This window comes from Pseudooceanicola endophyticus (assembly GCF_018760365.1).
Taxonomy (GTDB): domain Bacteria; phylum Pseudomonadota; class Alphaproteobacteria; order Rhodobacterales; family Rhodobacteraceae; genus Pseudooceanicola; species Pseudooceanicola endophyticus.
In genome coordinates, this window is record NZ_JAHIAB010000003.1 from 282110 (window position 1) to 338276 (window position 56167).

Consider the following 56167-nt stretch of genomic DNA (forward strand, 5'->3'; position numbering starts at 1 on the left):
GGGTGATCGCCAGCAGCACCCGGGCGGCCAGTTCCGAAGGCAGGACCGAGAGCCGTTCCGAGAAGCTGACCAGAACGAAGCCGAATTCCCCCGCCTGGGCCAGCGCCAGGGTGAACAGCATCAGGTTGCGCCGGCGCAGCCGGAAGATCAGCCCGAGGCCGCACAGGATCAGCCATTTCAGCGCCATCACCCCGACGGCCATCCCGATGATCGGCAGCGGATCCCCGAACAGCGTCGAAAAGTCGATCCCGGCGCCCACGGTGATGAAGAACAGCCCCAGCAGCAGGCCCTTGAAGGGCTGGATGTCGCTTTCAAGTTCATGGCGGAACGGGCTGTTGGCCAGCACGACGCCGGCCAGGAAGGTGCCAAGCGCGGGCGACAGCCCCACCAGGGTCATCACGAAGGCGATGCCGATCACGATGGCAAGGGCAAAGGCGGTGTACATCTCGGGCAGGCGGGCGGCATGGATGAAGCGGAACACCGGCCCCACCAGATAGGCGCCCGAGAGCACCACCACCGCAACCGCGCCCAGCGTGACCAGCGTCGCGCCCCAGCCCGGCAGGCTGTCGATGAGCGAGCGGGCCGCCTCGACCGCCTGGGGCGCTTCCGATGCGCCATGCAGCGCAGCCCCCTCTGCCGGGGCCAGCGCCAACAACGGCAGGAAGGCGATCATCGGGATCACCGCGATGTCCTGCGTCAGCAGCACCGCGAAGGCCGACCGTCCGCCCTGGGTCTGGATCAGCCCCTTTTCCGAGAGCGTCTGCAACACGATCGCGGTTGAGGACAGCGCCAGGATCATCCCCACCGCCATTGCTTCGCGCCACTCAAGCCCCAGCACCATGCCCGCGCCCATCACGGCGGCGCCGGTCAGCACCACCTGCAACCCGCCCAGCCCCAGCAGCTTGTGGCGCATGTTCCACAGCGCGCGGGGCTCCAGCTCCAGCCCGATCAGGAACAGCATCATCACCACGCCGAATTCGGCGAAGCTTTGCAGCGAATGGGTTTCCTGGCCGACCAGATGCAGTGCCGGGCCGATGATGATACCGGCGGCCAGGTAACCCAGCACAGATCCCAGGCCCAGGCGCGCGGCGATGGGCACGGCGATCACCGCGGCCAGCAGGTAGATCGTCGCCTGGTAGAGAAAGCCTTCCATGGTCCCTCCTTGGGGGTGCGGGCCGGTCCGGGGCGGGACCTCAGGGCATCTGGAGCAGGATGTTGCGCCCGTTCTTGATGTAGCGCAGCTGGGTTTCGCCGATGGCCGCGACGCGGCCCCCGTCCAGAGTATCGCCAACTTTCACGCGCACAACATTGCCGTCGCCCAGACGCACCAGAGCGGTGCGTTTCGAGGTGCTTCCGGTCACGCCCAGCAGGTTCACCTGCTTGAGGTTGAGCTCGTTCTTGTCGGTGGCGGTGCGGGCGACCGAAGCGGGGCTCGGGCGGGCGGGCACCACGGTCTGGGCGCTTGGCGTGGGCGCGGGCGGGGCGGCGGCGGCCTTGGCCTGGGCGGCGGCGACCTTGGCCTGGAAATTCTCGGGCCGGGGCCTGGGGCGCAGGCCTTCCTCGGCCGCATGGGAGCCCTCGGGCACCGGCGGCGCCTCGGGTTCCGGGGGCACCAGCCCCTCGGGGCGCTTGCGCGGGGTGATGGGCGCGGTCACCGGACCGTTGGCGACGGGGGTATCGGCACCGGGGGCGGTGGCGGGATCGGCGGCCTCAGGATCGCTCGCCGCCTCGGGCACGGGCGCTTCGGGGAAGACGGTGGCGGGAGGCAGCACCTCGGGGTGGCCGGCATAGACCATGACGCCCTGGGGGGTCTCTGCGCCATCGGTGGTGGCGGGCACAAGCCCGCGGGAATCCAGCGCGAACTTCTCGTCTGCGGGTGGCGGGTTCGGCGGGCTGCGGAAGCCCGTGCCGGGGCGCAGGCCGGGGGGCGCGGGCAGAGCCTGGGTGGCGCCGACGCGGTCGGCGGCGGTGATCTGCGGGAAGGTGATCTGCCCCAGCTGCGTCGGCTGGGGCACCGGCGACTGTGCCGGGGCGCGCTGCCAGATGCCCGTGGCGCCGTAGCGGGCGCGGGCTTCGGCGGGGGTGGCAACCTGGCCGGAGGCGATCTGCGTCGGATGCGGATCGCGCGCCTGGGGGCTGTCATCTCCGACCGGGGCATCGGCCCCGGTGGTCTGCGCGGGGCTTTGCAGCACATCGCCGGTCTCGCTCGGGGCGCCGAACAGCAGCCTGAGGTCGGAAAACGCGCCGGGTCCCTTCAGGGCCAGCCAGCCGCCCAGAGCAAGGGCGATCAGCACCAGCAGCAGGATCAGTCCGCGCAGCAGACCGCCGGCGGGGGTCGGGCCGCGCACGCCCCGGGCACCGAAGACGGTCATGCGGCTCGATTCGTCCGACAGGCCGGCACTGGGCTGCGGCGCGGCAGGCGCACGCACCGGATCGGGGCGCTGGTGCAGCGCCGCCTCGGCGGCCCGCACCACGGGTTCGGTGCCGGGCTGCTGCGGGGCGGCCAGCGGCACGGCGCTGCGCGCCTCGGCCAGCTCGGGGCCGGGGGTCAGCGGGAACACCGGTTCGCCGCGCTCGGGTTCCGGGCTTTCGCCCTCCAGCAGGGTTTCGGCGCAGAAGGTGGCGCCGAACCAGGGCGCTTCGGGATAGAGGCTGTCCTCGGGGTCGCCCTGGGCCATGAAGGTGACGGGCGCGAATCCCTGGGCGATGGCAAAACGCTCGGCCTCCTCCAGCGTTTCCAGCGCGATGGCCGCAATGCGCAGCCGGCCGTCGTCATCCTCCTGCCAGCAATACGCCAGATCCTCCAGCGGGTAGGGCGTGGCCCCGTCAAGCCGCGCGCGCACCTGATCCTCGATCTCCTCGGTGCCGGTGACCACGGCTTCGAGGAAACGGACCTGATCGCGGGGCAGCACCAGCGTGCAATAGTAGGGCGCCGGGTAGAGTTCGGCGGCGCGGGCCTTCAGCGCGGCCACCCCTTCGGCAAAGCGCGGGGCCTCGAAGGGCACATGCCCCACGGTTTCCCAGCGGCTGGCCGCGTCGGGGGCCCCTGCGGCGGGGGGCAGGCGATGCAGAAGGTCCAGCCCTTCGGGCAGGAAGTTCAGGGCAAAATTCGGTCGCATGCTCGGGCTGGGTCTCGTCGTCTGGTCGGTGGCGGGGCCCGGGTCTTCTGCCCGGCTCTCCTCCTGATACGACCCTTCCGCTTTGGGTCCGTCGGGCCTTCGCCGCAGACCACGACGAAAATCCGGAAGAAGCCCCTCACCTTAACGCGCGACGGCGCGCGGAGAAAGCGCCCGCGCGGGGCTTCGGCGGAAATGCGACGCCGGGGAAGCTGCTCAGCGCATCCAGAAACCCGCGCGTTTCAACCGGTTGCGCAGGGCCTGCTCGCGGCGTGGCAGTCCCTCGGTTTCGATCAGGGTGCGGATCTTGCGACCGCGTCCCTGGTAGATCATCCGGCGCATGGCTTCGTGCCCCTTCAGCACCTTCTTGATGCGGTTCGGCGCCGCGATCTCCTCCAGCGCGTCCAGGACGGCGGGGGCCTCGCGGGCGTAAAGCAGCGGCAGGAAGCGGTAATGGCAGCTGACCCGCCCGTCCAGGTGGCCGGGCGCCAGCGCGTCCCGCCCGCCGCCCAATGCGTGGATCACCAGCGGCAGGGCGATCTGATCCAGCCAGGGGGTCAGGCTCTGGCAGGTCAGCGGTTCGGGGGGGCTGTCGCGGATCCGGCAGGCATAGTCCAGGAAGCGTGCCCCGAAGCGGGCCGGGTTTTCGTGGTAGAAGAAGCCGGCGTTGAAATAGAGGTAGCGGCGCCAGTATTCATCCGGCTGGCCGAGGTCGAGGGAGCTTTCGTAATCCAGTCCGAACTGGTCGTAGAGGCTTTTCCAGATCGTGCCGTAGCCGGGTCCGTAAAGCTCGATCACCGGCCAGCTGCCCTCGACCCGGAGCGAGGCCGAGGGACGGGTGAAATCGAAGGGCACCGAGGTCAGCTCGTCCAGTATCAGCGTGTCGCTGTCGAAAAAGACGAAGGGCGCATCGGGCAGGGCGCACAGGCCTTCGATCTTGTTGCCATGGGGATAGGCGCTGCCGAAATGGCGGCTGTCGAAGGGCGTGATCTCGGCCCCCAGATCCAGCAGCAGGCGGCGGACCTCCGGGTCGGAAATCCGCGGGTCCTCGGGCCAGAGCGGACCGGGCTGGGGCTCTGCCACGATCAGCCGGCCGGAAAATCCCGGGGAACGGGCCCTGAGGGAGGCGGCGAAGAGCGCGGCCTCGTATTGCAGGCGCCCGGCCTGGGCGATCAGGATCACGTTGAAGGCGGGCGAAGGTGAGGCGGGCGGCGGCACGAGGGATTCCCGTCTGGGTTGCGCGCGCAGGATAGGCGCGGAACCTGCCGCGACCTAGCCCCGACAGCTGTCGGAGCGCGAAAAACTGCGGCAAATGGGACGGATGGGGGTGCGGCGGGTGATGACGACCGCCGCACCGGGCCGTGCCCCCGGAGTGTGGGGTGAGAGAACCTTGCGCCGCGTCAGGGACTAATCATCCGAAGCGAAGATGCAGGGGGCGGACCTTGGGGGACTGTGTGGCGGGTTTGGTTAACGATTGGTTAATGCTACTGCCAGAAAGGCGCGCAACCCTCTGAATCTCATGGATTTCGTTGCGTCAACCAGCGCGACACAGCAGTTGTTCCGCGCCCATGGTCTTGGCCTCGTAGAGAGAGGAATCTGCCGCCTGAAGCGCCTGCTCCAGCGTCCACAGATCCCCGGGCCAGTGCGTGGCGCCGATGCTGGCGCTGATCTCGATATCGGTGAAGCTGGTGAATTCGCGGATGGATTTCTGCAGTCTCTGGCCGATCAGCGCGGCGATCTTCAGGTCGACATTCATCAGCATGATGGCAAACTCGGCCTCACCGGTGCGCGCCAGCTCGTCCGAGGTGCGAATGCCGTCGCGGATCGCCGCAGCGGTACGGCGCAGCGCGGTTTCGCGGAAGGCGCGGCCGTGACGGCGGCTCTTGGGGGCGAAGTCGTCGATCTCTACCAGCAGCAGGCAGCGCCCGTTCGGCGTGGCCTCGCTGCTGCGGGTATTGAACACCTCTTCCAGCCCGGCGCGGTTCAGCACTCCGGTCAGCGGATCCAGGTTGACGCATTGCTGAAGGTAGCGTTCGCGGCGGGCGCGGCGGCGCTCGAACTCAAGAAAGCCGCCGAAGATCATCGTGGCCAGCACGTAGTAGCACAGCATCACCGGGATCAGTTGGCTGAGCCGGGTCAGCACGTCGCTGGGCAGCAGGAAGAAGGCCGGCAGGATGGTCAGGCCGAAGGTCAGCCCCATCAGCGCGCGCCGGCGCAGCGAAAGGTCCTGTCCGCGCAGCGCCGGCAGCGACCAGAACAGGCCGAGCGCGGCGCCGATGCACATGCCGGAGATCCCGCTGAGCATGCCGGGGCCGCTCAGCACGATCCGGTAGGAGACCGCCATGGCAAGCGAGATCGCGGTGGCAATCGGCCCGACGAAGAAACCGGCGAAGCCGATGAACAGGCTGCGCCCGTCCAGGATCACCCCCGGCCCCAGCTGGATTGGCGTGTTCATCGAAATCACGGCGGCGCCGCCGAAGGCGAATCCCAGCAGGACATGCCTTAGCCAGCGCAGCGGGACCTTCTGGTGCGTATAGCTGTAGGCAAAGGACACCAGGGCCATCAGGCCCATGCCCAGGATCACGAGTGAGAAACTTGCCAAGTCGCGCCCTCCATTGACTGCCGGCCCCTTTTGGACGAATTCGCCTGCTCCTGTATTGATGCAGATTAAATGGCGAATTTGAATATGTTGCGTGTCTTTCGGGGTTTGTAAACTGTCCCGAAGGTTGGACGGGGCCGGACATGGCAAGGGGGCCGCGCCGGGCGCGACCCCCTCGAAGGATTTCGGATTGCGGTGGCCGCGTCAGGAATGGCCCCAGGTGTTCAGCGGTGCGGCGCGGACGGCCGCCATCTCCTGGCCAAGGTCCAGGCGGCGTGCCAGGAGCAGGTAGAGCAGCGAGGAAACCGCGAGGCCGACCACGAAGGAGATGTCCACGCCGCCCAGATGCGCCGCGATCGGGCCGGTATAGAGGGCCGAGCTGAAGAACGGCACCATGGCCAGGAAGCCGACGACATAGCTGATCAGGCCGATGCCGCCCCAGGTGCCGTAGAGCCCGCCGTCCGGGCGCATGATGTCGGTGATCGAGTAGCGGCCCTTCCGCACGCAGTAGTAGTCGGTCAGGTTGACGGCGGTCCAGGGGATCAGCACGTAGCCTAGCAGGGCAAGGTAGGCTCCGAAGGCGTTCAGCGTGTCCTGGGTCAGGGCGAAGCTGACCAGGACCGCCAGTACCATGCCGATGCTGATCGACACGAAGCGCAGCCGGGCGGTGGGTTTCAGCGGCCGGAACGCCTCCAGCCCCGAGATCAGCGCCAGCGTGCCGCTGTAGGCGGTGATCGAGGTGGTGATCAGGCAGCTCAGTGCCGCGACGATCATGGTGAAGGTGCCCAGGCCGAAGCCGAAGCTGTCGCCCAGCTGGCGCACGGCGGCGATGGTGTCGAGGCCGGGGAAGGCGGCGGTCAGCACGGCGCCGATCCCCTCCAGCCAGACCGCCGAGAGGGTGGTGCCGAAGAACACCGAGGCCGAGACCTTGGCACCGCTGGTTTTGGCCGGCAGGTAGCGCGTGTAGTCCGAGACCAGGGGCGCGATGGCCAGCTGGTAGATCGCCGAGACGCCGAACTGCAGGAAGAACCCATGCGCCGAGACCCCGCCCGTGGCGAACAGCGTGCCGACAGGAAGTACCGTGAAGACGGCGAGGGTCAGCAGGGCGAAGTTGATCAGCGTCAGCCAGGAGGCAAACTTTTCAATCTTCATCACCATCCGGAAGCCGACGATGGCGATCAGCCCGGCCAGAGCCGCGATGACGATCTGCAGCAGGTGAAGCGCGCCGATGCCCGTCACGTCGCCGACCGCATAGGAGGCGGTCTGGATCAGGAAGACGGCAAAGCCGAAGGGCGAAAGGGTCGCGGCCAGGATCGGCAGCAGCACGCCGCGCGATCCGAACTGCACCCTCGACTGGATCATCTGCGGCAGGCCCATCACCGGTCCCTGGGCGCCGTGGAAGGCCTGGAACAGCGTGCCCACCAGCGACCCCGCGACGATCGCCAGCAGTGCCCAGCCCAGCGACAGGCCGGCGGCAATGCCGACGGCGCCGGTATAGATCGTCAGGATCTGGGCGTTCACCATGAACCATAGCTGGACCTGTGATCGCACGTTGCCGTGGCGTTCGCTCTCCGGGACGAAATCGAAGGAGCGTGTTTCAAGGAGCGGTTCGGACGACATTTGTACCCCCATGTCATTACGCAGCCGGGCTGCGGTGCTGCCAGAGGGGGATCCGGGCCCTCCCGTCCGGCCTGAGGCAGCCTAGCTTTCGGCGGACGGGGCGGCTCGGACTGGGAGGCCAGATTATCGTGCTTTCCGGCCAGAGGCCGGCAGGGTCAGTGCGGGCTGGCGATCTGGCGCGGCGTGATGCCATAGGCCTTCTTGAAGGCGCGGCCGAAATAGGACAGGTCGCGGAAACCGCAGTCATAGGCGACCTCGGTCACCGAACGGCCCCGGCCCTCGCTGAGGCGGGCGTGGGCCTCGGCCAGGCGGCGGTCGCGCAGCCAGGCCATCGGGGTGGTGCCCTCGGCGGCGAAGGCCCGCCCCAGGGAGCGCACGGAGATGTTCTGCGCGGTGGCGATGCCGGCGACGCTCAGCTCCTCGTCGCCGAGGTGCTCCAGCATGAAGCGCTTGATCCGGTTGAGGGCCTGGTTGCGGCCGGCGACGGCGGCCCGGTCCTGCGGGCGGCCATGGCCGAAGGCGCCGGTGATCAGGTCAAGCGCGGGCGCGATGAAGCTGTCGGGCAGCTCTCCGTCGCGGGCGGTTTCCATCAGGTTGCCGACCAGGCCGCGGATCAGCGAGGCCTGGGGGCGGTCGGCAGTCATCAGCGTGCCGCCCAGGTCGCGCACGCCCAGCATCCGGGCTTCCATCATCGGGCGCGGCACCCGCAGCAGCATGGTGCGGTAGCTTTCGGCATAGTCGTATTCGTAGGGGCGGGCGGAATCGTAGATCATCACCGTGCCGGGGGCATGCAGCACCGCGCGGTCGTTCTGGCGGAAGCGTCCGCCGCCTTCCAGCATCACCGAAACGAAGAAGGAATCGGTCTGAGATCGCCGGATGTGCCGTTCGGTCCGGGTGTAGCGCACGGGATCGGAGGACAGCGCGGTCATCTCCGCCTCGCCGCATTTGGCGATCTCGATCTCTGCCCGAAAGCCGCGCGGGGTCCGGCTCAGCCCGTCGCAATGCGCGTAGGAGCGTTCGACGATGTCATGCCAGAAATCGTATTGCGCGCGGGTATCCTGATGGGCCGTGGTCAGGTGTTCCATTCCGCTCACCTCATGCTGCTGACCCGGTACAATACAGGATGTGCCCGGATATGCATCCGCGACGCGGCAATTGCCGGGAAAACAGCCGGTGTTTTGCGCATCCGCCTTGAATTTAGACTGCTTCGGGATCCGATTGCCCGGAAAATGAACGGTATGGAATCGCAAATGGATTTGTCATGTCCGGAACAATGCGCGACCGAGGCCGGGGCGTGGTGCCAGCGGGCAGCAAAAAAGCCCTAGGTCTTGCGACCCAGGGCTTTCTATGGCTCCGGCGGTAGGGATCGAACCTACGACCAATTGATTAACAGTCAACTGCTCTACCGCTGAGCTACGCCGGAACATGTGGCGGTGTATAGCGATGCGATTCCGGGTCCGCAAGCCGTTGCGTGGCGATTTTTGCCGGAAAAATTCCTGCCGTGGCGGCAGGTCCGAACCGGGTCCGGAACCCGGGCCCGAAGGCCCGGATCCCGGGGCTGTTCAGCGGTTGCGGCCAAGCGCCGAAAGCGGCGCGCGGAAGGTCTCGCGCATGGAGAAGGCCGAGATGGCGGCGACCGTCGAGGTCAGGCAGCCGAAGATCGCGACCGGGACCCAGTGGGTCAGGCCGGGGCCGGCCAGGGCTGCGGCGATGGTCGGGGCGAAGCCGCCCATGGCAAAGCCGAACTGGGTACCGATCGCCATGCCCGACAGCCGGATCTTGGTCTCGAACTGTTCGGAGAACAGCGCGAAGGCGGAGCCGGAATAGGCGCTGTAGACCACGCCCGACATCAGGATGCCGGTGACGTAGATCATCGGCACGTTGGTCTGGGTGATCGACCAGATGAAGGGCCAGATCATCAGGGCGCTGCCGAGCGAGCCGATGATGAAGACCGGCTTGCGCCCGATCCGGTCGGCGACGGCCGCCCAGGCCGGGATCGCCACCAGGGCCACCAGGTTGGCGCAGATCAGCATGGTCAGCATGGTGGTTCGGCTGACGCCCATCGTCTCCACGCCGTAGTTCAGCGCATAGATCGTCGCCAGCGTCGAGGTGACAGAGGCGAAGGCCGCCAGCAGCACCCGCACGACGTCGGGCAGGTAGCCGAGCGCAAAGAGCGCCTTCAGCGGGTTGTCCTTGGTGCCCTGTTCGCGCTCCTCCTCGAAGGCGTCGGGCTCGGGCAGGCTGCGGCGGATCCACCAGGCGATGGCCATGACGACGATCGACAGCAGGAAGGGGATGCGCCAGCCCCAGCTCAGCAGCTGGTCATCGGGCAGGGCGAAAAGCGGCAGGAACACCGCCGTCGCCAGCACCTGACCGCCCTGCGTCCCCGCCAGCGTGAAGCTGGAGAAGAAGGCGCGGCGGCCTTCGGGCGCATGTTCGATGGTCATCGAGGTGGCGCCGGACTGTTCGCCCGCCACCGCGAGGCCCTGGCAGATCCGCAGGCTGACCAGCGCGATCGGGGCCCAGATGCCGATCTGGTCGTAGGTCGGCATCAGGCCGATGATGAAGGTACAGATGCCCATCCCCAGCAGGGTCAGCAGCATCACCACCTTGCGCCCGAAAACGTCGCCGATGTAGCCCATGACGAAGGCGCCGAGGGGGCGGGCCACATAGGCCACGCCGAAGGTCGCCAGCGACAGCAGGGTCGCCATGCTGGGATCGTCGGCGGGGAAGATGATGCGGGCAAAGACCAGCGCCGCGGCGCTGCCGTAGATGAAGAAATCGTAGTATTCCAGGGCGCTGCCGATCCAGGCGGCCAGGGCCGCCTTGCCGGATGCCGGGGATTGCGCCTTGGCTGCGGACTGGGACGCGCTGCGCGTCCCGCCCATCTCATGTTCGATATCGACCATGTATTCTCCTCCGTGTGGCGGCGTCCTGCGCCGCCTCTGGTAACTGTTCCCTGACAGGTGTGTCTGGTGATGAGAGAGCAGCCGGGATCCTCGGTCCCGGCCGGATGAGACGACCGGGGGCTAGCTGGCTCCGGTCGGGACCGTGTCCCAGAACATCCCGAGCGCGGTGCGCCGGAAGACCTGGTCACGGTCGTCGGGGTCGGGCAGCTGCCGCGCGACCAGCGGCAGCAGCGGCCCGTAATCGACGCGTTCCTCGACGCGCAGGAAGGGCCAGTCCGATCCCCAGACGGTGCGCGCCGGGGAGTAGGCCCCGAGCAGCTCTGCCAGGAAGGGATCGGCGGCGGTGAAGGGATGCGGGAAGGGGGCGAACTTGTGCTGCCCCGACAGCTTGAGGACGGTGGGCGCGGCGCGCTCGGACAGCGCCAGCAGCGCCCGGAAGGCGGGGCTGTCGATCCCTGCACGCAGGTCGGGGCGCCCGCAATGGTCGATCGCCAGCCGCACCGGGCTGTCGCCGATCACCTCAAGCGCCTCGAAAATGCCGTCGCCCTCGAACTGGATGTCGAGGACCATGTCCAGGTCCACCAGCTTCTCGGTCAGCGCGGCGTGATCGCGGAAGGCGCCCGGTGCCGCGCCGGCCATCAGGTAGGCGACGCCGACGATGCCCTGCGCCTTCAGATCGGCGAGGGCGTCATGGCTGATGTCGGGCGCGACCAGCGCGATGCCCTTCCAGAGCCCGCCCGAGCGCGCGATGGCATCCAGCATGGCGGAATTGTCGGTGCCGTAGCCCGAGGTCGGCTGCACCAGCAGCGCGCGCTCCACCCCGGCCGAGGCGAAGACCGCAAGCAGCTGTTCACGCGTGGCGATCTCGGCGCCCTGCGGGCGATAGAGGGCGTCGGGCGCATAGGGGAAACGGGCGGGATCGAACAGGTGCAGGTGACAGTCGATCTTCGGCGCGCCGATCAGCTCGCTCTGCATGGGGTTACCAGCCCAGCTGGGAAACGACGCGGCGCAGGCACATCAGGTAACCGTCGATCCCGAAGCCAGCGATCACCCCGTCGGCGCGCGCCGAGACGTAGGAATGGTGCCGGAAGGCTTCGCGCTTGTGCACATTGGTGATGTGGCACTCGTAGACCGGGCCTTCGAAGGTGTGCAGCGCGTCCAGGATCGCGACCGAGGTATGGGTATAGGCGGCGGGGTTGATGATGATCGCGTCGGCGCTCTCGCGGGCGGCGTGGATCAGATCCACCAGCGCCCCCTCGTGGTTCGACTGGAAAAAGCCGATCTCGACCCCGTGTTCGGCGGCGAGGGCGCGCAGGTTGCGCTCGACATCCTCCAGCGTGTCGCGGCCGTAGATTTCCGGCTGCCGCTTGCCGAGGAGATTCAGGTTCGGTCCGTTCAGGACATGGACGGTGCGTGCCATCGAGAGAGACTTTCTGTTTTCGCCACCGTTGCTGCGAAGGGCCGTCGGGCGGCGTCGCGGGCTGATCTGTGCCACTGCGCGAACGCCAATGCGACGACCGGGACTTCACGTTCCGGCGAGCAGTTGGTTCGTGGGGAAGGGGTACGGGAGTCCGTCCGTCGACGGCACAGTCCTCCCAGCTCCTCCCGAGGGGGAGGCTAGGGCGATGAAGAAAGCAAGACAATGGTATGATCAAAGATTAATGGTAAGCTTAGCTTAATTCTGGGGAGGATTTTGATGGATTTGCGGAAACTTCACGTCTTCGTGACTGCGGCCGAGACGCTGAACTACCGTCATGCGGCAGAGCGTCTTTCGGTTTCGCCTCCTGCGGTCAGCCAGCAGATCCATGCGCTGGAGGCGGAGCTGGGTCTCACGCTGTTCCGCCGCCGCGCCCGGGGGGTGGAGCTGACCGAGGCCGGGCAGCTGGTGCTTCCGGCGCTTTCGGCGGTGGTCGAACGCGTCGCCCAGGCCGAGCAGGAGATCGAGACGGTGCGGCGCGGCGAGCGCGGCGTGATCGTCATGGGCTATTCGACCTCGCTGATGAGCGAGGACCTGCTGCCGGATCGGCTGCGGATCTTCTGCGAGGCCAATCCCGAGATCGAGATCGACTTTCGCCCGCTGCGCGTTGCCGATGCGGTGGCGCAGATGGCGGAGGGAGAGCTGGACGTCGCGGTGATGCGGATGCCGCTGCCGGCGGTGGCGGGCTCGATCCGGGTGCAGACCTTCACCCGTTCGCCGATGGCGCTTGCGGTACCCGAGGGCCATCGCCTGGCGGGCGAGACCCGGGTGCCGGTGGCGGCGCTGGAGGGGCTGGACGTGGTGGTGATGGGCGATCCCCAGGGCGTCGGGCTGGGGCAGGTGGTGCGGGCGCTGCTGGAACGTCACGGCGTGCGCCCGGCCAGCCAGCGCCCGATCGAGGACATGAGCAGCATGCTGGGCATGGTCGCCGCCGGCATGGGCGTCGCGGTGGTGCCCGAAAGCATCGCCCGGGCGCGCCGCCGGGTGCGCACCATCCCGTTCAGCGACATCAGCCCCTGGTGCGAGGCCGCCGTGCTGTCGCGCGGCAGCGGCGCCGCGGCCCATATCCGCCGCCTTGTCGAAGCGCTGACGCGCTAGCCCGGCGGGGCCCGCAGCCCCCCGGTGCCGCGAAATCGGTTCAACTCGTCACTATTCCTGGGGCCCAGTTCACCTCCTGTTACCGAAATCCGACGAAAAGTGGGCCGCGCGACGGGAGATGTCGTGCTTGACAGGAGGATTTCACATGCGCCGACTTCTCGGCTGTGTCGCCATTGCGGCGCTTCATGCCACCGGTGCCGGGGCTCAGACGACCATCGGGGTCACCCTTGCGGATGCCAGCTTTGCCTTCGTGAAGGGGCTGGAGGCGGCCTATGCCGCGCGGGACGACGTGCAGATCGTGCTGAAGGACGCCAAGGGCGACGGCGCCCTGCAGGTCAAGCAGGTCGAGGAATTCGTGGCCGCCGGTGTCGATGCGATCATCGTCAACCCGATCCAGCCGGACAACGGCATCGCCACCACAATGGCGGCGGGCAAGGTGCCGCTGGTCTACGTGAACCAGGAACCGATCAACAGCTCGATGCTGCCGGCGGGCCAGGGCTACGTCGGCTCGAACGAGACGGAGTCGGGCACGCTGGAGATGACCGAGGTCTGCCGCCTGATGGGCGGCAAGGGTGTCATCGCGGTGCTGATCGGCAACCTTGAGACCAATGCGGCAAGGGTGCGCACCGAGGCGGTGCATTCGGTGCTGGACACGTCCGAATGCAAGGGCATCAGCGCCATCATCGAGGGGGAGGCCTTCTGGGAGCCCGGCCCGGCCGAGACCCTGGTGGCCGGCTGGCTGGCCGACGGGCTGACCTTCGACGCCATCGTGTCCAACAACGATGCCATGGCCCACGGGGCGCTCAAGGCCCTGAAGGCGGCGGGCATCGGTCCCCAGGACATGATTGTCGCCGGCATCGACGGCACGCCGGATACCCTGGCCGCGCTGGCCACCGGCGATTTCGACGTCACCGTGTTCCAGAATGCCGCCGGGCAGGCCAACGGGTCGGTCGATCTGGCAAAGCGCTTCGTCGAGGGCGACACGGCCGAACAGTTCCTCTGGGTGCCATTCGAGCTCGTGACCCCCGAGAACCGCGCCAATTACATGAAATGACCCGAGAGGGGCCGCCGGGCGCGGCCCTTCCGTTCACTTGGGAATTGTCCTGATGCCAGCCTTCCTCAACAAGATCACCGTTCGCGTCGGTTTCCTCATGCTGCTGATGAGCGCCGCGACCTTTGCCGCGGTTGCGACCGGGCTGCTTGTCTTCCGGTCCTTCTCGGGGGAATTCGAACGAATGGTCCGGCAGGATCTGCCGGAGATCAGCGCCAGCACGCGGCTGCTGGTGCGCAGCGGCGCGCTGAAGGATGATTTCGCCAGCATCCTGCTGGCCGAAACGCCCGAAAAGCTGGAGACCGCAGAGGCCAATGCGCACAAGACCGCCGAGGATTTCCGCAAGGATGCCGAGGCGATCGACGGCACGGAAGGCAAGTTTTCCGCCCATGCCGACGAGATCCTCAGCAGCGTGACCGCGCTGGTGGATGCCCGGGCGGCGGAATTCGCGGCCTTGGAGGCCGGGGAGCGGGCGACGCAGAGGCTTCAGCTGACCAATCGCTGGATCTCGGCCGAGTTGACGGGCCTGCAGAACCGCGGCGTCGCGCTGATGGAAGCGGGCTCTCAGCTGACCATCCAGCAGATCGACGGCACGTTGCAGACCCTGGTGGAAAAGGATTTCGGGCTGCTGACCACGGCCCTTCAGCTGCAGGCGGATCTGAACCTGTTCACCGGTTCCATCGTGGCGCTGTCGCAGCTTGAGGATCCGACGCTGCGCGAGACGCTGATCGAGACCGGGCGCGCGGCCCTGGCCCGATATCAGGCGGCCCTGCCGGAGCTTCTGGCCCAGGACAGGGTGCCGCTGGATGCGGTGGCCTTGCAGACGATCCTGCTGGTGGGCAAGTCGACGCTGGATCCGGACCGGGTGGTCAGCCGTCGGCCCGACCAGCTTCTGGAGCTGCGCAGCCAGAGCGAAGCGGCGATTGCCGGGGCCGTCGACGGCCTGCGCGCCGCGCTCGAAACCCGCGCCAGCGAAGCGGGGGCCGAGAACAAGACCCGCATCACCGAGTTGATCCACGGCGACGTGGCGAAACTGCTACGTCTGGCGCGGTTGTCGGAACATGCCTTCGGCTTTTCGCTGGGGATCATGCAGCTGGCCAGCGGCGAGACGGTCACGGCGGTGCAGAAGGCCCAGACCGCGCTGAACCGGGAGCGCGACCCGGTGGTCGAGGAAATGAATTCCGTGGCGCCCAGCCTGAACCGGCAGGCCCGCGAGCTGATGGCGCTGTCGGATCCAGAGACCGGGATGGGTGCGCATCGGATTGCCACGCTGCAGGCGCGGCAGGCGGCCGCAAAGGCCTCTTCGGTCAGCGCGGCGGCGATTGCCGCAACGGCGGAGCTGGTGCGCAATGCCACGCTGGGCGCGCTGGACACGATCGACGGCAATGGCCGGACCCTGCTGGCCGATGCGGCTTCCGCGGAGCAGCGGATGGTCAGCATTGCCGGAGCGGCGGTGGCGCTGCTGGTGGTTGTGATGATCTTCCTCTACCTCTGGTTGTCGCGCCCGCTGGGCCGGGTGACCGAGGCGACACGGCGCCTGTCCGGCCAGGACATGACGGCGCTTGATGGCCTGCCCAAGGCCCGGGGCGAGATCGGCGACATGATCGCCGCCCTGACCATCTTCCGTGACAACATGGTCCGAGCCCGGGAGCTGGAGCAGCAGGCCGAAACCGAGCGCCGCGCGCGCATGGAAGAGCAGGAGCAGATCGTGTCGGAACTGGCAACCGGCCTGACGCAGCTGCGTCAGGGCGATCTGACCCACAAGATCCAGCGGCCCTTCCCGGAAGGCTACGAGGCGCTGCGGGTCGATTTCAACGAGACCCTGTCGAACCTTTCGACGACGATCTCGGTGATCCTCAGCAATGCCGAGTCGGTCATGGAAGTCTCGGGCGACCTGAGCCGTTCCTCGGATGATCTGGCGCGCCAGAGCGAGAAATCCGCGGCCTCTCTGGAAGAGGTGGCGGCGGCACTGGAAGTGCTGACGATCTCCGTGCGCGACTCCAGCCGCTACGCCCAGGAAAGCGAGCAGATCGTGACCGGCACTCAGAACCGGGCGGATGAGGCCCGCAAGGTCGTCGACGACACGATCAGCGCCATGCAGCTGGTCAACCAGTCCTCCGAGCGAGTGGTGGAGATCATCCGGGTGATCGATGACATTGCCTTCCAGACCAACTTGCTGGCGCTGAACGCTGGTGTGGAGGCGGCGCGGGCCGGCGAGGCCGGTCGCGGCTTCGCGGTGGTCGCTTCGGAGGTGCGTGACCTGGCGCAGCGCTCGTCCGATGCGGCGGGCGAGATCCGGCAGCTGATCAGCGAAAGCAACCAGAACGTGGTCAACGGCACCACTCTGGTCGACAGCACCGGGAACTTCCTGAAGCAGCTGATCGAAAGCATCGACACCATGGCGGGGAATATGCGCTCGATCTCGGAGGCGTCGCAGGAACAGGCGGGCCGCCTCGACGAGATCAACAATGCGGCCTCGCAGCTGGATCGCACGACCCAGCACAATGCGGCACGGTTCGAGGAAACCAGCGCGGCGACGGTCAACCTGGCGAGCGCGGCCGAAACCCTGGTCGGCGAAGTGTCGAATTTCCGCACCGGGGCCGGAGGCACCGGCGGTGGCATGGCAAAGGCGGCACCTGCACCCGCCCGCAACGCCCGCCCGCAGCAAATCACCACGGTGCAGGAAAAGGCCGACCCCAGCGGCTGGGAGGAATGGTGATCCGGTCGCTCCGTCCGGGTGAGTACCGGAACCTGACCTTTGCCCGAGGCCACTGTGGCAGAAGACCCAGCGCAGCTGGGCGTGGCCATTCGGGCCCTGTCCCCTTGGCTCAGTTCCGAACGGGCGCGCGGCACCGCGTGGTGGCGGGTCAACGATCCTGCAGGAGGGTGCAGGGAGCGGGGCAACTTTGGGCCAAGGCCCGTCCCAAAACAGGCCCATTGCAAAGCCTAAGGGCCGGGGCAATCGCGGGATCGCCTCGCGCCCTTTGCAGGGCCGGAGGATGATCGGGCATGTAAGGGCGGCTGTCGTCTGGACCTGGCCCGGAGCGGGCAGGATGCTGCGGCGCCTTCGCAAGAGACCGCGCCTTGGCAAAGTGTCTCAGATTGCGCCCTGCGGGTCGAACGCATAAGCTTCTGCCATGCGCTTCACCGAGAAAAAGAAGATTGATCAGAAGACAGGCCGGGCGATCAATCGCCGGCTCATCCTGAACCTGATCCGGATGACCGGCGGCCTCAGCAGGACCGAACTGGCGGAGCGAACGGGCCTCAGTCCGGCGGCGGTGGGCCATGTCGTCGGCGACCTTCTGGACGAGGGGTACCTGATCGCCGGCACCTCGCAGCGCAACGGCAGCGGGCGCAAGCCGGTGCCGCTTATGCTGAACACTGCCGGGCATCTGGCCATCGGTGTCAAGGTGGGTCCGGAACGGGTGGACTGCATCCTGACCGATTTCGGCATCAACGTGATCGACAGTGAAAGCGTCCCGCCCGCGGACCTCAGCCCCGGGGCGGTCGTCGCGGCGGCGGCTGAGGCCGTGGCCCGGGTCACCATGGCCCATGGCGCCGGGCGCCCGATCCTGGGGGTCGGGCTGTCGGTGCCCGGACGGATCGATCCGCACAGCGGGCTCTGCATCCGCAGCCACCGCTTCGGCTGGAACGATGTGCCGATCGCCGCCATGCTGTCGGAGGCGCTGGCCCTGCCGGTTTTCATCGAGGACGATACCCTGGCCTTTGGACTGGCGCATCACATGTTCGGCCTGGGCCAGGCCTGTCAGAACTTCGCCGCCCTCGCTGTCGGTGAGGGTATCGGTTACGCCGTGATCTCGGACGGCAAGGTGCGCCGGGGGGCTGTGGGCACGGCGGGCAAGGTCGGCCATGTGCTGCATGATCCGACCGGGCCGATGTGCGAATGCGGTCGCAGGGGATGCCTGCAGGCCTGGTATTCCGCGGCCTCGCTGGCCCGGCGGTGGGCGGAGGCCCATGCCCTTCCGCTGGAGGCGGCGCTGGCCGAACACGATCCCGCCGCGCGGGCCTTCGTGGCCGAGGCCGGAGAGGTGATCGGCCGGCATCTGGCGGAATGGTGCACGGTCAGCGATCCCGAGCGCATCGTGCTGGGCGGAGAGGCGGTGGCCCTGGGGCGCGCCTTCCTTGATCCGCTCGAGGCGGCGCTGGCGAGGCAGTTCTACCGCGCGCCGCCCCCCCCGGTCTTCGTTGATGACAGCAGTTTCTACTGGATGGCCGGCGCGGCTGCCGTCGCGGTGCAGCAGGTCTTCGATTTCGAGGCCGCGCCGGCGGGCGATCAGCCGGAGCCGGGCGGCGTGGAACTGAGCACGACGGCGCCGTAGGGTTCCAGCGCGAACACCGGTCCCAACCGCGCCCCGCTCAGCAGGTCGCGCCGCGGTTGCGGCAGCGTGACTTCGCGCGGCATGTCGGTGGTGTTGAGCAGGAAAAGAAGGCGGTCGCCCCCGGGATGTTGGCGCTCGCTCGCCTCGACCCCTTCGGGCAGATCCGGCAGCAGGGGGGCGATGCCGGCGGGCAGCAGCACCGCCTCGATCAGCGCCTCGGCCAGCGCCTCGGTCAGGTAGGTGCCGAGGTAATGCGCCCGGCCCCGGCCAAGGGGGCGCGCGGTCAGCGCCGGGGCGCCCTCCAGCCAGCGGTCCGCCCAGTGGGCCAGAGGGGTGACATCGGGCGCGAGGATCAGCTTTTCGTAGAGATGCCCGGCCTGCAGCGTGGTCTCTCCCAGCCGCAGGTGATGGGGCCGGCCGGCGGAACAGGCGGGCAGGGGCGCACCACCGGGGCCGAACCCCGCGGGCCGGGCCGGAGGTGCGAAAAGACCGTCCTGCCCGGGGGCCACGATACGGCCGAATTCCTCGACCCGGACGCCCAGCAGTTCGCCCAGGCCCATGCCCGGCGCCAGCTCGGTCAGGATATGGTTGTCGCGGGTCCGGGTGGCGGTCATGGCCGAGACGATCAGCTGCCCGCCGGCCTCGGTGAAGCGGCGCAGGGCGTCGGTCCAGCGCGGATCCCAGATCAGCCAGTGCGGCACGTAGAGCGCCTTCAGCCGCGACAGGTCATCCTCGGGGTGGACGAAGCCGGTGGCGATGTTGCGCCGGTAAAGCGCGCGGTGCAGCAGCGTGGCATCCTCCAGCGGCGAGGGCAGGCCCATCGGGTAGGTGCGATAGGCCTCCTGGTTGTCGAAATCCCCCCCGGCGATGCCGACGTCGATGCGCACGCTGCTGCCCGGCAGTGCGTCCTTCAGCGCCGCCATGTCCCGGGCGAAATGGCAAGCCTCGGCATAGCGGCGGCGGGGCTGGTCATCGTGATCGATCAGGCCCATCCAGTAGATCTCGGCGCCGAAATGGGCGGGACGCCAGCGGAAGAACATCAGCCCGTCCGCCCCCCGTGCCACGGAGCTGAGCGCCATGCGTCGCATTTCCCCGGGTTCGGGCGTCATGGTTGAGAATAGCGGCTGCGATCCCAGCCCCGAGGCCTGTTCCGGCACGATGAAATTGCCGGTGAATCCACGGCAGATGTCCAGATGCAGCGCCTGGCTGTGGGCATGGCCTCCATGGCGGCGCATCTCGTCGTAGAGCATCGGGTAGATGTCGAAGCCGAGGAAATCGAGATCGGTGGAGAAGGTGCCGCGAAAATCGATGTCCTCCAGCTGGCCGAGGTTGTGGAACAGGAACCAGTCGGGATTGGCGGCGCGCAGGATCTCGACCTGGTCGCGCTGGAAGGCGGCTGTCGCGGCGGCGAGGAAACGGTGGTAATCCTGCCGGTGCCCCGGAGAGACATGGCCGGGATTGTCCGGGTAGGGCAGCACGACCTGATCGAAGTGATCGTAATGGGTGGCCCAGAAATGTCCGCCCCAGGCGGCGTTCAGCGCCTCGATCGTGCCGTAGCGCAGGTGGCACCACTTGCGGAAGGCAACCTCGCAGCTGGGCGAGAAGCTGAGCGAGGTGGTGGTGTTGAGCTCATTGTCGGTCTGCCAGCCGATGACATTGGGGTTGCCGGCGTAATGGGTGGCCATGGCGCGGGTGATGCGGCGGGAATGGGCGCGCAGCACGTCGGAGGTCGTGTCGCCATGCTGGCGCGATCCATGCGAGGCGGTGCGCCCCGCGGCATCGACGCGCAGGATCTCGGGATGGGCCTGGCTGAGCCAGCGTGGCGGCGTCGCGGTGGGGGTGCACAGGATGGTCCGGATCCCCTGTTTCGCCAGCCCGTCAATGGCGCGGTCGAAAAGGTCGAAGGCGAAATGGCCTTCGTGGGGTTCCCACAGGTGCCAGGCGAATTCGCCCATGCGCACGACGTTGAATCCGGCCTCGGCCATGCGCTGCGCGTCGCGCGCCCAAAGGCTTTCATCGACATGTTCGGGATAGTGCGGCACGCCGATCAGGAAGGCGTCAAGGTTCAGCGGGCGCCAGGCGGACAGCGGCGCGGGGGCGGTCTTCTTCATGGGGTGTCCTTCGGTTCGGGATGACGTCGGGATGTCACGGGGCGCTTTTCGGCGCCGTGACGGTGCGCCCGTCCTCGGCAAAGAGGTAGGCGTCGGCGGGATCGAAGCCGATTTGCAGGGTGCTGCCCTCGGGCGGGGGCGTACCCGCTCCCAGCAGCAGGGTGACGCTTTCGGTGCCGGTGTCGGAGCCGGTGGTGCGCAGCGCTCCGGCATCGGCGTAAAGCACGCTCTCTCGGCCCAGTTCCTCGGCCAGGCGCAGAGTGGCCGGGGTGGTCACGCCCCGACCGTCGATGCGCATGTGTTCGGGGCGCAGGCCCAGCGTCACCCGGTTGCCGGGGCGCAGCCCGTGATCCGCGGCAAGGGCCGGGATCGTGACCTCGGGCAGGCCGGGAACCTCGAGCGTGGCGCCGGCGCTCAGGTCGCGCAGGCGCCCTTCGAAGAAGTTCATCCGCGGGGCACCCAGGAAGGAGGCAACGAAATGGTTCACCGGGTTGCGGTACAGCTCCAGCGGGGCACCGACCTGTTCGATGCGGCCCGCACGCAGGACGACGATGCGGTCGGCCATGGTCATGGCCTCGACCTGGTCATGGGTGACGTAGATCATCGTCGCACCCAGGCGCTTGTGCAGGGTCGCCAGCTCGACCCGCATCTGGGTGCGCAGCGCCGCATCGAGGTTCGACAGCGGCTCGTCGAACAGGAAGACATCGGGGCGCCGGGTGATGGCCCGACCGATGGCGACGCGCTGGCGCTGCCCGCCCGAGAGCTGCCCGGGCTTCTTGTCCAGCACGTCGGTGATGCGCAGGATCTCGGCGGCGGCGCGCACCGCCGCGTCGATCTCGGCCCGGGGACGCTTCATGATCTTCAGGCCGAAGCCCATGTTCTGCGCCACGCTCATGTGCGGATAGAGCGCATAGCTCTGGAAGACCATGGCGATGCCGCGCTCTCCGGGATCGGTGCGGGTGACATCGCGACCGGCGATCTCGATACGGCCCGAGGTGATGTCGGAGAGGCCGGCGATGGATTTCAGCAGCGTGGACTTGCCGCAGCCCGAGGGGCCGACCATCACCACGAACTCGCCCGGCTGGATCGTCAGGTCGATGTCGCGCAATGCGTGGAAGGCGGCATAGTATTTCTGGACGGAGGTCAGTTTGACGTCAGACATTGGCATTCCTCAGCCCTTCACCGCGCCCATGGTCAGGCCGGCGACGAAGTGGCGTTGCATCAGGAAGAACATCACCACCGGGGGGATGGCGACAAAGAGGGTGGCGGCGGAGATCACGTTCCAGGAAGAGGCCCATTCGCCACGCAGGTTGGCGAGGCCGGCGGTCACGGGTTTCACCGCATCGGTCTGGGTCAGCACGATGGCCCAGAAGTAATCGTTCCAGATGAAGGTGAAGAGCAGGATCGACAGTGCGGCCAGCGCCGGGCGCACCAGCGGCACGACGATCTGGACCAGCACCTGGCCGGGGCTGGCGCCTTCGGCACGGGCGGCCTGGAACAGCTCGTTCGGGAGGGCGGCGATGAAGTTGCGCATGAAGAGCGTGGCAAAGCCGGTCTGGAAGGCCACGTGGAAGATGATCAGCGCGCCGAAGGTGTCGTAGAGCCCGAGCGAGACCATCAGGTCGCGGACCGGGATCATGAAGACCTGCTGGGGCATGAAGTTGCCGGCGATGAAGGTCGCGAATAGCAGCGTGGCGCCGGGAAAGCGGTGCCGCGCCAGCACGTAGCCGGTCATGGTCGACAGGATCAGGACCAGCGCGGTCGAGGGAAGCGTGATGATCAGGCTGTTGAGGAAATAGCGCAGCATGTCGGTCTGGGTGAAGACCGCCACCAGGTTGCCCCAGAGGTTGATGCGGTCGGGCCAGCCCCAGTAGTTGCCGGCCATGACATCCTCGAGCGTGCGCAGGGCGGTCAGCATGATGGCGAAGACCGGCAGCAGCCAGACGGCCAGCACGATCCAGACGCAGGCCGCATAGGCCAGACGGGCGACGGGTCGGGTTTCGGGGATCTGACGGGGATACATCAGGCGCTCCTTTCGTCGCGCAGAAGCCGCAGGAGGTACCAGACGATGAAGACCATCATGATGGCGAACAGCACCGTTGCCAGCGCCGCGCCGTAGCCGAAGCGATAGGAGAACAGGCTTTCCTGGTACATCTGGTAGGCCAGGTTGGTGGAAGAGCCGAAGGGCCCGCCGCTGGTCATCACCGCGATGATGTCGAAGGAGCGCAGCGCTCCGATCATCGAGATCGCCAGCGCGATGAAGGCCACCTGGCGCAGTTGCGGCAGCACGATGTGGCGCAGCATCTGCCAGCCGCGCGCATTGTCGACCCGCCCGGCGCCGATGATTTCCTCGTCCAGGGTGTTCAGCCCGGCCAGGAACAGGATCATGCAGAAGGCGACCTGGGGCCAGAGCGCGGCGAAGACCACCGCGAAGGTGACCCAGGTGTCGCTGGACAGCACCGCCGGGGGACTGGCACCGAAGGCATGGAACAGCAGCGCCAGCAGGCCGTAGCTGGGATCGTAGAACCAGACGAAGATGACGCCCACGGTGACGGTCGACAGCACGAGCGGCATGAAGAACAGCGATTTCGCCAGCCGCATGGTGCGGATCTTCTGGTTGACCAGCAGCGCGATGGCCAGCCCCATCGGCGGGGCCAGCAGGAAGACCGCCAGCCAGATGACGTTGTTGCGCAGCGACACCCAGAACTGCGGATCGCCCCAAAGCTCGGCATAGTTCGACAGGCCGACCCAGGTCATCGGGCCGAACCCGTCCCAGGCGTGCAGGGAAATCCAGAAGGTGCGCAACGCCGAGAAGACGATGACGACGAGGAAAAGCAGCAGCCCGGGCGCCAGCAGAAGGGCCGGGGTCGCGCGGTGTCTCAGGGACCGGCGGGTGCGGAGCATGGTGTGTCCGTTTTCTGGGAAGGTCGGCGGGCCGCCGCTACGCGGCCCGGAAAGGGTACGGGGCGTCAGAGCGGGCCGTAGGCGCGGGCGCGGGCCCGTTCGATCCCGGCCAGGATGTCGGAGGCGCGCTCGGGGCGGACCATGAACTCCTGGAAGCCCTTCAGGCCGGCCTGGGCGACATCGGGATCGGTGTCGCGGTCGAAGTACTGCGACGTGCCATCGACCCCGACGAGCCCCTTGCGGGACTCCACCATGATCGGATCGGAAGAGACGTCGATATCGGTGCGCGCCGGCAGGTTGCCGTCCGGCTTGAGGTATTCCCACAGCCGGTCGGGTTGGTAGAAATAGGTCAGGAAGTCCCGCGCCACCTCGGGGTTCTTCGCGCCGGAGGGAATGTGGATCGAGTCGACCGAGAAATCCTCGTACCGGCCGATGCCCGTGTCATAGGTCGGGAAGGGCGCAAGGCGCAGCTGAGCGCGATCGGCCTCGGGGAAGCCGTAGATGATGAAGCCGGCCAGATCCATCATCGCGGCCTTCTTCTGGGCCAGGATCGCGGCGGCCTGTTCCCAGCCGTAGGAGGTTTCGTTGCGCAGGAACATCCCGGCCTTTACCTGTTCGGCCCAGCGATCCGTCACCCGGGTCAGGCTGCCGTCGGTATAGGCGATGCGGCCTTCCATCAGGGCGCGGTGGTGGTCCAGCCCGTTGATCCGCAGGTTCATGTGGTCGAACCAGCCGGCGGCGGGCCACATCTCCTTGGTGCCGATGGCAATGGGGGTCATGCCGGCCTCGCGCGCATTCTGGCCGAAACTCAGGAAGTCCTCGGCGGTGCGGGGGGGCGTCCAGCCATTGCTGTCGAAAACATCCTTGCGGTACCACAGGCCCCAGACCAACCCGGCGGTGGGCAGGCCGTAGATCCGGCCATCGACCGTGGTTGCGCTCATCGCGGGAACGACATCGGCCCAGCCGTTCTTCTCGACAAGGTCGGTGATGTCGGAAAACAGGCCGCGCTTGACGAAGCCGCGCATCCGTTCGCCGGAAAACCAGAAGTTGATGTCGGGCGGGCTGGCCACCAGGTAGTTGCGGATCGCCGTCTTGTGGGCCTCGTGATCCATGTTGTTGAGCGAGACCCTGACGCCGGCCTCGCGCCCGAAGGCGTTGGCGATGTCGGTCAGGGCGGCGCGCTGGTCGGGGTTGCCGCGGTCGGAAATGATCACCAGCTCGCGGCTTTGGGCATAAAGTGGAGCGGCAAGACAGGACGTGCCTGCCGCTGCGGTCGCCGCAAGGAAACGGCGCCGGTTCAGGGTATTTCGGGTCATTGGTTCTCCTCCCAATTGCAGGCAGGCTAGGCAGGCGGAGACCCTCTGTCAAATTAAATTTACTAAATAAAAAATTAAGAGCGCGCGCGGCGCCCTTGCGGGAAGGGGGTTCTGGCGGCCGGAGGGGGCACGGACCGGCCGCCGCAGGGATCACATCCAGCGGTCGAGAAGCCGGTACCACTGGGTCATGGTGACGATGCCGAGGCTGCGCAGACCGGCGGGCGGGGCCTTGGGCGCGGCGCCGTGGGGCACTTTCAGATCGCCCAGCCTGCCTTGCGCCGCCAGAGTCTCTCCCAGCAGGAGGCCATAGGTGGTGGCCATGGCGACACCGCGCCCGCAGAAACCGTGCACGGTCCAAAGGCCGGCTTCGGGGCTGGCGATGCGGGGCAGGAAGTCGCGGGTCACGGCGACCTTGCCGGCCCAGCGATGGGCGATCGCGGTCCCGGAAAGCTGCGGGTAGACCGTCTCCAGTGCGCGGCGCACCATCGAGAAATCTTCGATTTTTCGCGGCCCGTGGACACGGCCCCGGGTGCCGAAGACGAGACGGTTGTCGGGCGTCATGTTCCAGTAGAACAGGATCCGCCGGCTGTCCGAGGCTGCCGCCCCGTCGGGCAGGATCGTCGCGGCGGTGGCCGCAGGCAGGGGCGCGGTGGCGATGATCTGGGTGTGGGTGGTCAGCATCGAACCCGCGATGCCGGGATCAAGCCGTCCGGAATAGGCGTTGGTGGCCAGCACCAGCTGCCCCGCCTGCACCGTGCCCGCCCCCGTGGTGACCTGCCAGCCGTCGCCTTGCCGCCGGTAGCCGGTGACAAAGGCGTCGCGGAAGATCCGGGCGCCCGCCGCCCGGGCGGCCCGCGCCAGACCCCGGGCATAGGACAGCGGTTGGAGCGAGCCGCAGGCATGGTCGATCAGCCCACCCTCGTAGGCCTGCGACCCCAGCATCCTGGCCACCTGCGCGCGGTCCAGCATCTCGATCCCGGTGACGCCGTCGCGGGTCCAGTTGCGGTGCCGAGCTTCGGTCTGGCGCATCCCGGCGGCATTGTGGGCGGGCAGGATCCAGCCATTGCGGCGCAGGTCGCAGTCGATGCCGAAACGGTCAACCAGGTTGTAGACCCGCTGCGCATTGGTCGCGCCGATCCGGGCGATTTCGGCGCCATCCTGGCCGAAACGCTCGGTCAGTTCGGGCAGGCCGGGCTTGAAGCCGCGGATCACCGCCCCGGAATTGCGCCCCGAGCCGCCCCAGCCCGGACCGCCGCGGTCCAGCACGATCACGTCGCGGCCGGCCTCGGCCAGCGCGAGGGCCGCCGAAAGGCCGGTATAGCCCGCGCCGACAATGACCACATCGGCGCGCAGATCGCCGGCCAGCGGGACCGAAACGTCGGGTTCTTTCGCGCTCTGCTGCCAGAGCGAGGGGAAGGTGTCGATGCAATCGCGGGGCATGGCGGTCATGGTCTTGGATCTCGGGCTGTCAGACGGAGGAGGGGCGGCCGCCGGGTTGATGCAGGCGGACGGTGGTGCTGTAGTGGTAGTTCAGTTCGGCCTTGGCGGTGGCGCCGTCGCCGCGTTCCAGCGCGGCGAGGATGCGGTGATGATCCTCCAGCGCCGCAAGGGGGCCGCTGTCGACCAGGATCTCGTCCGAGCGGATCAGGCGGATCCGGTCCAGCAGCCGGGCCAGGTCCGCCAGCAGGGCGGCCCCCCCGGCAAGCGCCGCGATGCCAAGGTGGAACTCGGCATCCAGGCGAGAGAATATGGCGCGCGGCAGGGTGTCCACCGCCGCCCGTTGCGCCTCAAGCATCTGGGCCAGGGGCGCGAAGGCCGCCGGGGGAAGGCGCCCCTGGTCCTGGGCTTCCATTGCCAGGTCGACGGCCAGGTGCTCCAGCGCGGCGCGCATCCGATAGGTGACGATCACGGCTTCCAGATCGTAGTGACGCACCGCATAGCGCCGTCCCGACCGTTCGATCAGCCCCTCGTATTCCAACCGCTTCAGCGCCTCGCGGGCGGGCAGGCGCGAGGCGTCGAACCAGGCGGCGACCTCGTCCTCGCGCAGCACATGGCCCATCCGGAACTCGTGGCACAGTAGCCGCTCCTTCAGGCCTTCATAGACCTGCTGGCCGGTGGATGCGGGGCGGGCGGGGTCGTCGGGGGAACGGGAAAGATCAGGCATGTTGGAGGTCCGGTATACCGAAATGGCCTATCAGGCAAATAATCCGGCCAAAATCATCTGTCCAGTATACTTAAATGGCCTAATTTATCACCCGGGATGCATAATTTTTGGCATTCCTGCCGTACCGCGCTCCCTCCGGTATGCCGAAGCGCCCGCCGGCGCTATGCGGCCCCGGCGCCGCAGGTCAGGGTCTGAGCAGACCGGGCCCGGAGCCCGGCGAGCCAACACACCACGACAGGGAACTTCCATGAAACTCCGCTTCCTGGCGCCCGCCGCCGTTGCCCTTGCCATGATCGGCCTGCCGGGCCTTGCCGAAACGCTCAAGGTCGGCTCCACCCCGACCGGCGTGCCCTTTACCTTCCTCGATGTGAAATCCGGCCAGGTCACCGGCATGATGGTCGACGTGGTGAAGGCCGTCGGCGAAAAGGCGGGCTTCACCGCCGAGGTCAAGTCCACCGACTGGGTGTCGCTGATCCCGGCGCTGACCTCGGGGCGAATCGACATCATCTCGGCCGCCATGTCGATCACCGATGCGCGCAAGAAGGTCGTCGATTTCTCGGATCCGATCTTCCCCTATGGCGAAGGTCTGGTGATGCGGAAAGATGATCCGACCCAGTATACCCAATCCCTGAAGGAGACCGCCGGCAAGACCATCGGCGTTCAGCAGGGCACGCGCTATCTTGATGATCTCAAGGCGATGTCGGGCATCGGCACCATCAAGGTCTACGAGAATATCGCCGACATCATGCGCGACGTCCAGCTGGGCCGCATCGCGGTGGGCTTTGCCGACCAGCCGATCATGGCCTACCAGATCGGCCAGGGCAAATTCCCCGATCTGCAGATGTCGAAATCCTACAAGCAGCAGTTCGTTGCCCCCCTCGGTCTGGCGATCAACAAGGACCACCCCGAGCTTCTGGCCCGCATCAACAAGGCGCTGGCCGAGATGAAGCAGAGCGGCGAGCTGGATGCGCTGATCGCCAAGTGGAACCTGGACTGATCCCGGGCTCTGACGGATGAACAAGTTCCTACAGGATGCGCAGGACTACCTGCCGATCCTTCTGCAGGGCGCGGTGACCACGGCTGGCATCGCGTTCTGCGCCCTCGTGATTGCGACGCTCTTCGGTCTGGTGCTGGCGCTGATGCGCTACTCCGGGATCGGGGTGCTGTCCTGGACCGCCCGCAGCTTCGTCAACATCGTTCGGGGCATCCCGATCCTGGTGCAGCTGTTCTACATCTACTTCGTGCTGCCCGATTTCGGCATCGACCTGACCGCCTTCCAGGCCGGGGCGATCGGCCTGGGCATCGCCTATTCCTGCTACATGGCCGAGAACTTCCGCGCCGGCCTTGAAGCGGTGGACAAGGGCCAGGTCGAGGCGGCGCAGTCCATCGGCATGAGCTGGGTGCTGACCATGCGCCGGGTGGTGCTGCCGCAGGCCTTCCGCACCGTGCTGCCGCCCTATGGCAACACCATGATCATGCTGCTGAAGGACACGTCGCAGGCCTCCGTGATCACGGTTGCCGAGATCACCTTCCAGGGCAAGATGCTGGCCGCTTCCACCTTCGAGAACATGACCGTCTACACCCTGGTCGCCGGCCTCTACCTGGCCTTCAGCGTGCCGCTCTTCCTGCTGGCATCCTATCTTGAACGGAGGTTCGGAAAGAAATGATCACCATCAAGGGGCTGCACAAGAGTTTCGGCAACCTGGAGGTCCTCAAGGGGATCGACGCCACGGTCGAGAAGGGCGAGGTCGTCTGCCTGATCGGCGCCTCGGGTTCGGGCAAGTCGACGCTGCTGCGCTGCGTCAACGGGCTGGAGACCTACGAACAGGGCGCCATCGACGTGCATGGCCGCCGGGTCCGGGCCGAGGATGCCTCGATCCGCGACATCCGTACCCGGGTCACGATGGTCTTCCAGCGCTTCAACCTGTTCCCGCACCGCACCGCGCTGCAGAACATCACCGAGGGGCCGATCTTCGTCAAAGGCGAACCCCGCGCCGAGGCCGAGGCCCATGGGATGGCGCTGCTGGCGCGGATGAACCTGGCCGACAAGGCCGATGCCTACCCCGAGCAGCTTTCGGGTGGGCAGCAGCAGCGGGTGGCCATCGCCCGCGCGCTGGCCATGCGCCCCGAGGCGATCCTCTTCGACGAGCCGACCTCGGCGCTGGATCCCGAACTGGTCGGAGAGGTTCTGGCGGCGATGCGGGCGCTGGCGGAAGAGGGCATGACCATGCTGGTCGTCACCCACGAGATGGGCTTTGCCCGCGAGGTGGCCGACCGGGTGCTGTTCATGAGCGGCGGGCGCATCGTCGAACAGGGGCCGGCGGCCGAGCTGCTGAGCAATCCCCAGCACGAGCGCACCCGCGACTTCCTCAGCCGCATCCTGTCGCCGATGTGAGGGCCGCGCCGGGGCCTCGTCCCGGCGCCCCCGCGATTACAGCTGCGCGGCAAAGCCCGCGCGGTTGCCGGTGGGCCGCTCCAGGCCCGCCTCCCAGGCCAGGCCGAACCGCAGCAGCTGCGCCTCGGCATCGGGCCGGGCGATGAATTGCAGGCCCACGGGCGCATCGCCGCTGAAGCCCGCGGGCGCCGCCAGCACCGGGCAGCCGGCCATGGTGCCGGCCACGACGACCTCCATCCAGCGGTGGTAGCTGTCCATCTCGCGGCCCGCGATCTGCTGCGGCCAGGCCCAGTCCACCGGGAAGGGATGCAGCTGGGTGGCGGGCAGCGCCAGCAGGTCGAAGTCTTCGAACAGCGCCAGGATGCGCTGGAAGAAGGCCGAGCGCACCGCCGCCGCCTGCGATACCTGCGGGCCGCTCAGACCCAGGAACCCCTCGTATTCCCAGACCTGCTGGGCGTTCAGCAGCGGTTTCTTCTGCGGATCCTCCCAGAGCGGCGTGATCGCCGGTGCGACCGAGAAGTGGCGCAGGGCGACGAAGGCCTGCCACAGCGCCTCGGGCTCGAAGCCCAGGGCGGCGTCTGCCAGGGCGATATCGCCGCGGGCCCGCGCCCCGTCGAGCGCCGTGGCGCAGGTTTCCAGGATGCCCGCCTCGGTCGGCAGGTGTCCGTCCAGATCGCCCAGCCAGCCGACCCGCAGACCGCGCAGCGGCCCGTCCTCCAGCGCCGGGCGGACGGGGAGGGGCGGACGTGACAGCGGCGCCCGGGGATCGGGGCCCGACTGCACGTCCAGCAGCAGCGCCAGGTCGGCGATGGTTGCGGCCATCGGCCCGTCCGTCGCCATCTGGCCGAAGAACACATCCCCCGAGGGCACCGAGGGGATGCGGCCCTGGGTCGGGCGCAGGCCGAAGATGTTGTTCCAGGCCGCCGGGTTGCGCAAGGAGCCGCCGTAGTCGCTGCCATCGGCCACGGGCAGCAGCCCGGCGGCCACAGCCACCGCCGCCCCGCCCGAAGACCCCCCGGCGCTGCGCCCGGGCAGGAAGCTGTTCTGCGTCGGCCCGTGCAGCGCGTTGGTGGTATGCGATCCCAGCCCGAAGACCGGCGTGTTGGTCTTGCCCAGGATCAGCGCCCCGGCGGCGCGCAGCCGCGCCACCATCAGCGTGTCTTCCCCGGGGATGAAATCCGCAAAGATCGGAGAGCCGAAGGTGGTGCGCAGCCCCTTCGTCAGCGCCAGGTCCTTGACCGCGATGGGCAGCCCGGCCAGCGCCGCGGGGCGGCGCCCCGCCGCCCGGTCCAGCGCCAGCGCCCGGTCGGCGGCCTCGGCCTCGGCCAGCATCTCCGCGCGGGGACGCAGGGAGATGATGGCGTTGAGCCCGGGATTGATCGCCGCGATCCGGTCGTAGGTGCGCTCCATCAGAGTGCGGGCGCTCAGCCGGCCGTCGTGCAGTGCGGCCAGGATGGTTTCGGCAGAGGCATAGGGGGCCAGCGCGGCCTCGGGCAGGGTGTCGGTGGTCATGATCGGTCCTGTGGGATTGGTCCGCCGCCCGGATGGGCGCCGGAGCTGTCAGTCCGTGAGCGTCGCGAACAGCCCGGCCAGCAGACGCGCGCGCGGCACCAGCGTCGGGATCAGCAGGTGTTCCTCGAGCGTGTGATACATGTCGCCCGCCGGTCCCAGCGAACAGAGCGAGGCAATGCCGAGCGCGCCGGTGAAATTGGCGTCCGACCCGCCTCCGGTCGAGGCCGAGGGCAGCGGCAGCCCCATCGCCTCGGAGATCGTCCGGGCCTGTTCGTACAGCGCCATGGTCTCGGGGCGGTTGTTCTCCCAGACCGGACGGGTGACGGTTTCGCGCACCTCGAAGCGCACGCCGTTGCGGGTGCCGGCCATCGCCAGCATCCGGGCGGTGCCGCTGTCGAGATCCTCCTGGGTCTTGGCCATCGAGAGGACCTGCGCCCGGGCATGGGACGGCACGCAGTTCACCCACTGGCCCGAGGTCACGTCATTGACCGAGAAGGTGCAGCTGTCGCTGGTCATGCCCTCGATCTCGATGATCCGGTGCGCCAGTTCGCGCACCGCCGACACCCCTGCCGAGAGCTTGGCGCCGGCATGGGAGGGCTGCCCCACGGCGGAAATCTCGTAACGGGCAATGGCATAGCGCCCGGTGGTTACGCCGTTGCCGGCCACGGCAGGCTCCGGGCACAGGACGTAGCGGTTGCGCCGCGCCTCGGCCTCGATCAGGGCGCGGGTGACGGGGGTGCCGATCTCCTCGTCGGGGGTGAACAGGAAAGTTACGGGAAGCGGCGGGGTGATCCCGCTGGCCAGCAGCGCCCGCAGCGCCTCCAGCGCGATGAAATTGCCCGATTTCATGTCGAGCACCCCGGGCCCGTAAAGCCGGTCGCCCTCGACCCGAAACGGGTTCTGCTCCAGCGTGCCGACCGGGTGCACCGTGTCGAAATGCCCGCTGACCAGGATGCCCGGCGTGCCCGCGCGCGGATGCGGCAGCACCGCCCGCACCGAGGGGCCGACACCGCCGCGCGCGGGGATGCGCTCGACCAGCAGGCCCATTTCGGCACAGTCATAGGCGACCAGATCCATCATCCGGGCAACGGCGTCGGCATCATAGGTCGGGCTTTCGCATTCGACCCAGGGCCGCAGCCCCTCGATGATCCGGTCGGCCTCCAGCGGCAGGTGTTCCAGCAGCGTGTCGAGGTCGGTCAGGTCGCGGCTCATGCGGCGGCGCCCCGGGTTTCGACCATGCGGGCCAGGAAGCTGGCGCCCACCGGCAGGGCCGCATCGTCGAAGGTGAAGGCGGGATTGTGCAGCGCAACCGAGCCGCCGTGGCCCAGCGTGCAGTAGGCGCCGGGTACGACGCGCAGCATGTCGGCAAAATCCTCGGACCCCATCTGCATCTCGTCCTTGTAATCGGCCAGATCGCCGACGATGTCGCGGGCGCCCGCAAGCAGGTCGGCCGATCGCGCCTCGTCATTGACCAGCACGTCGAAGACATTGCGGATGTCGATCTCGATCTCGCAGTCATGGGCGATGGCGAAGCCCGCGCAGATGGCGCGCATCCGCGCTGCGATCAGCTGTTCGTCCTCGGGGTCGAAATAGCGCACGGTGCCCGACAGTTCGGCGGTCTCGGGGATGACGTTGTAGGCCGATCCGGAATGAAACTGGGTGATCGACACCACGGCGGACTTGCGCGGCGAGAGGTTGCGCGAGACGATGCCTTGGATCTCCTTCACGAGGCCGGCGCCTATCACCACCGGATCCTTGGAGCCTTCGGGCCGGGCGCCGTGACTGCCGAGGCCGGTGATGCGGATGTCGAAGAAATCCGCGCCGGCCATGGCGGTGCCGGGCTTCACGCCGATCACTCCGGGATCGTGGAAGGGCGAATTGTGCAGCCCGTACAGTTCATCGCAGGGGAAGCGGTCGAACAGGCCGTCGGCGATCATCGCGCGGGCGCCGCCCAGCCCCTCTTCGGCGGGCTGGAAGATGAAGACGGCACGTCCGGGGAAGTCACGGGTTTCGGCCAGGTAGCGCGCGGCGCCCAGCAGCATGGTGGTATGGCTGTCATGGCCGCAGGCATGCATCACGCCCGGCGTCCTGGAGGCATAGGGCAGGTTGGTCTGTTCATGGATCGGCAGGGCGTCCATGTCGGCGCGCAGGCCGATGGTGCGGCCCGGTCGGTTGCCCTCCAGCACGCCGACAAGGCCGGTCTTGCCGATGCCGCGGGTGACCGTGATGCCCCAGCTTTCCAGCAGCTCGGCCACCTTGCCCGAGGTACGAACCTCTTCGAAGCCCAGTTCGGGATGTGCGTGGAAATCGCGGCGGATCGCGGTCAGATCGTCGGCAAAGGCCTGGATGCGGTCAAGCGTGGGCATGGGGGCTCCTGGGGGTGGGCCGGGGCGTTCGGGGCCCGGGCCTTTAGGCTGCGGGGCCGTGGGCGCGGTGGCGCACGGCATCTGACGGGATCGTGCAGGAGGGGCCGGGGATGCGCAAGCAGGCGCCCCCTGCGGGGTGCCGCAGGGCCTGCAAGCTGCCCAAAAGACAGAAGCTTTGCGCCTTCCGGTGGTGTCGGGGCCGGGCGATGCCCGTCAGTCGGCCGTGGCCCAGCCCCGGGGCCCCTCGGCCAGCCAGGGGGCGGTGGTGGCGGGATCGATCCGGCGGCAGAGCACCTGCGCCAGATCCGCCATCCGATCCCAGCCGTTTCGCGACAGGGGCGTACCGTCCAGCCGGCGCAGCGGCGCCATCAGCCGCAGGCTGTTGGTCAGGAAGACGCCATCGGCGCGGTTCAGCTCCTCCGGGGGCAGCGGCGCTTCGACCGGGGTCAGGCCCAGCCCGGGGGCCAGTTCCAGCAGCGTGGCGCGGATGGTGCCGGGCAGGATGCCGGCCTGCAGCGGCGGGGTCAGCAGCCGGTCGCCCGACAGGCAGAACAGGTTGCCGGTGGCCGCGCAGGCCAGCTGCCCGGTCGTGTTGCAGAAGATCGCCTCCTGTGCGCCCAGTGGCGCGACCTCCTGCAGGGCCAGGATGGCATCCATGTAGGTCAGGCACTTGTGGCGCGCCGCCGGAGAGGTCTCGTTCCGGCGGATCGTGGTGAAGGCGGCGTCCAGCGGCTGCCAGAGCGTCGCCGGCACCCCCGGCGTGGCCGAGATGATGCAGCGCGGGCGGGCCTTGGCGGGGGGCAGCAGGCCGCGCGGCCCGGCGCCACGGGTTACGGTGATGCGCAGGGCGCCGGTGGACACCCGGGCCGTCACATCGCGCAGCGTCGCCTCCAGGGCGGCACGGTCCAGCGGCAGGCCCAGGGCCACGCAGGAGGCCTCCAGCCGGTCGAGGTGGCGTGCGCCCAGCACCAGCGCGCCTTCCAGCACGAAGGCCGTGTCGAAGACCCCGTCGCCCAGCATCAGCCCGCGATCCGTCAGGTCGAAGGGCGCCACGTTGCCGTCCAGCGGGGTGCCGTCAAGCCACAGCATTCTGCCTCCAGCGCTCTGCCATGCGGAAGAAGTTCGCGAAGATCCCGTGGCCGTGCTGCGACAGGATCGATTCCGGATGGAACTGCACGCCCAGGGTCGGGTGCCGGTGATGCTCCAGCGCCATCACTTCGCCTTCGGCGGTGCGGGCGGTGACGCGCAGATCTGCGGCCATCTGAGGCGTCTCGGCGACGATCAGCGAATGGTAGCGGCCGACGGTCAGCGGATCGGGCAGGTCGCGGAACAGCCCGCGGCCGTCATGGGAAATGGCGCTGGCGCGCCCATGCATCGGTTCGGCTGCGCGGGTGATCCGGCCTCCGAAGGCGGCGCCGATGCACTGGTGCCCAAGGCAGACGCCCAGCAGCGGCACCCGCCCCGAAAAGCGCTGCACGATCCCCAGCGACAGGCCGGCCTCCTGCGGGGTGGCGGGCCCGGGAGAGAGGATGATCGCGCTTGGCGCCAGGCGTTCGACCGCGTCCAGGTCCAGCGCATCGTTGCGCCGCACCAGCGCCTCGTGGCCCAGTTCTGCGCAGTAGCGGACCACGTTGAAGACGAAGGAATCGTAGTTGTCGATGATCAGCAGCATGGGCGGCGGGCCTCAGGGCGCATCGGCGAAGGCGGCGAAGAGCCGCTCTGCCTTGTCGAGGGTTTCGGTATATTCGGCCCCGGGGTCCGACAGCAGGGTGATGCCGCCCCCCGCCTGCACCACGGCACGGCCATCGCCCAGGACCGCCGTGCGGATGGCGATGTTCAGATCCATCGCGCCGTCGAAGCCGATATAGCCGATGGAGCCGCAGTAGATGCCCCGGGCGATGCCCTCCTGTTCGGTCAGGATGTCCATGGCGCGGATCTTCGGCGCCCCGGTGATCGAGCCGCCGGGAAAACAGGCTTCGATCAGGTCGACCGGGCCCAGCCCGTCGCGCAGCCTGCCGGTAACGACCGAGGTCAGGTGATGCACCGAGGCATAGCTTTCCAGCCCGCAAAGCACCGGGACCTCGACGCTGCCGGGGGCGCAGACCCGGGACATGTCGTTGCGCAGCAGATCCACGATCATCACGTTCTCGGCCCGGTCCTTTTCGGACGCAAGCAGGGCCGCGGCGCGGGCGGCATCCTCGGAGGGATCGGGGTGGCGGCGGCAGGTGCCCTTGATGGGGCGCGCCTCGACCCGCCCCTCCCGCAGGCTCAGGAACCGTTCCGGAGAGCTGGAGGCGAAGGTGGTGTCGCCGTCGCGCAGATAGGCGGCAAAGGGGGCGGGATTGGTCCGGCGCAGCCGCTGGTACAACGCCCAGGGATCGAAGCCCGGGGGCAGCGCGGCCTCGAACCGCTGGGCCAGGTTGGCCTGGTAGATGTCGCCGCAGCGGATGTGTTCGCGCAGCGCCTCGATGGCGGCGCCGTAGCTTTCGGCGGTGAAGTTCGACCGCCAGTCCTGAATGCCGGGAGGGGCGGGAAGCGCTGCGGGCGCGGGGCCATCGAGGCGGGCCAGCGTTTCGGCCAGCCGCGCCCCGGCCCGCCGGGCACGGGCGTCGGGCGCGGTTTCCGGCAGGCCGCTGGAACAGATCCAGAAGCGGCGCGCCTGCCGGTCGAAGGCGCAGATCACGTCGTAGAAGCCAAAGCGCAGATCCGTGCTGTGCGGGGCGCGCCGCGTCGGCGCCGCCAGCCGTTCCAGGCTCTGGCCCAGGTCGTAGGACAGGTGGCCGATGCAGCCCGATTGCAGCGGCGGCCCGTCCGCAGCGGGGGCGGTCGCGTAACGCGCCAGCGCCGTGCGCAAATGCGCCAGCGGCGGGCCCTCCAGCGCGGTGTCGTTCCAGAAGGCCTGGCCGGCCTCGATCCGGAAGCTGGCGAAGGGCTGGAGGCCGATGAAGCTGTAGCGCCCGGTCTCAAGGTCCGCGCCGCCGCTGTCGAGAAAGGCGAAGCCCTCCGCGTGCCTCAGTTTATCGGCCACCTCCTGGGGCTCCGCATAGGCCAGCTCATGTCGTATCAAGGTGCCCTCGGCCGGTTGCTTGTCGTCTCGAAGGGCGCCGGTCCGGGGCCCTTCGGGGGTGATAGCTTCCCGCGCGCCCTGCGTCGAGGGGCAGCCGTCTGGAGGGGGGCGATGGCCTGCAGGCGGCGGGCCGTCAATGCTGACATCAGGCCGGATAGCGTCGGCTGGACCATTGGGGCCGGACTGCGCATGGCGCAAGTATCCTGCTCAGAGATTACGTTTTATCCTTTCGATATCCTGCTGAATTTCCCCGAGCGTCCGTGTCGGTCTTTCTGGCTCTGTTTCAGCCTGATCCGGTGCCCGGGGCAGCGCATTGCCCGGTGCCAGGGCGTCGCGAATTTCAGTCAGCAACAAGACCACTTTACTTGCGGCAAGGAACAGCACCCCGCTGACCACGGATGCGAAGGCTACCGCAAGCAGTGGCACAGCATCCGAAGGGGCGGTCGCCGCGATGATCGCAAGCAGGACTGCCGCACCCCAACATAGATAGGCGAAAAAGTTGAGTGCTGGCATTGGAACGTTCCCGGGAAGCGAAATGGTCGTCCTATCGATACCACTTCTTCGGGAAGCCAATATGGAAAGCTTAAGGTGTTCCCCGGGCGTTGCTGTCAGCCGAGCCCAACTCGAATCCACCAATTAAAAAAGCCCTTAAGTCGATATGACTTAAGGGCTTTTTATGGCTCCGGCGGTAGGGATCGAACCTACGACCAATTGATTAACAGTTCTTAGGGCTAGACGGCTGGTGGGCGGCTTAGGTAGTCTATGTGTAAGTAAAACAAGCACTTGAGACGTTTACCCGCTAGCATAGACGGGCGCGAAAAGATACTCGGTGGCGCACCGAGCCTTACGTTAGCCTTACGTCAGACCGGAGAGCCCATGTCAACCTACCCCTCAAAGGCGCGCCTCACCGACCTCATGGCCGCCCGCTTCCCCTTCCTGCCGTCTGGGCAGAAGTTCATCGCAGACACCGACCAGCCGGGCCTCTACCTGAAGGTTGGAAAGACGGCCAAGAGCTGGGTTGTCCAGACCGAGGTGCGGGTGCTGGACGACAAGCTCAAGAAACAGCGCAAGACGGTGCGCCGTGCGTTCGGGGGCTTTCCCGAGATCGGCGTGAAGGAGGCCCGGGGGCTGGCGAAGGGCGAGCTGGCGTCGATCCTTGAGGGCGAGGGGCTGACGAAACCGGATGCGGGCGTGACCCTCGGCAGGGCATGGGACCTCTACCGCGCGCACCTTGAGAAGACCGGCAAGAGCGCCGCGACGGTCTACAGCTACCGCAACGCGGTCGAGGCGCAGCACCTTCTGGGCATCTGGCACGATACCCCTTTGGGCGAGCTTGCCACGGCAGAGGGTGCGGCCCGGGTCGCGGCGCGGCATGACGCGATCAGCCGCCGGGAGACGGACCCCAAGCATGGAGGCACCTACGCGGCCAACGGGGCGATGCGGACCCTGCGTGTGATCTACAACTGGGCACTGGAACGGGGATATGTGAAGCCAGACCCGGACGGCTGGACCCCGACGCGGCAGGTCACGTTCAACCGCGAGGAAGCCCGCGAGAGCGCGATGAGCCGCCGGGATTTGCCGGGCTGGTGGAAGGCTTACCTCGCGCTGGACAACCGTGTGCGCGCCGAGTTCCAGCTTTTCCTGCTGCTCTCCGGCAGCCGGGCGGGTGCCATCGCGATGGCCCGCTGGGAACACGTCGATGTGGCGGGCCGCAAACTCCACATCCCGACGCCCAAGGGGGGTAAAGCGAAGGCATACGACATTCCGCTGACCCGGCCCATGCTGGCCTGCCTCGCCCGGGCGCGCCGCGCTGCCCGCATCTACCAGCCCATCCATGCCCGTGAGTGGATCTTCCCCGGCGACCCGTCAAAGGTGAAGCGCGGTGGCGGGGCCTTCGCCGGTCACATGTCGCTCTACGCCACCACGGAGAAGAAGTTGCCGTGCAGCGGGCACGGCCTCCGCCACACCTACCGCAACGCCTGCATCTGGGCCGGGGTGGAGGAGGCGCTTTCCAAGAAGCTGATGAACCACAGCCAGCGGGGCGACATCCACTCTGGCACCTATGGATCGCGCGAAGGTGTCTGGCCGGACCTCCTTGATGCCCAGGAACGGATCAGCGCGACCGTGATGGAGCTGCTACGGCAACAAGAAACTGCACCTAGACGTAAGGTCGCTTAAACGGCTATAAACGGGACACATCTTAACCGGCGGGCCACGGTACAGTGGTCGCTCCCCACAGGGCGCGGCTAGGCCCCACGTCGCGGACACTCAGAACCACCCGCGAGCCTCTTGACCCCTTCGGGGGATGGAGGCTCTATGGACGACCCCGCTGAATTCGCAAAGCTGATTGCCCGGGAGGTCGCCGCTGAATTGGCGGACGGCTACGCCACCGGACGCTATGCGCCACCCTCGGAATATCTCAACACCGCGCAGGCCGCCGCCTTCCTCGGGCTCACCGAGGCCGGGATGGAGACCATGCGCAAGGAAGGGCGCGGCACGAGCTTCGTGCGCGCATCCCAGAAGCTGGTGCGCTACCGAGTGCAAGACCTCCGCCACTGGATGGAACAGCACCTCATCGAGCATGGGGGGCAGTGATGGCAGATCACGAAAAGGAAACCCCCGGTGCAGGGCAGCACACCGGGGGCAAAGGTCTGGACAGGTCCGTCAACCACATCATCAACGGGGATAGTATAGCCCGGAATAGCGCTGGAGCCGACCCCGAAGACTTGTTGCGGTTCCTCGTCGGATGGTCGGAGGATGGCCCTTGGTGGCCCACGGCGATCCCGCGCGAGGGCGGCAATACTGAGACACAGACCTTCACCGACCCGGGGGCGCTGCGCGAATGGGTTGCCCGGCGCGTCGGGCGCCAGAACCTCTATTTCTCGGTCAATGACCTCGCGCCGGATACCCGCAAGAAGGCGCGGAAGGATGAGGTGACGCGCATCCGGGGCCTGCATGTTGACGTTGTCGTGGCGCCGCCGAGCGGTGGCTGGCCCAAAGAGCAGCCGACGACCGAACGGCTGGCCGAGTTGCGGGCCTACCTGACCTCAGAGGTCGCTCGGCTACAGAACAGAGTTGTGGACGGGAACGGGTGGCCTGCGGCGATCCCGCGCCCGACCGCGATTGTCGCCTCGGGCGGTGGGTTCCAGTGCTTCTGGCGCTTCGAGGATGACGAGGCTGTCTCGACCGAGGTTGCAGAGGCAATCCACGCGCGGTTGATCGGCCTCCTCGATGGCGACCGGGCGGCGGTGGACGTGAGCCACATCATGCGCCTTCCCGGCACCATGAACCTGCCGAGCCAGAAGAAGCGGTGGCGCGGGCGCGAGGATGCCCCGGCGTATCTCGCATGGGCCGACTGGGGCCGCCGGTTCCGGGCTGCGGATTTTCCAAGGCAGAAAGACAAGGCTGCGCCTGTCGCCGGTGGGCTGCGCGTCGAGCTGGGCGAGGTGAAGCGCCTCGATAGCCTCGATGACCTGCCCGCCGCCGTTTCAGCCCGCACAAGGGCGCTGATCGTCAACGGCGCTGATCCTGACGAGCCGGGCAAGTACCCGTCGCGCTCCGAGGCGCTCTTTGCCGTGCTGTGCGATCTGGTGCGGGCCGACTGCACCGACGACCAGATGGCGGCGGTGATCCTTGACCCGGATTTCGGCATCAGCGCCCATGTCCTCGAACAGCCGAAGCCCAAGGGCTACACGGCGCGGCAGATCGCGCGGGCGAGGGCCGAGGCGGTTGAACCCGAGCTTGCAGAGATGAACGCCCGCCACGCGATGGTGAAGTATGGCGGGCGGGTCCGGGTCTTGGTCGAGCGCAGCGACGGCCTGCCGGAGTTCTTGAAGAAGGTCGAGCTTTTCGACTGGTACGCGAACCGGACTGTGAAGGTCGGAGAAGACAAGGACGGGAACGATGTGAAGAAGCCGCTGGCCGAGTGGTGGGTCAAGCACCCCCAGCGGCGCAACTTCGAGCGCGTTGAATTCATGCCCGGCGTCGAAACCCCTGATGGTATCTACAACCTCTGGCGCGGCCCCGCCGTGGTGCCCGCGCCGGGCGACTGCGGCCTGTTCCTCGATTTGATCCGGGACGTGATCGCCGCCGGTGACGGCGAGGTCTATGAGTACCTGCTGAACTGGATGGCGCTGAAGTTCCAGCAGCCGGGCGCCAAGCTCGAAACCTCGATTGCGCTGCGCGGCGGGCAGGGTGTTGGCAAATCCCTCTTTGCCGAGAAGTTCGGTGAACTGTTCGGGCGGCACTTCGTCGCCGTGTCCGACCAGAAGGGGCTGATGGGCAACTTCAACGCCCACCTTCAACAGGCGCTCCTCGTCTTCGCCGATGAAATCGCCGCCGCCAAGAATGCCAACATGGTCGGTCGGCTCAAGACGCTGGTGACGCAGACGCACATCCGCATCGAGCCGAAGGGGGTGGACAGCTTCGCAGCCCCCAATCATTTTGCCGTGATCCTGGCATCGAACAACCCGCACATCGTGGCGACTGATGCCGATGACCGGCGCTGGCTGGTGCTCGACGTTTCGTCGGCGCGGCGGGGCGACCGGACCTTCTTCCGCGCCCTAGTCGAGCAGTGGCAGGGCGGTGGGCGCGAGGCATTCGCATACCTTCTGATGCAGCGCGACCTGTCAGGCTTCGAGCACCGCGACCGGCCGCAGACGGCGGCGCTGGCCGAGCAGGTGGAGAGCAGCTTCACCGGCGCGGCCCGGGTGATCCATGAAATGCTTGCCTCGGGTGAAACGCCGGAAATCTGGCGCAATGGTGAACCTGTTGACGTGCCCGAAGATGGCGGGCGGGTCTTCATCCCCTCGGGTGCCCTTGCGAAGGCGGCTGTTGCCAGCGGCAAGATCCTGCGGGGCGAAGCTGCGGGCCTTGAAAAGTCGCTCGGCCATCAACTGAAGAGGCTCGGGCGCGTCCAGAAGACCGAGCAGATCAGCATCGCCGGGAAGACGGCGCGGGGGGTCTGGCTGCCGACGCTTGCCGTGGCGCGTGATTGGTGGTCGGAGATGCACGGGCGGGCCTTCGACTGGGGTGACGACCCCCATGCGAATTGGGACGTGGTGCGGGTGCCTACCGCCAAGGACTGGGGTGATGAGATGCCCTTCTGAGGGCGGCCCCTCCCGTTCCGCGACGGCCCATCCCGTTTCCGGCCCCGGCGGCTGAGAACGGGATGGGCCACCGTGCCAGATTATTGCTCCCTCGCTGGGGGTTAGCGCATCGGCTCCCGTTCTTCCCGTTCTAGTCGTTTTCCGACGCGGTTCCTTTTTTCTACTAACTCGGACCCTCTTTTGCACGCCTTCTCTCTCCCCTTTCTCTAACTCTCTAAAAGAACGGGAGGAACGGGAGCCTATGGCGGAAAACCCTTCGTTCTCTGGGCGTTACGACCTTGCACCCTGTATCCCGTTCTGAAGGCGCGCCGATCCCAAACGGGAAGATCGGGAGGGCGGCTGCGCGCCGCTCTTCTGGGCAGGGGGACACAGCAACACGCGCCTGCCGCCCCGGTAAAAAGGCGCGCCAGATCGGCCACCGCCGCCCCGGCCATGCCGATCCGAGCCGCGACAGCAAGAAACGGGCCGCCCGGAAAAGGGGTCCTGAAACGCGCGCCGCATCGCCCATGTTTTCTGGGCCGCGAAGGCAGCATGAAATCGGCCCGCCATCCGTCCCCTTTCCGGGCTAGACCGCGCCATTGAGTTCACGCTATGTTCTCGTATTCGCGGGGCGGCACAGAGGAGAAATGGAGATGGCGAAGCGCGTGGCGATCTATGCCCGGGTCAGCACCGGCGGCCAGACCACCGAGAACCAGCTAATCCGGCTGCGAGAGGTGGCGGAGCGGGCCGGGTGGGACGTAGTGCAGGAATATGTCGAGACGGCATCGGGGGCCAGCCGCTCGCGCCCGGCGCTCGACCGGATGATGGCCGACGCCCGGCGGCGGCGCTTTGACCTGATCGCCGCTGTTGACGTGTCGCGCCTCGGGCGCAGCCTCGCCAACCTCGCCGCCCTGTTCGAGGAGGTGCGGCAGATCGGCTGCGACCTCTACCTTGACCGCGAGGCGGTGGACACCACCACCCCGGCGGGCCGGGCGCTCTTGGGCATGGCCTCGGTCTTCGCCGCCTTCGAGCGCGACATGATTGTCGAGCGCACCCAAGCCGGGATCGCCCGCGCCCGGCTTCGGGGCGTCAGGTTCGGTCGGCCAGAGACGGGCGACGGCACCTGCGAGGCTATCCGCTCGCTTCGGCAGCAGGGCCTCGGCATCAACAAGATCGCGGCTGAGCTGCGCGTGGGCAAGTCAGTCGTGCAGCGGATCGCCAATGAGATGAAGGAGGAGGCGCATGGAAGTCAAGCCTGAAATCCCTGCCCGGCGCGTCGTGAATGACGCCGGCAAGAGCGAGTGGCGCGTTGGCCGCCGGGGCTTGAAGATGGTCGAGGAGCTGGCCGCCCGGGGCGTTGCCGTTGCCACCATCGCCAAGGCCCTGCGCATGGGCAAGGATGCGTTCCGAAACGTGCGCGAGCGCCAGCCCGAGGTTCAGGAAGCGCTGGACCGGGGGCGGGCCAAGGAGCATGACGCGCTGGTGGCGAAGCTCTATGAGACCGCGATGGAGGGCAACGTGATCGCGGGCATGTTCCTGTTGAAGGCCCGCCATGGATACCGCGAGGGCGAGCCCTTGGAGGGTGGCGGCAGCACCGTCCAGGTGAACATCAACCTCCCCGCCGCCATGACGCCCGAGGATTATCGGCGCATGATTGACGTGACGCCCAAGGGCGACGGCTGACCTACTCGATGAAGGCGAATTCAGCGCCCTTCATGTGGAGGGCCGATTGCAGCGCCCGGGCCTGTTCTTCGGTCGCCCCCTCGGGCAACATGATGGCCGCCTGCCGGTCGCCCCGGTCTACGGCGGGAATGCCGGTGTCGTCATAGAGTTCAAACAGGATGTACCAGCGGCCCTGTTGGGTCTCTTTCAGGGTCGGGCGGTAGGTGGAAGTTCTGATCGTTCCCATTTCTTGTTCTCCTCGTCAGGGCATTGCCCGCGAAATATCCCCGGTCACGTCTTTGACGCCGGGGGCGTCCCAGATGTCGTCACGGAGCATAAACCTGTGGCTGTTCGTGTGCGCGACATAGGTTGATCTCGCCACGACAACATCGTGGGGTATCAGCGCAGCCCTGACCACCCGGAAGTCGTCGTCAAAGATCACCCCGGCCAGAACGTCAAAGTGCCCGCCCGCGAGGTCGCGGATTGCCGAGAGCTGCCGCGATGGATTCCGCCTGTGGACCCGCCGCCCCTTGATCTGGTAGCGCACCCCATCCGGCCCGGTTGCATCATACCCCCGTTCAGAGTTCGGGGCCTGAGCCCATCCGAAGGCGGTGCAGAACAGGTGTTCGGCAAGGTCGCCTGTCGGGTTGTTCGCACTGCGCACGATGCCGCGCGCCCGCAGCTCCTCCCCGATCTGGGCATGGAGGGCCAGAAGTTCCGGCACTGTCAGCTCTGTGGGCGCTCGCAACAAAAATCTCCCGACGCGGCAAGCCATTGTTCCAGCTATAGTAACCCCATGAACACCGTCGCATCTACCATAGACATAGCCCCGACGCCCTTTCAGGCGCGCGTCCTGTCTCTGCCGCAGGAGTGGGACCTGTTGCTTGACGGCGGGCGCGGCGGCGGCAAGACCTATGCCGTGATCCTTGAGGTCTTCCGCCGGGCCGAGCGGTGGGGCGCACAGTCGCGCACCCTCATCACCCGCCGGACGCAGGGCGCGCTCTCCGAGCTTGAGCATGAGCTGCTGTCGATCTTCCGGCTTCGCTACGGCACCGCCGCCCGCCACAACGCGAATGAGCATGTCTTCCGGCTGCCCAACGGGGCCTATGTCGAGCTGCGCAACCTCGAAACCCACAAGGACCTCCTGCCGCTACAGGGCAAGAGCTTCGACTGCATCGTGGCCGAGGAGGTCGGGCAGTATGCCGACCTGAGCATGTTCGACTTCCTGCGTGGCTGCCTCCGGTCCGCGTCGGGGGTGCCGTGCCGGTTCATCATGACCGCGAACCCGGGCGGCCCCGGCCACGCCGCCATCGCCAAGCGCTTCATCTTCGGACGGCCCGCATGGGCACCCGTTGCCGATCCCGTCTCGGGCCGCACCTATGTCCGCTGCCCGTCGAAGCTGACCGACAACCCCCGCCTGCCCGAGGAGTACGGCGCACAGCTCGCCGCCATCGCCAAGGTTGACCCGGGCCTTGCGCAGGCGTGGATTGACGGCGACTGGACTGCCGTTGCCGGTGACTACTTCGGGGGCGTGTTCGATGAGGCGCGCAATGTGGTCGCCCCGCCAGATCCAGCCGACCGGCCTTTCAGCCAGCCCGTCAACTGGGCAATCCGTTACTCCTGCGACTGGGGCACCACGGCCCCGGCGGTGGTCCTGTTCGCGGCGATCTCACCGGGGGCGGAGGTTTCGGGCACCTTCATGCCCAAGGGGTCCTTCTTCATCTTCGATGAGGTTCACACCGCCTATCCCGATGACCTGAACCGGGGCACCCGCGCGCCGGTCTCCGAGGTCGCCGCCGACATCCTCGAAACCCTCGCCCGGTGGGGTATCCCGCCGCGCCGCGCCTCGGGTGTGCTCGACTGCGCGCAGTTCGCCTCTCAGGCCTCGGATCAGGCGGCGGTGTCGGACCTGTTCCGGCAGGAGGGCGTCCACTTCTGGCCCTCTGTGAAGGGGAGGCGCACGGCCCGGCTGCCGAAGCTGCGCGAACTGATGCAGGCGGCGGGCGACGGCACCCGGCCCGGGCTCTTTGTCTCCGCCCGCTGCGCCTACTTCCTGAACACCGTGCCGTACCTGGGCCGCTCGCAGCGCAACCCCGAGGACTGTCAGACGGACGGGCCAGACCATGCGCTTGACGCCTGCTCCTATCTCGTCAGCACCGAGCCGCCACGCCTGATCCGCCGGGTGATATGAGTGACGACCGGCTTGCCGCCTATCAGGATGCGGCGGGGCTGCTTTCCCGCATGGGCTACGTCGCCCGGGCTGAGGCGGCATGGACGCCGCCCGCCACACTGCGCCGAGCGGGTTCGGTCCCGGCAATAATCACCGACGCGCCGCCCATCGTCGTCGGCTATGCCGTGGCGATGGTTGCAGAGGAGCCGGAGGCGCACCTGCCGGACCATTCCGCGCGGGCAGGTCGGGTCCCCCACGGTCAGAGGGGAGGCCCCCCTTGGGCGTTCTGGCTCGACTACAACGAATAGCGCTCTGAGCCGCATTGCGCTCAAGCTATAGTTGTCCGCAGGAAATGGGGCGATGGCGACCCTGACTGCGCAGTGGCGGCGCGTCGGCCCAAACTTGAGAGGACCGACAAATGACCGCTACGATTTCCCGAGACGACAATCCCCCGACCTTGCCCCCGGCGGGCACCCTCTTTGGCCTGCCCGAGCTGGCCGAGGCGGCGGCCACGGCCACCCGCCTTGAGGAGAAGCACCGCGCCATGATCGACCGGCTTGAGGCCGCGATCCAGAAGCAGGGGCAGGACGCCGCCGACAGCGCCCGCCGGGCAGGGTTCGGCAAGCTCGATGCCGAGAACGCCGGGCGCAAGATGGGCGTGAAGGCCCGAGCCGACCTGCGCGAGAGTTCCGACAATGACCGCTGGGCGATCCTGCGCCAGCTCGATGCGCTGGCTTCGGGCCTCTCTGCGTCCGAGGCGCTTTGGGCCTCGCCCGTGGTCGCGCTCGCCCGCGCCGGGATCGGCAGCGACACGCGCACCAACCACATGGCGCAGCTCTCGGGCGCAGGCCCGGCTGAGTTGAAGACGGCGGCGGTGCTTGCCGTGGCGACCGAAGACCGGGTGCTTGGTGCTGCCGTTGTCGCGCTGCTCGACCGGATGCCGCGCAAGGGCCGCGCCGTCTCCCCGCTGGAGCTGGCCGAGCGTCTGGTAGGCGCGGATGTGCGGCAGGCCCGGGCGGCCATCGCCTCGGTGAAGCAGGCGCAGCAGCGCGCCCTGAATGCTGACCGCGAGTTCGCATCGGGCCGCCGGAACGCCACGGCGCGCATCGCATCGGCGCTGGCCGAGCGTGACATTGCGGCGATGGAGGGCGGCGAATGACCCGTGACAGGCGGATCGTGGAGGGCTACGGCATCGTCTTCGATGAACCCACGCGGCTCGCCCATCAGGCGCTGCTCGAATGGGCCGCCTATGACCCGGAGGGGGACGGCTGGCCGACCCCCGCTGATGTGGTGCGCTTCGCCCGCTTCTATGGCATCCCCGCCGCGCGGCTGGGCGGCCTGTTCGGGTTGCTCTCGCGCCGCGTCGGGCGGCGTGTCGTCTGGGCAGACATGGCTCGCGCGCCCGAGGTCGGAGCGCGGATCGGCGTGGCGACCTTCTCGCACGACGCCTTGGTGGCCTACGGCTTCTTCCGCGCAAGCTGGGCGGTGTTCGAGTGTGACCGGGCGACCATCCACTAGGGCAGTCGCCCGGTCCCTTGTCAGAATGGCACGTCATCACCGACCGGCGCGAAGTCCGGCCCGCGCAGGTCTTCGGGGTCGATGAAGATGTATGCCCCGCCGGGGCCGTCGCGCGGCTCCTTCTCGGGCAGATCGTCCAGCGGCACGACCTCATCGAGCCTGCCGTGGGCGTTGGTCACGCGGACAAACTTGCCGCCCTCCCGCTCACGCAGCCACGCGAGGGCAGAGAGGCTGACCGCCGCCCCGCCCCGGGGCGACCGGCCCCGGCACCAGAGGCAGACGTTGCCCGCTGCATCCTGATAGGCATGCTGGCGCGACCCGCCGGGCCGCCTGTTGAAGTGCCGCGCCGTGGCGGCATCGAAGCTCTGGGCGTCCATTATCAAACCTCACTGATGACGATCCGCCCGCTTTCGGGGCAGACCAACGCGAACAAGGTGCCGAGCCGGTTCAGGGCAAAGTTGATTGCACCCTCCGCCCGCGCGATCTGGGCCAGCTTGTCATCGGGGAGGTCGCAGGGGTCACCGTTCAACACGACCTCCAAGTGCCGCCCGCCGAAAAGGAAGCGAAATTCGCGGATGTCAAACTGCCGCTTGCTCTTGATCTTGTTGAGGTGGTGCGCCGCCGCATAGGCGTTTTGAATCACGTAGTCCATGATGTGCCCCTTTCAGGGATAGGGCACTGGCGTCAGGGGGATCACGCCCGACCAACAGACACCAGCACCCGGGTTGGGTGTAAGGTTCCATTCGTCGGCTTCCTATCTCGGGGTTTGCGGCGCGGGGCCGCACTGCCTTCAGGTTCAAGGAGGGGTCCAGCCTCCGCCGGTCTTGCCCCCGGGCCGTATACCGGGCTGTGGCGTGGCCCGTCGCCGGGCGCTCCTATCACAAGACATGACAATGGTGACGCAGACCCGCAGCGGTTGCAATACAAACTTTTCCCTGAGCAAGGGGGTCAAATGCTGCATAAGAACGAAAAAGAACTTAACAGGTCTTGTGCCGCAGCGGCAGCGACCCCATATTGATGGTATGGCGCCCAATTGGGGGCGTTCCAGTCACGTGTTTAAACTGTCAAGGCCAGTTTCGCAGCCGGTGCAAGACGCGAGTTCGATCATTCGGGCTCCTCTCGCCAGCCACGCGGGCGGCTTTGCGGCAATCAGGCAATACCACATTGCCAGGTGCTTCACAGTATACACGACCACGTCGAAGACGAACGCACACCGCAGAACGGCGGGGGCGGAGATGTTAAGGGTCGGTGCGTTGACCCGATGCTCTTGCCCCCTCTCGCGGAGGCCGATGGAAGACGAGTTCGATTTCACCGCCAAGGACCTCAAGCATTATCCGCATTTCGATGCGCCGATCACGCTGAAGGAAATTCGCCGCCTCGTCACAGACCCGCAAAGGGTGGCAGCCAACTCCTTCTACCCCTTTTTCCTGTATGAAGAGTCATGGCAGCCGTACCGTTCTACAGATGCGGCCAAGCCTGACAAAAAGACGCGACCGATCCGATACGGCGCGCGGCGAGACGCCTACATCTTTGCCTTCTACCGCCGGAAACTCTCCCGCCTATATGAAGCGCGCCTCCGGGATATGGGCATTGAAGATTGCCCAATAGCCTACCGGCAGGTGTTGAGGCCGGGGCGGGGCGGCGGGAAATGCAACATCGACTTCGCCAAGGACGCCTTCGATGAAATCGACCGGCTCGGGGATTGCGTGGCGGTTGCGCTCGACGTGAAAGGCTACTTCGAGAACTTGGACCACAAGCGGATCAAGAGCATCTGGTGCGACCTTCTGGGCGTCGAAGAACTTCCGCCGGACCACTACGCGGTCTTCAAGAACATCACCAAGTACAGATATGTCGATCAGCGCTCTGTCTATTCACGGCTTGGCTATTTCGGGATGCGGGAGCGCAACGGGCACATGATTCCGGGCTTTCTGATGCCCTTCCGCGACATGCCCAAGCAGCTATGTTCCAACGCGGACTTCCGCGCCAAGATCTGCGGCGGTGATCCGAAGCACGGTCCCTCGCTCGTCCAGAAGAACGTCCTCCCGCATGGTGTCCCGCAAGGTGCGCCAATCTCAGACCTGATCGCGAACTTCTACATGTTGGAGTTTGACGCTGTGATGGCTGAGTACGCCCGAGCGAGGGGCGGGCGCTACATGCGTTACTCGGATGACATTTTGCTAATACTGCCCGGGGGGAGCCCTGAAGCCCGGGCCGCCATCGACTTCGCCACGGCTGAGATGCGCAAGCATGGGCCGGAGTTGCGAATCAAAGACGCCAAGACCTGTGTTGCTCAGTTCCAGCGAGCGCCGGACGGGCTGCGGTTCCACCATTTGAAGCAGAGGCCCGACGAGGCAGCGAAGAACGGCTTTGAGTACCTGGGCTTCCGGTACGATGGGCGGCGGGTCTATGTGCGCGACAGCACCATATCCCGGTTCTACGGCAAAGTGGCAGGGGCGGCGAAACGTGACGGGCGGCGTCACGTCGAGAGCAACCCGGCGATGGACGCTGGGACCTTGATTGGCAGCTTCGATTATCCGCTGTTCTCCCAACGCTTCAGCAAGGTCAAGAAGTCCAACCTGACCAGCGACTATCGCAGTTGGACGTTTTACTCATACCTCAAGCGGTCTGCCGAGGCGTTCGGCCCAAAGGGAGACCGCATCCTGCGGCAGGCGCGCGGCTTCGATGAATTCATGAAGGATCGCGTGAGGTTGGCCATCGTCTCGGGCGTCGCAAAGCGCAAGCCGCCTGTGCCGGAGACCACTTGAGCCTGCCTGCCGAGCCTTACGCGGACCTTACTTTTCAGCCTTACGCGAGAAAATCTGGGAAAAGAAAAACCCTCTAAGTCATTGACCTAGAGGGTTTATCTTGGCTCCGGCGGTAGGGATCGAACCTACGACCAATTGATTAACAGTCAACTGCTCTACCGCTGAGCTACGCCGGAACATGTGGCGGTGTATAGCGATGCGATTCCGGGGGCGCAAGAGGCCTTTTTGCCGTTTCTGCCGGAAAATGCGAACGACCTAGCGGAAAGCGTTTTGTTGTTGGAAAACAAGATGTCAGAAGGCAAAGCTCAGGCTTTGAAGTGGCCCTAGGGGAAGCCGAAGAGCGCCTTTGATCCAAGGGCGGGGCGGGCCTCGATCCGGCCCTGGGCAACCAGCTCGATCAGATGGGCCAGAAGGTTGCGGCGGGCGGCGGGGTGCAGCGCCGGGGCAATGTCGTCGTAAACGCGTGCAACCAGGGCATCGGCGGTGGCCGGGCCTGCTTCCAGCGCGGCCAGAACGGCGGCCTCGCGGCTCTTGCGGTGGCGGATCAGCCAGTCGAGCCGGGCGGCGGGATCCTCGATCGGGCCACCGTGGCCAGGCAGCAGTTGCCGCGCCCGTCGCGCCGCCAGGCGCTGGCAGGAGGCCATGAAATCGCCGATGTCGCCATCGGGCGGGGACACGATCGAGCTCGACCAGCCCATCACCAGATCCCCCGTCAGCAAGCGACCGTCGCCAAGATCGAAGCTCAGGTGGTTGCCCATGTGGCCCGGGGTCCAGAGCGCCTCGACCTGCCAGTCGGCGCCGGTCAGGCGGGCGCCGTCCGCCAGGGTCTGGTCGGGAGCGAAATCATGATCCACGCCCTCGCCGCCGCCCAGGCTCTGGTCCCGCGACAGCAGGTCCTGCATGACCGCCGAACGGCCCGCACGGGAATCGCCGAAGGCCAGCACCGGGGCGCCGCTGTGGCGCGCCAGCGCCGGGGCCAGGGCGCTGTGATCGCCATGGGCATGGGTGACCAGGATGTGGCTGATATGTTCTCCGGGTCCGAGCGCCGCCAGGATGGCCTCCTGGTGGGGGGCAAGGTCGGGGCCCGGGTCGATCACCGCCACCGCGCCGCGTCCCAGGAGGTAGGTGTTGGTCCCGGGCCCCGTGAAGGCCGAGGGGTTGGGCGCCAGGATCCGGCGCAGCCCCCGCCCCAGGTCCGTGACCTCTCCGGGACGGGCGGTGAAGGGCGCTGTCATGGATCTTTCCTCTCTCTGCCGCGCAGCGTAGGTTAGCGCATGTCCTTCGGCTGGCTCAAACGATATGTCCCGCATGGAATTTACGGACGCGCAGCGCTGATCCTGGTGCTGCCGGTCGTGACTCTGCAGCTCGTGGTTTCTGTGATCTTCATCCAGAGGCATTTCGAGGATGTCACCGTCCAGATGACCCGCTCGGTCAGCTACGACCTGCGCTACCTGCTGACCGATCCGGATGCGCTGGACGACCGGGAGGATGCCCGCGCGCTGGAGGTGCAGATGCAGCCGCTGGCGGCGGAGGCCATCCCGAAGGAGGACAGGCTGCGCTGGTACGACCTGTCGGGGCGCGTGGTGATCCGGACCCTCAGGGCGCTGGTGCCGGGGGTGCAGGTGGTGGACCTGCCCAATGACTATACGGTGCATGTCTACGTGATCCGCGACGGCAGCGCCTTGCGGCTGTCGTTCGACCGGCGGCGGGTCTCGGCCTCCAACCCGCACCAGCTGCTGGTCAACATGGTGTTCTTCAGCGCGCTGATGACGGTGATCGCCTTCCTCTACCTGCGCAACCAGCTGCGCCCGATCACCCGGCTGGCCGAGGCGGCCGAGGCCTTCGGGCGCGGGCGCCATATTCCCTACCGGGCCTCCGGCGCGGTCGAGGTGCGCGCCGCCGGCAATGCCTTCCTCGACATGCGCACCCGCATCGAGCGCCATATCGAGCAGCGCACGCTGATGCTCTCGGGGGTCAGCCACGACCTGCGCACGCCGCTGACCCGGATGCGGCTTGAGGTCGCCATGCTGGAGCCCGCCGAGCGCGCCGCGCTGGAACAGGACATCGACGACATGCAGCGGATGCTGGACGAGTTCCTGTCCTTCGCGCGCGGCACCGGAGAGGAGGTCGCACAGGATGTCGACCCGATTGCCCTGGTGCGTGGCATCGTCGCGGATTCGCAGCGGGGCGGCCGCGACGTGACGCTGGTCCATGCGGAGGGCGAGGGTACGTTGCCGCTGCGCCCGACGGCGATCCGCCGCGCGGTCGAGAACCTGGTGGGCAACGCCGTGCGCTACGGCACGCGGGCCGAGGTCTCGGTCGATCTGTCGCCGCGCTCGCTCAGGATCCGGATCGAGGATGACGGCCCCGGCATCCCGGCGACGCAGCGCGAGGAGGCGATGAAGCCCTTCACCCGGCTGGAGGCATCGCGCAACCAGAACCGCGGCGCCGGCGTCGGGCTGGGCCTGTCGATCGCCACCGACATTGCCCGCGCCCATGGCGGCGTGCTGCGACTGGCGGAAAGCGACACGCTGGGCGGGCTGCGCGCCGATATCGTGATCGCGCGCTAGGCTCTGGCTGCTGCCGTGCGGGCGGGTATGCTGGGCCAAACAGCCCAGGACGCGATGCCGATGATGCCGATTCCCGACGATGCCCCCCTGAAAGACTGGCTGGCCGAGGCCCGCGGCCTGGCCCGCGATGCCGGGGCCCTGGCAATGCCGGGTTTCAACGGAAGCGAGGCCGACCGCGCGGTGCGCATGAAGGGCCCGGGCGACGTGGTGACGCTTTATGATGGCAAGGTCGAAAGCTACCTGCGCGCCGCGTTGCTGGAACGCCATCCCGACCATACCGTGCTGGGAGAAGAGGCCGGTGGCAGTGTCGGCGACTGGGCCTGGGTCCTCGATCCGATTGACGGCACCGGCAACTTTGCCGCCGGCATCCCGTTCTGGTGCATCTCCATCGGGCTGATGTACCGGCACCGCCCGGTGCTGGGCGTGGTCTATGATCCGAACCGGGACGAGATGTTCTCGGGGATCAGCGGGATCGGCGCCTGGCGGGATGGCGTGCCGCTGGAGCTGGAGCGCGCGCCCGAGGCCGGGCGGCGCATTCTGGGGTTCGGCGTCACCGACAAGCGCGCGCCTGCGCTGACCTTCGATGCCCTTCAGGAGCTGATGCAGGCGGGATTCCGGCCCCGGATGCCGGGTGCGGGGGCGCTGGCGCTGGCCTGGGTCGCCGCCGGGCGCTACCACGCCTATCTGGAGGCCAACATGCACCTGTGGGATGTCGCCGGCGCGGCGGCGGTGATCGAGGGAGCGGGCGGCTGGATCACCACCAGCTACGATCCCGCCCAGCCGCAGAAGGCCTTTGCCGCCTGCGCGGGCGCGCCAGGGCTGAAACGGCAGATGGACACGGCCTGCCACCGCCTCCTGTAATGCGAAACGCGCCCCTCGAAGGGGGCGCGTTGCAGCTAGCATCGGTTTTCAGGCCTCGACCTCGACCTTGCCGATCGGGTTCGAGCAACAGGCCAGGATGTATCCCTCTTCGATGTCGTCGTCGGTGATGCCGCCGTTGTGGACCATGTGGACCTGGCCGGAGGTCTTCTTGATCTTGCAGGTGCCGCAGACCCCGAAGGTGCAGCCCGAGGGGATGTTGAGCCCCGCCGCCCGGGCCGCCAGAAGCACCGTGTCGGTCTCCTTGCAGGCATGGGTGACACCTGAGATCGCGAAGGTGACCTCGGCATTGGCGCCCTCTTCGGGCACCGTGTCGTCTTCGGTCCAGTCCTCGGCCACCTCGGGCGTCGGCGCGCCAAAGCTTTCCTGGTGGTAATGGTCCATGTCGAAGCCCAGACCCTGCAACGCGTCGCGGACGGCCTGCATGAAGGGTTCGGGGCCGCAGCAGAAGACCTCGCGTTCAAGGTAGTCGGGCGCCATCAGGCCCAGCATGAGCTGGTTGAAGAAGCCCTGATACCCGGTCCAGGGGGTGTAGGGATCATTCTGCTCCACCACCCATTTCAGGTCGATGCCGGTCACGCGCGAGGCCATGTGCTCAAGCCGTTCGCGGAAGATGATCTCCGAGGGGCGCTTGGCGCAGTTGACGAAGACGATATCCGCCGGGCGGCCCTGATCGAACATCCAGGTGGTCATCGACATCATCGGCGTGATGCCCGAACCCGCCGAGATGAACAGGTACTTCCTGCCGAACATCTCGTGGTTGGTGAAATGCCCGCCCGGGGCGGTGGCCTTCAGGCGAATGCCCGGACGCAGCTGGTCCAGCATCCAGCGGGTGCCGAGACTGCCGTCCTGCGCCTTCACGGTCACGGTGATCGACATCGGCCGCGAGGGCGAGGAAGAGATCGTGTAGGTCCGGTAGAGCGGCCCCCCCGGCACCGGCAGTTCGAGGGTGACGAACTGGCCGGGCTTGTAGGAGAACAGCGCGCCCGAGGGCGCCTGGAAGCAGAAACTCATCACATTGGGCGCCTCGGGGATCACCGAGACGCATTCGAGCTCTTCCGTGCCATCCCAGACGCGCAGAGGGTGTGAGAGGGTCGGGGTCGTCATGGTCATTCCGCCGCCATCCGGGTGGGGTTCAGACGCTCGGTCATGGTCTGGGCATACCAGTCGACAAAGCCGATGACGCCGGTTTCCTGGATCTCGGAATAGGGGCCGGGCTCGTAGGCGGGCGACAGGATGCCCTGCTGGTTGTCCTCGACGACGCGGCGGTCCTCGTCATTGGTCTCTTCCCAGACATGGGTGAGGTTCTTCAGGTCGTAATCGACGCCCTCGACCGCATCCTTGTGGACCAGCCAGGTGGTCTGGACCTCGGTCTCGGTCGGGCTGATCGGGGTGACGCGGAAGGTGATCGAATGGTCCGGCAGGAAGTGGTTCCAGGTGGTCGGGTAATGGAACTTCAGCAGCGTGCCGGCATCCAGGAAGGGCACCCGGCCCAGGCGCTTCTGCACGGCGATCTTGCCGTTCATCGTGTAGCTTTCGGCGCCGTCCAGCAGCGGCATCCGGGCAACGCGGTACTGGCCGGCGGGATCGACCCGGTAGGTCGAGGGGATGCCGGCGCCTTCCAGGCGGTCGAAATGGGTCTTCAGCTTCGGCGGGATCTCCCCGGTGGCGGGGATGAAGGTGACCGAGGGGTCCTCCGGATAGGTCCGGCACAGCGAGGGGTGGTTGCCGCCGCAGTGGTAGCATTCGCGGTTGTTTTCCCAGACCAGCTTCCAGTTGCCGTTCTCGATGATGGTGGACTGGAAGGCGACCTTGGCATCGCTCAGGTCATGAACGTCCAGATAGGGCTGGGCCATCTGGGCGAAAGTGTCGAAATCGGGCGCGTCCTCGGCCAGGCAGATGTAGACGAGGCCCGACAGAACGCGGCAGTGCACGGCCTTCAGCCCATGCTTGGAAGCGTCGAAATCGGGACCCATGTCGCGCGCCCAGAGCAGCCGCCCGTCCAGTTCGTAGGTCCACTGGTGGTAGGGGCAGACCAGTTTCGCGACCTGGCCCTTGGCGCCCTTGCACAGCACCGAGCCGCGGTGGCGGCAGGTGTTGTGGAAGGCGCGGATGGTGCCGTCGGCGCCGCGCACGATCATCACCCGGTAGGCGCCCAGCTGGTAGGTCACGTAGCTGCCGGTCTTGGGCAGGGCGCAGGCGGGGGTCACGAACAGCCATTCGCGGTGGAAGATGTTCTCCATGTCCAGCGCGTAGATGTCGGGGTCGGTGTAGAAGGGCTGTTCGAGGGCATGCGCCGGCTTGCGCCGGTCGAGCAGAATGCGCGTCTTGGCCTGGGCGTCCATGGCCGGTCTCCTTGGCGTCGCGGGAAGTCCCGGATGAGGGGTGGGGCATGGGCCCCGGGAAGGCGGAGGGGTACCGGAACGGGCCCGGCATCTGGGCCCAGATTACGCGGCAGTGCGGAATCCGGCTTTCTGTTTGCGACACATCCGGAGGGAAATTCGGCCTGTGCGCAACGTCGGCCTGCTTCGGGCTAGCCCGGCGGTGGTGCCGGGGCGCCGTCCTGTGGCATGGGAGGGGCGGAAAGTCCGCCGCGCAGGGCGCGTTCGGCCGGGCGGCGACGCAGCATCGGGGCGGCAGGGCTTGGCGCGGGGCCCATGACGGCGCGAATCTGTGCGCGTTCCCGGGGGGATAGCGTGGCCAGCGCCAGCGGCCCGGGCCAGAAGCTTTCGCAGATCGCCCCCTCGGCCTCCAGCAGTTCGTGCTCTGCGCAGACGATGTGCACATAGCGGATTTGTCGCAATCGGTGCAGCCGTCCGATCCTTGGAAGGACGGTCAGCGCCCGGGCCGGCACGAGGCTGGCGAGGCGGGGCACGAAGACCCGGTGCTGCGGCGACAGCACCAGGTCGTTTTCCGGCATCCCCGGCGCAAGCGCATCGACGCGCAGCCGGACCGGCGCCTGGTCGGGCTGCGCGCCCAGCTCCAGCGTCTGGTGCAGCACCAGCCGGGCGGTGGTGGTGCCGCCATCGGCGCGCCGCAGCAGGTCCCCGGGTTTCAGCGCCTCTGCGGCGACGGGACCGCCCGGGGTGGCAATCCGCGTCCCGGCGGCGAAACAGGCGGGCAGGGTGCTGGCGTAGGGAATCTGGCCCTGCACATTGTCATAGGTGCACACCACCGTCAGCGGCGTGTCCAAGGGCGGCATGGTGCCGTAGATGGCGAAGGCGTGGGCCGTCCAGGCGTTGTTGTCCAATGAGATGACGGAGATGTAGTAGGTGTTGCCGGCGCCGTCGCTAAGCTCGATCAGGTATTCGGATTCGATCTGCGTCCCGGCGGAATAGGTGGTGCCGTCCAGCGTGACGTCATTGACCAGCGTCTGGGGCTGCTCATCGTCGAAATAAGCATCCGCATCCTCGACCTGGATCGACTGCGATGCCGCATTGCCGGCGATGGTGACCGTATCGGTCCCATGGT

At 67.4% G+C, this 56167-nt stretch carries 49 protein-coding genes and 2 tRNA genes (2 of these 51 cut by a window edge); 18 read left to right on the plus strand and 33 right to left on the minus strand.

The genetic code is table 11. The annotated features are described in order from the left end of the window. The 10 genes from KM176_RS07655 to aroQ form a co-directional block, all read right to left on the minus strand. On the minus strand, positions 1–1153 hold the 5' portion of the coding sequence (locus tag KM176_RS07655; protein ID WP_160893053.1) for a monovalent cation:proton antiporter-2 (CPA2) family protein. The gene continues 713 nt to the left of window position 1, outside the view; only the first 1153 of its 1866 coding nucleotides appear in the window; the start codon lies at positions 1151–1153; its stop codon lies beyond the left edge, outside the window. 40 nt (positions 1154–1193) lie between these two features. Then, positions 1194–3119, minus strand: coding sequence for a hypothetical protein (locus KM176_RS07660; RefSeq protein ID WP_160893055.1), 1926 nt, complete (start codon positions 3117–3119; stop codon positions 1194–1196). Between the two features lie 213 nt (positions 3120–3332). Next, positions 3333–4334, minus strand: coding sequence for a hypothetical protein (locus KM176_RS07665; RefSeq protein ID WP_160893057.1), 1002 nt, complete (start codon positions 4332–4334; stop codon positions 3333–3335). A gap of 316 nt (positions 4335–4650) precedes the next feature. Further along, on the minus strand, positions 4651–5718 hold the full coding sequence (locus tag KM176_RS07670; RefSeq protein WP_160893060.1) for a diguanylate cyclase: 1068 nt from the start codon (positions 5716–5718) through the stop codon (positions 4651–4653). Positions 5719–5919: 201 nt separating this feature from the next. After that, positions 5920–7335 carry a purine-cytosine permease family protein gene (locus KM176_RS07675; RefSeq protein ID WP_160893062.1) on the minus strand — a complete coding sequence of 472 codons (1416 nt, stop codon included), beginning with the start codon at positions 7333–7335 and terminating at the stop codon, positions 5920–5922. Between the two features lie 155 nt (positions 7336–7490). Continuing rightward, positions 7491–8420 (minus strand): helix-turn-helix domain-containing protein, encoded by a 930-nt coding sequence (locus tag KM176_RS07680; protein WP_160893064.1) that lies wholly within the window; start codon positions 8418–8420, stop codon positions 7491–7493. Between the two features lie 263 nt (positions 8421–8683). After that, positions 8684–8758: transfer RNA gene (locus KM176_RS07685), tRNA-Asn, on the minus strand. A gap of 139 nt (positions 8759–8897) precedes the next feature. After that, positions 8898–10244, minus strand: a complete 1347-nt coding sequence (locus KM176_RS07690) for an MFS transporter (RefSeq protein ID WP_202397769.1) — start codon at positions 10242–10244, stop codon at positions 8898–8900. A 120-nt stretch (positions 10245–10364) separates the two neighbouring features. Then, positions 10365–11219, minus strand: a complete 855-nt coding sequence (locus KM176_RS07695; protein WP_160893066.1) for an amidohydrolase family protein — start codon at positions 11217–11219, stop codon at positions 10365–10367. 4 nt (positions 11220–11223) lie between these two features. After that, positions 11224–11664, minus strand: a complete 441-nt coding sequence (gene aroQ / locus KM176_RS07700; protein WP_160893068.1) for a type II 3-dehydroquinate dehydratase — start codon at positions 11662–11664, stop codon at positions 11224–11226. 276 nt (positions 11665–11940) lie between these two features. Here aroQ and KM176_RS07705 point away from each other — a divergent pair, with 276 nt between their 5' ends. The 4 genes from KM176_RS07705 to KM176_RS07720 all read left to right on the plus strand — a co-directional run bounded on the left by KM176_RS07705 (position 11941) and on the right by KM176_RS07720 (position 18210). Further along, complete coding sequence (locus KM176_RS07705) at positions 11941–12819, plus strand: LysR family transcriptional regulator (RefSeq protein WP_160893070.1); 879 nt, start codon at positions 11941–11943, stop codon at positions 12817–12819. Between the two features lie 145 nt (positions 12820–12964). Then, entirely contained in the window at positions 12965–13873 is a 909-nt protein-coding gene (locus KM176_RS07710; RefSeq protein ID WP_160893072.1) for a substrate-binding domain-containing protein, read from the plus strand. 52 nt (positions 13874–13925) lie between these two features. Further along, positions 13926–16589: a methyl-accepting chemotaxis protein gene (locus KM176_RS07715; RefSeq protein ID WP_160893074.1), complete on the plus strand. Its 2664-nt coding sequence runs from the start codon at positions 13926–13928 to the stop codon at positions 16587–16589. A 418-nt stretch (positions 16590–17007) separates the two neighbouring features. Beyond that, positions 17008–18210, plus strand: a complete 1203-nt coding sequence (locus KM176_RS07720; protein WP_202397770.1) for an ROK family transcriptional regulator — start codon at positions 17008–17010, stop codon at positions 18208–18210. On the opposite strand, the gene KM176_RS07725 is transcribed toward KM176_RS07720, so the two are convergent. From KM176_RS07725 to KM176_RS07755, 7 genes are all read right to left on the minus strand, one after another. Then, positions 18165–20321, minus strand: a complete 2157-nt coding sequence (locus KM176_RS07725; RefSeq protein ID WP_160893076.1) for a beta-galactosidase — start codon at positions 20319–20321, stop codon at positions 18165–18167. The two genes, KM176_RS07720 and KM176_RS07725, sit on opposite strands and share 46 nt — an antisense overlap. A gap of 34 nt (positions 20322–20355) precedes the next feature. Continuing rightward, a complete protein-coding gene (locus KM176_RS07730) occupies positions 20356–21483 on the minus strand; it encodes an ABC transporter ATP-binding protein (protein WP_160893078.1) in 1128 nt (375 codons plus the stop codon). Positions 21484–21492: 9 nt separating this feature from the next. Beyond that, a complete protein-coding gene (locus KM176_RS07735) occupies positions 21493–22344 on the minus strand; it encodes a carbohydrate ABC transporter permease (protein ID WP_160893080.1) in 852 nt (283 codons plus the stop codon). After that, positions 22344–23225: a carbohydrate ABC transporter permease gene (locus tag KM176_RS07740; protein ID WP_160893082.1), complete on the minus strand. Its 882-nt coding sequence runs from the start codon at positions 23223–23225 to the stop codon at positions 22344–22346. Before KM176_RS07740 ends, KM176_RS07735 begins: the two co-directional genes overlap by 1 nt. Before the next feature lie 65 nt (positions 23226–23290). Further along, on the minus strand, positions 23291–24541 hold the full coding sequence (locus KM176_RS07745; protein ID WP_160893084.1) for an ABC transporter substrate-binding protein: 1251 nt from the start codon (positions 24539–24541) through the stop codon (positions 23291–23293). 150 nt (positions 24542–24691) lie between these two features. Beyond that, complete coding sequence (locus tag KM176_RS07750) at positions 24692–25990, minus strand: NAD(P)/FAD-dependent oxidoreductase (RefSeq protein WP_160893086.1); 1299 nt, start codon at positions 25988–25990, stop codon at positions 24692–24694. 19 nt (positions 25991–26009) lie between these two features. Further along, the gene (locus KM176_RS07755) at positions 26010–26705 is read right to left on the minus strand and encodes a GntR family transcriptional regulator (RefSeq protein WP_160893088.1); all 696 of its coding nucleotides are present in this window, start codon (positions 26703–26705) and stop codon (positions 26010–26012) included. Positions 26706–26952: 247 nt separating this feature from the next. Between KM176_RS07755 and KM176_RS07760 the strand changes: the two genes are divergently transcribed. The 3 genes from KM176_RS07760 to KM176_RS07770 are packed head-to-tail and all read left to right on the plus strand — an operon-like array spanning position 26953 to position 29100. Next, complete coding sequence (locus KM176_RS07760) at positions 26953–27702, plus strand: ABC transporter substrate-binding protein (protein ID WP_202397771.1); 750 nt, start codon at positions 26953–26955, stop codon at positions 27700–27702. A 16-nt stretch (positions 27703–27718) separates the two neighbouring features. Continuing rightward, the gene (locus KM176_RS07765; protein WP_160893090.1) at positions 27719–28372 is read left to right on the plus strand and encodes an amino acid ABC transporter permease; all 654 of its coding nucleotides are present in this window, start codon (positions 27719–27721) and stop codon (positions 28370–28372) included. Further along, positions 28369–29100, plus strand: coding sequence for an amino acid ABC transporter ATP-binding protein (locus KM176_RS07770; RefSeq protein ID WP_160893092.1), 732 nt, complete (start codon positions 28369–28371; stop codon positions 29098–29100). Before KM176_RS07765 ends, KM176_RS07770 begins: the two co-directional genes overlap by 4 nt. Before the next feature lie 36 nt (positions 29101–29136). Here the strand turns inward: KM176_RS07770 and KM176_RS07775 are convergent, their stop codons facing one another. From KM176_RS07775 to KM176_RS07805, 7 genes are all read right to left on the minus strand, one after another. Beyond that, positions 29137–30612, minus strand: coding sequence for an amidase (locus KM176_RS07775; RefSeq protein ID WP_160893094.1), 1476 nt, complete (start codon positions 30610–30612; stop codon positions 29137–29139). 48 nt (positions 30613–30660) lie between these two features. Further along, positions 30661–31824 carry a M20/M25/M40 family metallo-hydrolase gene (locus KM176_RS07780; protein WP_160893096.1) on the minus strand — a complete coding sequence of 388 codons (1164 nt, stop codon included), beginning with the start codon at positions 31822–31824 and terminating at the stop codon, positions 30661–30663. Beyond that, positions 31821–32978 carry a M20 aminoacylase family protein gene (locus KM176_RS07785; protein ID WP_160893098.1) on the minus strand — a complete coding sequence of 386 codons (1158 nt, stop codon included), beginning with the start codon at positions 32976–32978 and terminating at the stop codon, positions 31821–31823. The genes KM176_RS07780 and KM176_RS07785 overlap by 4 nt, the downstream gene beginning before the upstream one ends. Before the next feature lie 213 nt (positions 32979–33191). Next, positions 33192–34067, minus strand: coding sequence for an aminotransferase class IV (locus KM176_RS07790; protein WP_160893099.1), 876 nt, complete (start codon positions 34065–34067; stop codon positions 33192–33194). Then, entirely contained in the window at positions 34054–34650 is a 597-nt protein-coding gene (locus tag KM176_RS07795; RefSeq protein WP_160893100.1) for an anthranilate synthase component II, read from the minus strand. The genes KM176_RS07790 and KM176_RS07795 overlap by 14 nt, the downstream gene beginning before the upstream one ends. 12 nt (positions 34651–34662) lie before the next feature. Next, the gene (gene pabB / locus KM176_RS07800) at positions 34663–36045 is read right to left on the minus strand and encodes an aminodeoxychorismate synthase component I (protein WP_160893101.1); all 1383 of its coding nucleotides are present in this window, start codon (positions 36043–36045) and stop codon (positions 34663–34665) included. A 207-nt stretch (positions 36046–36252) separates the two neighbouring features. After that, entirely contained in the window at positions 36253–36558 is a 306-nt protein-coding gene (locus KM176_RS07805) for a hypothetical protein (RefSeq protein ID WP_160893103.1), read from the minus strand. A gap of 363 nt (positions 36559–36921) precedes the next feature. Between KM176_RS07805 and KM176_RS07810 the strand changes: the two genes are divergently transcribed. From KM176_RS07810 to KM176_RS07830, 5 genes are all read left to right on the plus strand, one after another. Beyond that, complete coding sequence (locus KM176_RS07810; protein WP_160893105.1) at positions 36922–38223, plus strand: integrase arm-type DNA-binding domain-containing protein; 1302 nt, start codon at positions 36922–36924, stop codon at positions 38221–38223. Between the two features lie 138 nt (positions 38224–38361). Continuing rightward, a complete protein-coding gene (locus KM176_RS07815) occupies positions 38362–38640 on the plus strand; it encodes a helix-turn-helix transcriptional regulator (RefSeq protein WP_160893107.1) in 279 nt (92 codons plus the stop codon). Next, positions 38640–41153 carry a DUF5906 domain-containing protein gene (locus tag KM176_RS07820; RefSeq protein ID WP_160893109.1) on the plus strand — a complete coding sequence of 838 codons (2514 nt, stop codon included), beginning with the start codon at positions 38640–38642 and terminating at the stop codon, positions 41151–41153. Before KM176_RS07815 ends, KM176_RS07820 begins: the two co-directional genes overlap by 1 nt. Before the next feature lie 632 nt (positions 41154–41785). Continuing rightward, positions 41786–42391: a recombinase family protein gene (locus KM176_RS07825; RefSeq protein WP_160893111.1), complete on the plus strand. Its 606-nt coding sequence runs from the start codon at positions 41786–41788 to the stop codon at positions 42389–42391. Next, entirely contained in the window at positions 42375–42815 is a 441-nt protein-coding gene (locus KM176_RS07830) for a hypothetical protein (protein WP_160893113.1), read from the plus strand. Before KM176_RS07825 ends, KM176_RS07830 begins: the two co-directional genes overlap by 17 nt. A gap of 1 nt (position 42816) precedes the next feature. On the opposite strand, the gene KM176_RS07835 is transcribed toward KM176_RS07830, so the two are convergent. Both KM176_RS07835 and KM176_RS07840 read right to left on the minus strand, forming a co-directional pair. Continuing rightward, a complete protein-coding gene (locus KM176_RS07835) occupies positions 42817–43041 on the minus strand; it encodes a hypothetical protein (RefSeq protein WP_160893115.1) in 225 nt (74 codons plus the stop codon). 15 nt (positions 43042–43056) lie between these two features. Then, positions 43057–43518 carry a hypothetical protein gene (locus tag KM176_RS07840; protein ID WP_202397773.1) on the minus strand — a complete coding sequence of 154 codons (462 nt, stop codon included), beginning with the start codon at positions 43516–43518 and terminating at the stop codon, positions 43057–43059. A gap of 72 nt (positions 43519–43590) precedes the next feature. Between KM176_RS07840 and KM176_RS07845 the strand changes: the two genes are divergently transcribed. The 3 genes from KM176_RS07845 to KM176_RS07855 all read left to right on the plus strand — a co-directional run bounded on the left by KM176_RS07845 (position 43591) and on the right by KM176_RS07855 (position 46482). Next, on the plus strand, positions 43591–44985 hold the full coding sequence (locus tag KM176_RS07845) for a phage terminase large subunit (RefSeq protein WP_160893119.1): 1395 nt from the start codon (positions 43591–43593) through the stop codon (positions 44983–44985). Positions 44986–45382: 397 nt separating this feature from the next. Further along, positions 45383–46123 carry a hypothetical protein gene (locus KM176_RS07850; RefSeq protein ID WP_160893121.1) on the plus strand — a complete coding sequence of 247 codons (741 nt, stop codon included), beginning with the start codon at positions 45383–45385 and terminating at the stop codon, positions 46121–46123. Next, positions 46120–46482, plus strand: coding sequence for a hypothetical protein (locus KM176_RS07855; protein ID WP_068767828.1), 363 nt, complete (start codon positions 46120–46122; stop codon positions 46480–46482). The genes KM176_RS07850 and KM176_RS07855 overlap by 4 nt, the downstream gene beginning before the upstream one ends. 20 nt (positions 46483–46502) lie before the next feature. Here the strand turns inward: KM176_RS07855 and KM176_RS07860 are convergent, their stop codons facing one another. After that, the gene (locus KM176_RS07860) at positions 46503–46859 is read right to left on the minus strand and encodes a hypothetical protein (RefSeq protein ID WP_160893123.1); all 357 of its coding nucleotides are present in this window, start codon (positions 46857–46859) and stop codon (positions 46503–46505) included. A 2-nt stretch (positions 46860–46861) separates the two neighbouring features. After that, on the minus strand, positions 46862–47134 hold the full coding sequence (locus KM176_RS07865; RefSeq protein WP_160893125.1) for a hypothetical protein: 273 nt from the start codon (positions 47132–47134) through the stop codon (positions 46862–46864). Between the two features lie 637 nt (positions 47135–47771). Here KM176_RS07865 and KM176_RS07870 point away from each other — a divergent pair. Beyond that, entirely contained in the window at positions 47772–49247 is a 1476-nt protein-coding gene (locus KM176_RS07870; protein WP_160893127.1) for a reverse transcriptase domain-containing protein, read from the plus strand. A gap of 101 nt (positions 49248–49348) precedes the next feature. Here the strand turns inward: KM176_RS07870 and KM176_RS07875 are convergent. Beyond that, a tRNA-Asn gene (locus KM176_RS07875) sits at positions 49349–49423 on the minus strand. Positions 49424–49570: 147 nt separating this feature from the next. Next, positions 49571–50482, minus strand: coding sequence for an MBL fold metallo-hydrolase (locus KM176_RS07880; RefSeq protein WP_160893129.1), 912 nt, complete (start codon positions 50480–50482; stop codon positions 49571–49573). A 39-nt stretch (positions 50483–50521) separates the two neighbouring features. On the opposite strand from KM176_RS07880, the gene KM176_RS07885 reads away from it, so the two are divergent. Continuing rightward, positions 50522–51817, plus strand: a complete 1296-nt coding sequence (locus KM176_RS07885; protein ID WP_160893131.1) for an ATP-binding protein — start codon at positions 50522–50524, stop codon at positions 51815–51817. Positions 51818–51877: 60 nt separating this feature from the next. Then, complete coding sequence (locus tag KM176_RS07890) at positions 51878–52678, plus strand: inositol monophosphatase family protein (protein ID WP_160893133.1); 801 nt, start codon at positions 51878–51880, stop codon at positions 52676–52678. A 48-nt stretch (positions 52679–52726) separates the two neighbouring features. Here KM176_RS07890 and KM176_RS07895 read toward each other — a convergent pair whose 3' ends face one another. The 3 genes from KM176_RS07895 to KM176_RS07905 all read right to left on the minus strand — a co-directional run. Then, positions 52727–53809 (minus strand): hybrid-cluster NAD(P)-dependent oxidoreductase, encoded by a 1083-nt coding sequence (locus KM176_RS07895; protein WP_160893135.1) that lies wholly within the window; start codon positions 53807–53809, stop codon positions 52727–52729. Further along, positions 53806–55041, minus strand: a complete 1236-nt coding sequence (locus tag KM176_RS07900; protein WP_160893137.1) for an aromatic ring-hydroxylating oxygenase subunit alpha — start codon at positions 55039–55041, stop codon at positions 53806–53808. The genes KM176_RS07895 and KM176_RS07900 overlap by 4 nt, the downstream gene beginning before the upstream one ends. 188 nt (positions 55042–55229) lie before the next feature. Next, positions 55230–56167: the 3' portion of a Hint domain-containing protein gene (locus KM176_RS07905; protein ID WP_160893139.1), read on the minus strand. The gene runs 88 nt beyond the window's last position; only the last 938 of its 1026 coding nucleotides appear in the window; its start codon lies beyond the right edge, outside the window — the gene reads right to left on this strand; the stop codon is at positions 55230–55232.

Excerpts from the sequence above, each read along its gene's own strand:
- KM176_RS07725 (WP_160893076.1), bottom strand. The coding sequence starts at position 20,321 with ATGAAGAAGACCGCCCCCGCGCCGCTGTCCGCCTGGCGCCCGCTGAAC.
- KM176_RS07735 (WP_160893080.1), bottom strand. The coding sequence starts at position 22,344 with ATGTATCCCCGTCAGATCCCCGAAACCCGACCCGTCGCCCGTCTGGCC.
- KM176_RS07760 (WP_202397771.1), top strand. The coding sequence starts at position 26,953 with ATGAAACTCCGCTTCCTGGCGCCCGCCGCCGTTGCCCTTGCCATGATC.
- KM176_RS07770 (WP_160893092.1), top strand. The coding sequence starts at position 28,369 with ATGATCACCATCAAGGGGCTGCACAAGAGTTTCGGCAACCTGGAGGTC.
- KM176_RS07790 (WP_160893099.1), bottom strand. The coding sequence starts at position 34,067 with ATGCTGTGGCTTGACGGCACCCCGCTGGACGGCAACGTGGCGCCCTTC.
- KM176_RS07895 (WP_160893135.1), bottom strand. The coding sequence starts at position 53,809 with ATGACCATGACGACCCCGACCCTCTCACACCCTCTGCGCGTCTGGGAT.
- KM176_RS07780 (WP_160893096.1), bottom strand. The coding sequence starts at position 31,824 with ATGAGCCGCGACCTGACCGACCTCGACACGCTGCTGGAACACCTGCCG.
- KM176_RS07870 (WP_160893127.1), top strand. The coding sequence starts at position 47,772 with ATGGAAGACGAGTTCGATTTCACCGCCAAGGACCTCAAGCATTATCCG.
- KM176_RS07675 (WP_160893062.1), bottom strand. The coding sequence starts at position 7,335 with ATGTCGTCCGAACCGCTCCTTGAAACACGCTCCTTCGATTTCGTCCCG.
- KM176_RS07745 (WP_160893084.1), bottom strand. The coding sequence starts at position 24,541 with ATGACCCGAAATACCCTGAACCGGCGCCGTTTCCTTGCGGCGACCGCA.
- KM176_RS07765 (WP_160893090.1), top strand. The coding sequence starts at position 27,719 with ATGAACAAGTTCCTACAGGATGCGCAGGACTACCTGCCGATCCTTCTG.
- KM176_RS07805 (WP_160893103.1), bottom strand. The coding sequence starts at position 36,558 with ATGCCAGCACTCAACTTTTTCGCCTATCTATGTTGGGGTGCGGCAGTC.
- KM176_RS07885 (WP_160893131.1), top strand. The coding sequence starts at position 50,522 with ATGTCCTTCGGCTGGCTCAAACGATATGTCCCGCATGGAATTTACGGA.
- KM176_RS07720 (WP_202397770.1), top strand. The coding sequence starts at position 17,008 with ATGCGCTTCACCGAGAAAAAGAAGATTGATCAGAAGACAGGCCGGGCG.
- KM176_RS07730 (WP_160893078.1), bottom strand. The coding sequence starts at position 21,483 with ATGTCTGACGTCAAACTGACCTCCGTCCAGAAATACTATGCCGCCTTC.
- KM176_RS07795 (WP_160893100.1), bottom strand. The coding sequence starts at position 34,650 with ATGCTGCTGATCATCGACAACTACGATTCCTTCGTCTTCAACGTGGTC.
- KM176_RS07850 (WP_160893121.1), top strand. The coding sequence starts at position 45,383 with ATGACCGCTACGATTTCCCGAGACGACAATCCCCCGACCTTGCCCCCG.
- KM176_RS07660 (WP_160893055.1), bottom strand. The coding sequence starts at position 3,119 with ATGCGACCGAATTTTGCCCTGAACTTCCTGCCCGAAGGGCTGGACCTT.
- KM176_RS07860 (WP_160893123.1), bottom strand. The coding sequence starts at position 46,859 with ATGGACGCCCAGAGCTTCGATGCCGCCACGGCGCGGCACTTCAACAGG.
- KM176_RS07810 (WP_160893105.1), top strand. The coding sequence starts at position 36,922 with ATGTCAACCTACCCCTCAAAGGCGCGCCTCACCGACCTCATGGCCGCC.
- KM176_RS07825 (WP_160893111.1), top strand. The coding sequence starts at position 41,786 with ATGGCGAAGCGCGTGGCGATCTATGCCCGGGTCAGCACCGGCGGCCAG.
- KM176_RS07900 (WP_160893137.1), bottom strand. The coding sequence starts at position 55,041 with ATGGACGCCCAGGCCAAGACGCGCATTCTGCTCGACCGGCGCAAGCCG.
- KM176_RS07740 (WP_160893082.1), bottom strand. The coding sequence starts at position 23,225 with ATGCTCCGCACCCGCCGGTCCCTGAGACACCGCGCGACCCCGGCCCTT.
- KM176_RS07845 (WP_160893119.1), top strand. The coding sequence starts at position 43,591 with ATGAACACCGTCGCATCTACCATAGACATAGCCCCGACGCCCTTTCAG.
- KM176_RS07820 (WP_160893109.1), top strand. The coding sequence starts at position 38,640 with ATGGCAGATCACGAAAAGGAAACCCCCGGTGCAGGGCAGCACACCGGG.
- KM176_RS07830 (WP_160893113.1), top strand. The coding sequence starts at position 42,375 with ATGGAAGTCAAGCCTGAAATCCCTGCCCGGCGCGTCGTGAATGACGCC.
- KM176_RS07690 (WP_202397769.1), bottom strand. The coding sequence starts at position 10,244 with ATGGTCGATATCGAACATGAGATGGGCGGGACGCGCAGCGCGTCCCAG.
- KM176_RS07715 (WP_160893074.1), top strand. The coding sequence starts at position 13,926 with ATGCCAGCCTTCCTCAACAAGATCACCGTTCGCGTCGGTTTCCTCATG.
- KM176_RS07710 (WP_160893072.1), top strand. The coding sequence starts at position 12,965 with ATGCGCCGACTTCTCGGCTGTGTCGCCATTGCGGCGCTTCATGCCACC.
- KM176_RS07855 (WP_068767828.1), top strand. The coding sequence starts at position 46,120 with ATGACCCGTGACAGGCGGATCGTGGAGGGCTACGGCATCGTCTTCGAT.
- KM176_RS07865 (WP_160893125.1), bottom strand. The coding sequence starts at position 47,134 with ATGGACTACGTGATTCAAAACGCCTATGCGGCGGCGCACCACCTCAAC.
- KM176_RS07695 (WP_160893066.1), bottom strand. The coding sequence starts at position 11,219 with ATGCAGAGCGAGCTGATCGGCGCGCCGAAGATCGACTGTCACCTGCAC.
- KM176_RS07880 (WP_160893129.1), bottom strand. The coding sequence starts at position 50,482 with ATGACAGCGCCCTTCACCGCCCGTCCCGGAGAGGTCACGGACCTGGGG.
- aroQ (WP_160893068.1), bottom strand. The coding sequence starts at position 11,664 with ATGGCACGCACCGTCCATGTCCTGAACGGACCGAACCTGAATCTCCTC.
- KM176_RS07680 (WP_160893064.1), bottom strand. The coding sequence starts at position 8,420 with ATGGAACACCTGACCACGGCCCATCAGGATACCCGCGCGCAATACGAT.
- KM176_RS07705 (WP_160893070.1), top strand. The coding sequence starts at position 11,941 with ATGGATTTGCGGAAACTTCACGTCTTCGTGACTGCGGCCGAGACGCTG.
- KM176_RS07755 (WP_160893088.1), bottom strand. The coding sequence starts at position 26,705 with ATGCCTGATCTTTCCCGTTCCCCCGACGACCCCGCCCGCCCCGCATCC.
- KM176_RS07835 (WP_160893115.1), bottom strand. The coding sequence starts at position 43,041 with ATGGGAACGATCAGAACTTCCACCTACCGCCCGACCCTGAAAGAGACC.
- KM176_RS07750 (WP_160893086.1), bottom strand. The coding sequence starts at position 25,990 with ATGACCGCCATGCCCCGCGATTGCATCGACACCTTCCCCTCGCTCTGG.
- KM176_RS07890 (WP_160893133.1), top strand. The coding sequence starts at position 51,878 with ATGATGCCGATTCCCGACGATGCCCCCCTGAAAGACTGGCTGGCCGAG.
- KM176_RS07775 (WP_160893094.1), bottom strand. The coding sequence starts at position 30,612 with ATGACCACCGACACCCTGCCCGAGGCCGCGCTGGCCCCCTATGCCTCT.
- KM176_RS07815 (WP_160893107.1), top strand. The coding sequence starts at position 38,362 with ATGGACGACCCCGCTGAATTCGCAAAGCTGATTGCCCGGGAGGTCGCC.
- KM176_RS07785 (WP_160893098.1), bottom strand. The coding sequence starts at position 32,978 with ATGCCCACGCTTGACCGCATCCAGGCCTTTGCCGACGATCTGACCGCG.